50 protein-coding genes and 1 riboswitch (1 of these 51 running past the window's edge) are annotated in these 57,671 nt (G+C 50.8%); of the genes, 34 read left to right on the top strand and 16 right to left on the bottom strand.

Features of this window, described 5'->3' with window-relative positions:
* A protein-coding gene (elbB, locus tag C7A19_RS01425) for an isoprenoid biosynthesis glyoxalase ElbB (RefSeq protein WP_069360781.1) crosses the window boundary here: on the bottom strand, positions 1–579 show its 5' portion. It extends 72 nt beyond the left edge of the window; only the first 579 of its 651 coding nucleotides appear in the window; the start codon lies at positions 577–579; the stop codon falls past the left edge of the window.
* A gap of 453 nt (positions 580–1,032) precedes the next feature.
* On the opposite strand from elbB, the gene polA reads away from it, so the two are divergent.
* A complete protein-coding gene (gene polA, locus C7A19_RS01420; protein ID WP_116643959.1) occupies positions 1,033–3,783 on the top strand; it encodes a DNA polymerase I in 2,751 nt (916 codons plus the stop codon).
* Between the two features lie 557 nt (positions 3,784–4,340).
* Here polA and yihA read toward each other — a convergent pair.
* Positions 4,341–4,982, bottom strand: coding sequence for a ribosome biogenesis GTP-binding protein YihA/YsxC (gene yihA / locus C7A19_RS01415; RefSeq protein WP_077486651.1), 642 nt, complete (start codon positions 4,980–4,982; stop codon positions 4,341–4,343).
* A gap of 149 nt (positions 4,983–5,131) precedes the next feature.
* Here yihA and C7A19_RS01410 point away from each other — a divergent pair, with 149 nt between their 5' ends.
* From C7A19_RS01410 to hemN, 5 genes are all read left to right on the top strand, one after another.
* Positions 5,132–5,749, top strand: a complete 618-nt coding sequence (locus tag C7A19_RS01410) for a c-type cytochrome (RefSeq protein ID WP_077457399.1) — start codon at positions 5,132–5,134, stop codon at positions 5,747–5,749.
* A 669-nt stretch (positions 5,750–6,418) separates the two neighbouring features.
* Complete coding sequence (locus C7A19_RS01405) at positions 6,419–7,060, top strand: class I SAM-dependent methyltransferase (protein WP_077673805.1); 642 nt, start codon at positions 6,419–6,421, stop codon at positions 7,058–7,060.
* On the top strand, positions 7,057–7,542 hold the full coding sequence (gene yihI / locus C7A19_RS01400; protein WP_116643958.1) for a Der GTPase-activating protein YihI: 486 nt from the start codon (positions 7,057–7,059) through the stop codon (positions 7,540–7,542). Before C7A19_RS01405 ends, yihI begins: the two co-directional genes overlap by 4 nt.
* 13 nt (positions 7,543–7,555) lie before the next feature.
* Positions 7,556–8,050, top strand: a complete 495-nt coding sequence (locus C7A19_RS01395; RefSeq protein ID WP_077457395.1) for a DUF2489 domain-containing protein — start codon at positions 7,556–7,558, stop codon at positions 8,048–8,050.
* Positions 8,051–8,250: 200 nt separating this feature from the next.
* On the top strand, positions 8,251–9,624 hold the full coding sequence (hemN, locus tag C7A19_RS01390; protein ID WP_069360788.1) for an oxygen-independent coproporphyrinogen III oxidase: 1,374 nt from the start codon (positions 8,251–8,253) through the stop codon (positions 9,622–9,624).
* Positions 9,625–9,691: 67 nt separating this feature from the next.
* On the opposite strand, the gene add is transcribed toward hemN, so the two are convergent.
* From add to glnA, 6 genes are all read right to left on the bottom strand, one after another.
* Positions 9,692–10,693: an adenosine deaminase gene (add, locus tag C7A19_RS01385; RefSeq protein WP_069360789.1), complete on the bottom strand. Its 1,002-nt coding sequence runs from the start codon at positions 10,691–10,693 to the stop codon at positions 9,692–9,694.
* Between the two features lie 85 nt (positions 10,694–10,778).
* Positions 10,779–13,331, bottom strand: a complete 2,553-nt coding sequence (locus tag C7A19_RS01380; RefSeq protein WP_077650890.1) for an EAL domain-containing protein — start codon at positions 13,329–13,331, stop codon at positions 10,779–10,781.
* Between the two features lie 110 nt (positions 13,332–13,441).
* Positions 13,442–14,851, bottom strand: coding sequence for a nitrogen regulation protein NR(I) (gene glnG, locus C7A19_RS01375; protein ID WP_116643956.1), 1,410 nt, complete (start codon positions 14,849–14,851; stop codon positions 13,442–13,444).
* The gene (gene glnL, locus C7A19_RS01370; protein ID WP_077457387.1) at positions 14,844–15,908 is read right to left on the bottom strand and encodes a nitrogen regulation protein NR(II); all 1,065 of its coding nucleotides are present in this window, start codon (positions 15,906–15,908) and stop codon (positions 14,844–14,846) included. The genes glnG and glnL overlap by 8 nt, the downstream gene beginning before the upstream one ends.
* A 109-nt stretch (positions 15,909–16,017) precedes the next feature.
* Positions 16,018–16,557, bottom strand: coding sequence for a DUF4124 domain-containing protein (locus tag C7A19_RS01365; protein WP_155522531.1), 540 nt, complete (start codon positions 16,555–16,557; stop codon positions 16,018–16,020).
* A 112-nt stretch (positions 16,558–16,669) separates the two neighbouring features.
* Positions 16,670–18,079, bottom strand: a complete 1,410-nt coding sequence (gene glnA, locus C7A19_RS01360) for a glutamate--ammonia ligase (RefSeq protein WP_069360794.1) — start codon at positions 18,077–18,079, stop codon at positions 16,670–16,672.
* Positions 18,080–18,596: 517 nt separating this feature from the next.
* Here glnA and typA point away from each other — a divergent pair.
* The gene (gene typA, locus C7A19_RS01355) at positions 18,597–20,423 is read left to right on the top strand and encodes a translational GTPase TypA (RefSeq protein WP_069360795.1); all 1,827 of its coding nucleotides are present in this window, start codon (positions 18,597–18,599) and stop codon (positions 20,421–20,423) included.
* A gap of 66 nt (positions 20,424–20,489) precedes the next feature.
* On the opposite strand, the gene C7A19_RS01350 is transcribed toward typA, so the two are convergent.
* The gene (locus C7A19_RS01350) at positions 20,490–21,125 is read right to left on the bottom strand and encodes a DUF2959 family protein (RefSeq protein WP_235614238.1); all 636 of its coding nucleotides are present in this window, start codon (positions 21,123–21,125) and stop codon (positions 20,490–20,492) included.
* Between the two features lie 70 nt (positions 21,126–21,195).
* On the opposite strand from C7A19_RS01350, the gene C7A19_RS01345 reads away from it, so the two are divergent.
* The 3 genes from C7A19_RS01345 to C7A19_RS01335 are packed head-to-tail and all read left to right on the top strand — an operon-like array spanning position 21,196 to position 23,508.
* Positions 21,196–22,131 carry a virulence factor BrkB family protein gene (locus C7A19_RS01345; protein ID WP_116643953.1) on the top strand — a complete coding sequence of 312 codons (936 nt, stop codon included), beginning with the start codon at positions 21,196–21,198 and terminating at the stop codon, positions 22,129–22,131.
* Positions 22,103–22,537: a D-aminoacyl-tRNA deacylase gene (dtd, locus tag C7A19_RS01340; RefSeq protein WP_116643952.1), complete on the top strand. Its 435-nt coding sequence runs from the start codon at positions 22,103–22,105 to the stop codon at positions 22,535–22,537. Before C7A19_RS01345 ends, dtd begins: the two co-directional genes overlap by 29 nt.
* Positions 22,538–22,563: 26 nt before the next feature.
* The gene (locus tag C7A19_RS01335; protein ID WP_102505927.1) at positions 22,564–23,508 is read left to right on the top strand and encodes a bifunctional GNAT family N-acetyltransferase/hotdog fold thioesterase; all 945 of its coding nucleotides are present in this window, start codon (positions 22,564–22,566) and stop codon (positions 23,506–23,508) included.
* On the opposite strand, the gene C7A19_RS01330 is transcribed toward C7A19_RS01335, so the two are convergent.
* The 4 genes from C7A19_RS01330 to hslR form a co-directional block, all read right to left on the bottom strand.
* The gene (locus tag C7A19_RS01330; RefSeq protein WP_116643951.1) at positions 23,505–25,349 is read right to left on the bottom strand and encodes an AsmA family protein; all 1,845 of its coding nucleotides are present in this window, start codon (positions 25,347–25,349) and stop codon (positions 23,505–23,507) included. The genes C7A19_RS01335 and C7A19_RS01330 overlap by 4 nt on opposite strands.
* 126 nt (positions 25,350–25,475) lie before the next feature.
* Positions 25,476–27,104 (bottom strand): phosphoenolpyruvate carboxykinase (ATP), encoded by a 1,629-nt coding sequence (gene pckA / locus C7A19_RS01325; protein WP_116643950.1) that lies wholly within the window; start codon positions 27,102–27,104, stop codon positions 25,476–25,478.
* A 322-nt stretch (positions 27,105–27,426) separates the two neighbouring features.
* Complete coding sequence (gene hslO, locus C7A19_RS01320) at positions 27,427–28,302, bottom strand: Hsp33 family molecular chaperone HslO (RefSeq protein WP_069360801.1); 876 nt, start codon at positions 28,300–28,302, stop codon at positions 27,427–27,429.
* Between the two features lie 34 nt (positions 28,303–28,336).
* A complete protein-coding gene (gene hslR / locus C7A19_RS01315) occupies positions 28,337–28,741 on the bottom strand; it encodes a ribosome-associated heat shock protein Hsp15 (protein WP_100297981.1) in 405 nt (134 codons plus the stop codon).
* A 226-nt stretch (positions 28,742–28,967) separates the two neighbouring features.
* Here hslR and gspC point away from each other — a divergent pair, with 226 nt between their 5' ends.
* The 14 genes from gspC to cysQ are packed head-to-tail and all read left to right on the top strand — an operon-like array spanning position 28,968 to position 41,592.
* Positions 28,968–29,894 (top strand): type II secretion system protein GspC, encoded by a 927-nt coding sequence (gene gspC / locus C7A19_RS01310; protein WP_116643949.1) that lies wholly within the window; start codon positions 28,968–28,970, stop codon positions 29,892–29,894.
* A gap of 56 nt (positions 29,895–29,950) precedes the next feature.
* Complete coding sequence (gene gspD, locus C7A19_RS01305; protein ID WP_201264051.1) at positions 29,951–31,945, top strand: type II secretion system secretin GspD; 1,995 nt, start codon at positions 29,951–29,953, stop codon at positions 31,943–31,945.
* The gene (gene gspE / locus C7A19_RS01300; protein ID WP_116643947.1) at positions 31,942–33,477 is read left to right on the top strand and encodes a type II secretion system ATPase GspE; all 1,536 of its coding nucleotides are present in this window, start codon (positions 31,942–31,944) and stop codon (positions 33,475–33,477) included. The genes gspD and gspE overlap by 4 nt, the downstream gene beginning before the upstream one ends.
* Entirely contained in the window at positions 33,477–34,712 is a 1,236-nt protein-coding gene (gene gspF / locus C7A19_RS01295; RefSeq protein ID WP_077659645.1) for a type II secretion system inner membrane protein GspF, read from the top strand. The genes gspE and gspF overlap by 1 nt, the downstream gene beginning before the upstream one ends.
* A gap of 28 nt (positions 34,713–34,740) precedes the next feature.
* A complete protein-coding gene (gspG, locus tag C7A19_RS01290; protein ID WP_069360806.1) occupies positions 34,741–35,175 on the top strand; it encodes a type II secretion system major pseudopilin GspG in 435 nt (144 codons plus the stop codon).
* 2 nt (positions 35,176–35,177) lie between these two features.
* Positions 35,178–35,744 (top strand): type II secretion system minor pseudopilin GspH, encoded by a 567-nt coding sequence (gspH, locus tag C7A19_RS01285; RefSeq protein WP_069360807.1) that lies wholly within the window; start codon positions 35,178–35,180, stop codon positions 35,742–35,744.
* A complete protein-coding gene (gspI, locus tag C7A19_RS01280; protein ID WP_235614237.1) occupies positions 35,725–36,102 on the top strand; it encodes a type II secretion system minor pseudopilin GspI in 378 nt (125 codons plus the stop codon). Before gspH ends, gspI begins: the two co-directional genes overlap by 20 nt.
* On the top strand, positions 36,086–36,724 hold the full coding sequence (gspJ, locus tag C7A19_RS01275; RefSeq protein WP_077608253.1) for a type II secretion system minor pseudopilin GspJ: 639 nt from the start codon (positions 36,086–36,088) through the stop codon (positions 36,722–36,724). Before gspI ends, gspJ begins: the two co-directional genes overlap by 17 nt.
* The gene (gene gspK, locus C7A19_RS01270) at positions 36,721–37,725 is read left to right on the top strand and encodes a type II secretion system minor pseudopilin GspK (protein WP_116643946.1); all 1,005 of its coding nucleotides are present in this window, start codon (positions 36,721–36,723) and stop codon (positions 37,723–37,725) included. Before gspJ ends, gspK begins: the two co-directional genes overlap by 4 nt.
* Complete coding sequence (gspL, locus tag C7A19_RS01265; RefSeq protein ID WP_162300224.1) at positions 37,694–38,938, top strand: type II secretion system protein GspL; 1,245 nt, start codon at positions 37,694–37,696, stop codon at positions 38,936–38,938. Before gspK ends, gspL begins: the two co-directional genes overlap by 32 nt.
* Positions 38,935–39,429 carry a type II secretion system protein M gene (locus C7A19_RS01260; RefSeq protein WP_069360811.1) on the top strand — a complete coding sequence of 165 codons (495 nt, stop codon included), beginning with the start codon at positions 38,935–38,937 and terminating at the stop codon, positions 39,427–39,429. The genes gspL and C7A19_RS01260 overlap by 4 nt, the downstream gene beginning before the upstream one ends.
* 51 nt (positions 39,430–39,480) lie before the next feature.
* Positions 39,481–40,179, top strand: a complete 699-nt coding sequence (locus C7A19_RS01255; RefSeq protein ID WP_162300223.1) for a type II secretion system protein N — start codon at positions 39,481–39,483, stop codon at positions 40,177–40,179.
* A gap of 42 nt (positions 40,180–40,221) precedes the next feature.
* A complete protein-coding gene (nudE, locus tag C7A19_RS01250) occupies positions 40,222–40,776 on the top strand; it encodes an ADP compounds hydrolase NudE (RefSeq protein ID WP_116643943.1) in 555 nt (184 codons plus the stop codon).
* A gap of 3 nt (positions 40,777–40,779) precedes the next feature.
* Entirely contained in the window at positions 40,780–41,592 is an 813-nt protein-coding gene (cysQ, locus tag C7A19_RS01245; RefSeq protein WP_069360814.1) for a 3'(2'),5'-bisphosphate nucleotidase CysQ, read from the top strand.
* 41 nt (positions 41,593–41,633) lie between these two features.
* On the opposite strand, the gene sthA is transcribed toward cysQ, so the two are convergent.
* The gene (sthA, locus tag C7A19_RS01240; protein WP_077457353.1) at positions 41,634–43,052 is read right to left on the bottom strand and encodes a Si-specific NAD(P)(+) transhydrogenase; all 1,419 of its coding nucleotides are present in this window, start codon (positions 43,050–43,052) and stop codon (positions 41,634–41,636) included.
* A gap of 195 nt (positions 43,053–43,247) precedes the next feature.
* Between sthA and fabR the strand changes: the two genes are divergently transcribed.
* From fabR to C7A19_RS01200, 8 genes are all read left to right on the top strand, one after another.
* Positions 43,248–43,883: an HTH-type transcriptional repressor FabR gene (gene fabR, locus C7A19_RS01235; protein ID WP_046074425.1), complete on the top strand. Its 636-nt coding sequence runs from the start codon at positions 43,248–43,250 to the stop codon at positions 43,881–43,883.
* A gap of 13 nt (positions 43,884–43,896) precedes the next feature.
* A complete protein-coding gene (locus tag C7A19_RS01230) occupies positions 43,897–44,280 on the top strand; it encodes a YijD family membrane protein (RefSeq protein ID WP_046074424.1) in 384 nt (127 codons plus the stop codon).
* 449 nt (positions 44,281–44,729) lie between these two features.
* Positions 44,730–44,942, top strand: a complete 213-nt coding sequence (locus C7A19_RS01225; protein WP_077649795.1) for a helix-turn-helix transcriptional regulator — start codon at positions 44,730–44,732, stop codon at positions 44,940–44,942.
* A gap of 21 nt (positions 44,943–44,963) precedes the next feature.
* Entirely contained in the window at positions 44,964–48,089 is a 3,126-nt protein-coding gene (locus tag C7A19_RS01220) for a type I restriction endonuclease (RefSeq protein WP_116643942.1), read from the top strand.
* Between the two features lie 28 nt (positions 48,090–48,117).
* Positions 48,118–49,749 (top strand): class I SAM-dependent DNA methyltransferase, encoded by a 1,632-nt coding sequence (locus C7A19_RS01215; RefSeq protein ID WP_116643941.1) that lies wholly within the window; start codon positions 48,118–48,120, stop codon positions 49,747–49,749.
* Entirely contained in the window at positions 49,742–51,106 is a 1,365-nt protein-coding gene (locus C7A19_RS01210) for a restriction endonuclease subunit S (protein ID WP_116643940.1), read from the top strand. The genes C7A19_RS01215 and C7A19_RS01210 overlap by 8 nt, the downstream gene beginning before the upstream one ends.
* Positions 51,099–52,112: a DNA-binding protein gene (locus tag C7A19_RS01205; protein WP_116643939.1), complete on the top strand. Its 1,014-nt coding sequence runs from the start codon at positions 51,099–51,101 to the stop codon at positions 52,110–52,112. The genes C7A19_RS01210 and C7A19_RS01205 overlap by 8 nt, the downstream gene beginning before the upstream one ends.
* Position 52,113: 1 nt before the next feature.
* Entirely contained in the window at positions 52,114–52,584 is a 471-nt protein-coding gene (locus C7A19_RS01200; RefSeq protein ID WP_116643938.1) for a type II toxin-antitoxin system death-on-curing family toxin, read from the top strand.
* A gap of 172 nt (positions 52,585–52,756) precedes the next feature.
* On the opposite strand, the gene trmA is transcribed toward C7A19_RS01200, so the two are convergent.
* Positions 52,757–53,863: a tRNA (uridine(54)-C5)-methyltransferase TrmA gene (trmA, locus tag C7A19_RS01195; RefSeq protein WP_116643937.1), complete on the bottom strand. Its 1,107-nt coding sequence runs from the start codon at positions 53,861–53,863 to the stop codon at positions 52,757–52,759.
* A gap of 122 nt (positions 53,864–53,985) precedes the next feature.
* Positions 53,986–54,219: riboswitch (cobalamin riboswitch) on the top strand.
* A 32-nt stretch (positions 54,220–54,251) separates the two neighbouring features.
* On the opposite strand from trmA, the gene C7A19_RS01190 reads away from it, so the two are divergent.
* Positions 54,252–56,060 carry a TonB-dependent receptor gene (locus C7A19_RS01190; RefSeq protein WP_116643936.1) on the top strand — a complete coding sequence of 603 codons (1,809 nt, stop codon included), beginning with the start codon at positions 54,252–54,254 and terminating at the stop codon, positions 56,058–56,060.
* A gap of 78 nt (positions 56,061–56,138) precedes the next feature.
* Entirely contained in the window at positions 56,139–56,960 is an 822-nt protein-coding gene (murI, locus tag C7A19_RS01185; protein ID WP_102505915.1) for a glutamate racemase, read from the top strand.
* Here the strand turns inward: murI and C7A19_RS01180 are convergent.
* A complete protein-coding gene (locus C7A19_RS01180; protein WP_077599928.1) occupies positions 56,914–57,396 on the bottom strand; it encodes an RNA-binding protein in 483 nt (160 codons plus the stop codon). The two genes, murI and C7A19_RS01180, sit on opposite strands and share 47 nt — an antisense overlap.
* Between the last annotated feature and the right edge of the window lie 275 nt (positions 57,397–57,671).

Here is a 57,671-nt window from a genome sequence, read left to right as displayed (position 1 = left end):
CATATAGGCCGGTGTGGATAGCAGATGGTGGCGTTGGTCTAACACATAATCCGATACTGGACATTCGATATGCTCACCGCCCATACGGTTAAAGGCGGCGGCGATGTCTGGCTCATTACCAATGGTGCCTTTGACGCCTTTTGGGTAGATCTGCGGGATCATGATCGGGGCGATACACATATAGCCAGCAGGCTTCTCGGAACGGGCAAAGGCCTGACACACTGCAAACATATCTTGGTGTACCTGAACCGGATCGCCATTGTAAGCAAAGTCCGATAAGTTTTTTGCGGCACCAAAACCGCCAGGAACCAGTAGGGCGTCGAAGTCATCGGCGTTCAAATCAGTTAGCGGAAGTATCTCTCCACGCACAATGCGGCTGGCTTCAGTGAGCACATTACGCGTTTCGCTCATCGCTTCGCCAGTACGATGGTTAATAACATGGTGCTGATCGATATCTGGGGCAAAGCACTGCCATTGAGCATCGTTTTGCTCGAGGGCCAGTAGGGATAACACAGTTTCTTGGATCTCGGCACCATCAAACACGCCGCAGCCAGATAAGATCACAGCCACCTTTTTCATCACGCTCTCCTTGTATCGGCATTTAAAATATTGCAATCCGAGTGGGCAATGCTTAAAGCGTCGTCTACGCTTAATTGCATCTAACAGTGTCGCATTGGCCAAGGGCTTATGCGAAATAGTAGCCAAGATCGCAAGAGAAATTGGTGATTATCTCCGCAGTTTGTGATGACTTTCTCTGCAACCTTTGACGCCAGTAGCGATTTCTTTTTCCACACCACAGGATCCTTTTTCGATCAAGATCCAGATCCTGTGATTTTGCCTAAGTTAATGTTTTTATTTAATAAAAAATCCATTTCTTATGTTTGTTTAGACAAAATCAAAACCCTATAAAATAATTACCAACAAAGTTATCCACAGATTGGCGACCTTGTGGGAAAAACCATGGTTAACAGGGGTCGAGACTCGTGGCATGCTTAACGGCTAACGTGTTTAACTGGCGATCAAGATTCTGATATGGCAACTCTTCCCGACAATCCGTTAATCCTTGTGGATGGCTCTTCGTATCTTTACCGGGCATACCATGCGTCCCCTAATCTCACTAATAGCCAAGGCGAGCCCACGGGCGCGGTTTTTGGGGTGGTCAATATGCTGCGCAGCTTGTTGCGACAGTATCCACATTCACACGTGGCGGTGATTTTTGATGCCAAAGGGAAGACGTTCCGCGATGACATGTATGAACAATACAAAGCCAATCGTCCACCGATGCCAGATGATCTACGCGGGCAAATTGAACCTTTGCACAAGATTATCAAAGCCATGGGTTTGCCTTTACTCGCGGTAGAAGGGGTGGAAGCCGATGATGTGATTGGCACGCTCGCCACGCAAGCCTCACAAACGGGGATGCCGGTGCTTATCAGTACGGGTGATAAAGATATGGCGCAGCTGGTGGATGAGCATGTCACCTTAATCAACACCATGACCAATGTGGTGATGGATCCTGAGGCGGTGCGTGAGAAGTATGGCTTTGGTCCTGAGCATATGATTGATTATCTTGCCTTGATGGGCGACAAAGTCGATAACATTCCCGGTGTACCTGGGGTCGGTGATAAAACCGCGACCGCGTTGATTGCCAATCTGGGCGGCTTGGATGATATTTACGCCAGCCTTGAGCGTATCGCCGACCTTGGTTTCCGTGGTGCGAAGAGCATGGCGAAGAAACTGACAGAGCATAAAGAGTCGGCTTATTTGTCACACCAGTTAGCAACGATAAAATTGGACGTTGAACTGGACTTCACCCCTGAACAGCTGGTCAAGCAAGAGCCTGATAATGACACCTTGGTGGCCATGTATCGTGACTTGCAATTCCGCCGCTGGCTCAAAGAGCTGGATGAAGGTGATGCGCCAGAAGAGGCGGTGTCTGATGAGCCTATCTCGCAAGCGGCCACGATTGACCGCAGTGGTTATCAGACCGTTCTGACACGCGACGCGCTGGATAGTTGGCTTGAAAAAATCCGTGATGCTGAGGTGGTCGCGGTGGATACGGAAACCGATAGCCTCAACTATATGGAAGCCAATCTGGTTGGGATTTCATTTGCCGTCGCGCCGGGTGAAGCGGCTTATGTGCCGGTAGCTCATGATTACCTGGAAGCGCCTGCGCAGTTATCGCTGGATCAGGTGCTTGACGTATTACGCCCTTGGTTGGAAGATCCTTCAGCGGCGAAAGTCGGTCAAAATCTGAAATATGATGCCAGTGTGTTTGCGCGTCACGGGATCACCTTAAAAGGGATCGCCTATGACACCATGCTAGAATCGTACGTCTATAACAGTGTGGCGGGACGTCATGACATGGATAGCCTCGCTGAGCGCTACTTGCAGCATACCTGCATCAGCTTTGAAGAGATTGCCGGGAAAGGCAAGAAACAACTGACTTTTAACCAAATCCCGCTTGAGCAAGCGGCACCTTATGCGGCGGAAGATGCCGACATTACGTTGCGTTTGCACCAATACCTGATTGGGAAAGTCACCAGTGACGAGAAACTAAAAACCATTTTTGAGTGCTACGAGATGCCGCTGGTCAGCGTGCTGTCGCGCATGGAACGTCATGGCGTGTTAATCGACAAAGACAAGCTGGCGACCCAATCAGAGGCGCTACATACTCGTTTGATTGAGCTTGAGCGTGAAGCCTTTGAGATTGCCGGCGAAGAGTTCAACTTAAGCTCGCCCAAGCAACTACAAGCAATTTTGTTTGAGAAAATGGGCCTGCCGGTGGTGAAGAAAACCCCATCAGGGAGCCCTTCAACCAATGAGGAAGTGCTGCAAGAGCTCTCACTCGATTACCCGCTACCTGCGCGGATTTTGGAATACCGTGGACTGGCAAAACTCAAATCGACGTACACGGACAAATTGCCGCGCATGATTAATGCGCAAACGGGCCGCGTGCATACCTCGTATCATCAAGCCGTCACTGCGACGGGACGCTTATCGTCCACCGATCCGAACTTACAAAATATCCCCATTCGTAACGAGCAGGGGCGTCGGATTCGCGAGGCCTTTACGGCAGACGCGGATAATACCATTTTGGCGGTGGATTACTCGCAAATCGAATTGCGGATTATGGCGCATTTATCTGGTGATAAAGCCTTGCTAGAAGCGTTCCGAGAGGGCAAAGATATTCACGCCGCCACCGCAGCCGAAGTGATGGGTATCCGCCTCGATGAAGTCACCAGTGAACAGCGTCGCCGCGCCAAAGCGATCAACTTTGGCCTGATTTATGGCATGAGTGCCTTTGGCTTATCTCGTCAATTAGGGATTGGTCGCCATGAAGCACAAAGTTACATGGATACTTATTTTGAGCGTTATCCAGGCGTGAAGGCCTACATGGAACGCACCCGTGAGCAAGCGGCGGAAAAAGGCTACGTGGAAACCATTTTTGGTCGTCGCCTATATCTGCCTGAAATAAAATCACGAAACGGCATGCGTCGTAAAGGGGCCGAGCGCGCGGCAATCAATGCGCCGATGCAAGGGACGGCAGCCGATATTATCAAGCGTGCGATGATACTGGTTGATCAATGGATCCAAGCCAACGCCGCGGATGAGGCTCGCCTGGTGATGCAGGTACACGATGAACTGGTGTTGGAAGTTAAAACGTCATCAATGTCCAAAGTTGAAAGCCAAGTACGGAAATTGATGGCGTCAGCGGCTGACTTGGATGTGCCTTTGATCGCCGAAGCAGGGTTCGGCGATAACTGGGGAGAAGCCCACTAAGTTCAGGGTTTTTATTGACCTTTCTGTCTTTTTACACTGAAAGCCGATATTTTTATCGGCTTTTTTTTATTCATTATCCACCTGATCTGTGGCGTTTTTACGCTAAATAGGTTTATTTTTATGAAAAAAAATTACGTAAGATACTTTTCAACACTGAGTGATTGATATACAGTTAACAGCGTAGGGTACAGAGGTAAGATGTTCTATCTTTCAGACCTTTTGTTTCACGTTATTGGATTTGGCTGATTCAGCAGCCCCAGTCAGGATACTGACTGGGGCTTTTTTTATTGGCTAATCGTCAGCGCGAGGCGTCACCCTGCCACTGCCTTTTTTGTGTTTTGCTGATTCGCATCATCCCATTCTTTTCAAAAAAATTAGAGCAATTACTTTAATTTTGGCTAAGGGCTTGGTTATAATGCGCACAGCTTCTTGTTCTTTATGTGTCTATAGGGTCTGATTGAGATCGCTTAAGCACAAAGATTCGCCGGCCCTCATATTGAGGGTCGGCTTTTTTTTATCTACGTCAGTGACAGGCAGGCTTTCCCCGTTAAAGCGGGTTAATCGGTTGGTTGTGCGTCGTCGGTAAGAGGAGAGGGATCTTGTTGATACCAGCCGTCTAGCTTGCGGCGTAATTTATCGACGCCCATGCCTTTGAGCGATGAGTACAACTCGACCTCAACATCGCCGCAAAAGGCCAGTGACGCTTCACGGATTTTCATCAGTTGCTGCTTACGTGCCCCTGATTTCAACTTATCGGCTTTGGTCAGTAGTACCAACACTGGCAAGTGAGACTCTACCGCCCAGTAAATCAGTTGCTGATCCAAGTCTTTCATCGGATGACGAATATCCATCAACACCACTAATCCGCCAAGTTGATCACGTTTTTGTAAATATTCTCCCAGTGAACGCTGCCACTTCTCTTTCATTTCCAAAGGGACTTGGGCATAACCATAACCGGGTAGGTCGACAATATGACAACCTTCGTCCACCTTAAAGAGGTTAATTAATTGTGTGCGCCCGGGTGTCTTACTGGTCTTTGCTAGGCTCTTTTGGTCACAAAGACGGTTAAGGGAGCTAGACTTACCGGCGTTGGAACGGCCAGCAAACGCAATCTCGATCCCCGTATTATCAGGAAGATGGCGAATGTCGGGTGCGCTGGTAACAAACTGGGTGTTACGGTAATTAAGTGATTGCTCCACTGTTAACTCCGTCTCGTCTTGGTGTAGTAGACTGATTACTTTTGTGTGAATTTGTGTAAAATAACCGTGCTCGGTTTTTGATCGGTAATTGTACCATGACGGTAACTAAGTAGTGGTACTGGAAGCTTGATAATTATAAACGGAATGTCATGAAGAAATTAGCGCTAATATTGACTCTCCTCGCCAGCACTTCAGTCTGGGCCCAAGGAGATGCTGAAGCGGGCAAAGCAAAATCCAATACCTGTGTCGCCTGTCACGGTGCTGACGGTAACAGTGTTTTGCCTGATTACCCAAACTTGGCGGGTCAGCACGCCAACTATCTAGAGAAACAACTGAAAGAATTTAAGCTCGGCGCGCAAAGCGGCGGTGAGCAAGGACGATATAACGCTGTAATGGCTGGCATGGTCGCGCCGCTTTCTGAGCAAGACATGGCAGACTTAGCGGCGTATTATGCAACCTTAACACCCAAGCCTGGTACCACGCCTGAAGGCGCTATCGAGGTAGGCCGCCAGCTCTACATGGCCGGTGATCCTGAGCGCGGTATTGCAGCCTGTACAGCCTGTCACGGTCCTCGCGGGAACGGCACCCCTTCTTCTGGTTTCCCGAAAATTTCTGGCCAGCCTGCGAAGTACCTAGCCAGTCAGTTGAAAATGTTCCGCGCCGGAGAGCGTCATAATGATATGAACAAAATGATGCGGTCGGTCGCGGCGAAACTGACGGACAAGGAAATTGACGCGCTGTCTAACTACTTAGGCGGGCTACACTAACAACCGAGCCGCTCTGCGAAAACGGTGGTGTGATAAACGCCGCCGTTTTTGTCCCTCCCGTTTATTCCCCCGGCCATCTCACTAGGCCCGCGCTTTGACATCACACCACGCCGATAGCGATAACAGCGACCTCGTGTGTGAGAGATTGGCTATTTGCTAGCAAGAAAAACACGTCACTTTTTGAAAGATATATTTTTTATCTGTTTAAAATCAGTGCTTTACCTCCATTATCCATTTTCGCTTCTTATTTTTATTTGGCGGTCATTCTAGGCAAGCGCGGTCACTGCGATATGCTATCACTATCAACAGGACGTTGGTCTTAAGGACAAGAGACTGAGCCAAGCAAGGCAGATGAGCACCAGGACGGTCTAACCACAGGATGTGGATGTTGCCAAGGTTGGCGCACAAGGATGACGTGACACAGGATGTGTAGTGGGTGTCGAGCGACAAGGACGCAGGAAGCGACGGATAGGCAGGCATGCTACCCACAATGACAGGATGTTGATACTAAGGCGCTAAGCGCCATTTATCAGGGATGAACCCAGTACCAGGACGGACACGATCCGCTTATTATCGCAAGCGCGATACGCGACAGGCTTTATGCCTGTCGCTTTTTTATTGACCCACTTTCTGCTACATTCGCGCCAGCCTTTGGCATAGATGAATGATATGCAGCACTGCCCTTTATGTGAGCACACAACAACCCATCTTTATCATACCGACAAACGCCGTGCGTACTTTCAATGCACGGATTGCGCGTTGGTATTTGTTGATCGCCAAACGCTGCTTGCGCCCGAGGACGAAAAGGCCATTTATGATTTGCACCAAAATCACCCGGAGGACCAAGGCTACCAGCGCTTTTTATCGCGTTTAGCCACACCCTTGCTGGCGCGACTGACGGTGCCTGCGAGCGGGTTAGATTTTGGCTGTGGTCCAGGGCCCGTGTTGGCGAGTATGTTGCGAGACGCAGGGCATGATGTGGCCTGCTATGATCCCTTCTATGCGCCACAAACCGACGTACTGGATGAATGCTATGACTTTATTACCTGTACGGAGGCGATCGAGCATTTTTATTGGCCGAAGGCGCAGTGGCATCAATGGCTCTCAATGCTTAAACCGGGCGGCTATTTGGGGATTATGACCAAACTGGTTAAGGATCCCGATGCTTTTTCACGCTGGCACTATAAGAACGATCTGACTCACGTTAGCTTTTTTAGTCGCCATACGTTCCAGTTTTTAGCTCACCAAGCTGGCTTGGCGCTCACGTTTATTGGCAACGACGTAATTTTAATGAGGAAACCACAGACATGACGCGTAAAAAGAAAACGCGCCGCGTAGGATCGGAAGGCCCGGCGCAATACGTAGATAAAAACCAGAACGAGCAAGACCGCATTGCGCGAATGCTGAAAAAGCAGAAAAAGCGTAAGGGCAAGAAAGCCGGCTCGCGTCATTCAGAAGAAGAAAACAAGCAAGTGCGTCGCAGCGGTGGTAAAAAAGACCCGCGCATTGGCAGTAAAAAGCCGATCCCATTGGGTACGGATGCAGAAAAACCGAAGCAACCCAAACTCACGCCAGAGCAAGAGCTTGCAAAGCTTGAGCAAGACCCACAACTGAACGTGTTGCTGGATCGCATCGAAAATGGTGAGAAGTTGGGCGCGGGCTTGCAAGCTTACGTGGATGAAAAGCTGGATCGGATTGAAGTGCTGATGGATAAACTGGGCCTGCTGACCGACGACAATGAGTTGAATGATGACGATGACCTGCTGGCTAAATTTGAGCAACAGGATGATTAACAAGGAGTAACCGGTGCAGGAGTGGATCTGGATATTGGCAGGACTTGGGGCGCTGATTATTTTGGCGTTGTCGGTGTACGCAGGCGTATTGCTGGCGAAGCTAAAGCGACAAACCAAATGGCAAGCCGAGATGAAAGAGGCAGCGATCAACCAACGCAATGATAAAATCATTGAGAGCGTTGATGTGATTGCGTTTGCCGCACTGCAGGATCAATGCGATTTGTCGGAGGCCGCGATCCGTCTTTACATGATCATGGATCACCTACAAGGCGATAAGCGGGTTGAGTTTGATAGCCGCTATCCGGCCTTGTTTGAATTGTATGAGGCGGTAAAAGATACCCCTCGTGGTGAGGCTAGAAAGGGGCTGAAAAAGAATGAGCGCATGCGACTCGACTTAGACCGAGCCAAACATGAAGCGCGTCTGGAAGAGGCAATAAAAGTGGAGCTCTCAGACATTCTTGCCTTTACTGGGGGTCGCCACATCCCTGATCATATCCTGACACACTGAGTGTGACTGCCTGGAAAGCAGCCGATAACAGCTGCTTTCCACTGTCATTTTGTCCCAATACCCTTATAATTATTAGGCGAAAATCGATCTCGCCGACACTTTCGCAACATCAGTGCGGGTAGTGCTAAACACCTGACTTAAGGCTGTGGCACACTAGACCCTGTTACTCCTTTCCTAAGCGCTTTTGCGGAATGTAAGCCATGTCATCACCACAAATCATTTGGGATCAAGCCCTTATCAATAAGTACAACTATTCAGGGCCCCGTTATACCTCGTACCCGACGGCACTCGAATTTCATGAGGCGTTTGCGCCCGCGGAATTTGATATGGCGTGTAGCCAGTATCCTGAGCGCCCGTTGTCGTTGTATGTGCATATCCCGTTTTGCCACAAACTTTGCTATTACTGTGGCTGCAATAAAGTGGTGACACGGCACCAGCATAAGGCGGATGAGTATCTGGATGCGCTTGAGCACGAGATCCGTCAGCGTGCATTTTTACTTGGCTCACGTCGTGTGACGCAACTGCATTGGGGCGGAGGCACCCCGACGTTTCTCACTAAAGCGCAAATTTCTCGCTTAATGCACTTGCTACGCCAAGAGTTCGACTTTGAAGACGAAGCTGAGATCAGCATCGAGGTCGATCCGCGCGAAATTCCACTCGATATGCTCGATCATCTCCGCGATGAAGGCTTCAATCGTATCAGTATTGGGGTGCAGGACTTTGATAAAAAAGTGCAACAGCTGGTGAACCGAGAGCAAGATGAAGACTTTATTCATGCCTTGGTTGAACGTGCCCGCGAACTGGGCTTCCGCTCCACCAATCTCGATTTGATTTATGGCTTGCCCAGCCAATCGCCAGAGGGGTTTGCCAATACGCTTGAGCAAGTCCTTACCATGCGTCCGGGTCGACTCTCAGTGTTTAATTACGCGCATTTACCCAACTTGTTCGCGGCGCAGCGCAAAATCAAAGAAGAAGATTTACCCTCACCGGACGCCAAGCTCACCATGTTGCAAGACACCATCAATACGTTGACGGGGGCTGGCTATCAGTTTATCGGCATGGATCATTTTGCTCTGCCTGATGATGAGCTGGCGGTGGCGCAGCGTGAAGGGCGTTTACATCGCAACTTCCAAGGCTATACCACCCAAGGTGACTGTGATCTGCTCGGGCTCGGGGTGTCGGCGATTTCGATGATTGGTGATTGTTACGCGCAGAATCAAAAAGAGATGAAAGCGTATTATCAGCAAGTGGATGCCGAGCGCCATGCCCTATTCAAAGGCGTGATGCTTGAGCCGGATGACCGCATTCGTCGTGATGTGATTAAAGCGCTGATGTGTAATTTCACCCTAGAGAAAGCGGACATTGCGACACGTTACCAGATAGATTTTGATCAGTATTTTGCTGAGGATCTGGCGCTACTGCAGTGCTTTATCGATGATGACTTGGTCCGGGTGACTGATAAAACGATTTCAGTGACCAAAACGGGCCGTATGCTGATCCGCAATATCTGTATGAGCTTTGATGTTTATTTGCGAGATAGAGCGCGTCAGCAACAGTTTTCGCGGGTGATTTAACCTAAAAAAACCGCCAAATGGCGGTTTTTTACGGCGCGAGCCTCGCGTGGAGTGGCTCGACGAAGACCTAGCGTGTTGCCGCGTGGGCTTTCAGTGCGGCTTTCTCACTATCAGACAAGAAAGCAATCGAAAGGCCATTTTCTTGCAATGTGGTGATTTGCGCCGGCGTTAAGCCCGCGGCAGGGGCAGCGACTTCATATTCATAGGGTAATTCAATCCCTTCCACGGCTGGATCGTCAGTATTTAACGAGGCCAGAATGTCATGGTCGAGGAATTGACGCACCGGGTGCTGCGCGAGATCAGCAATGGTGCTGGTTTGGATGTTTGACGTCAGGCAAGTTTCAATACCTATCTGGTGTTTCGCCAAGTAATCCATCAGCGCTGGATCCTCAATGGCTTTCACACCGTGTCCGATTCGGGTGGCGCCGAGTTCGTTGATTGCTTGCCACATACTGGCGGCGCCAGCGGCTTCGCCAGCGTGCACGGTCACTTGCAGGTCGCTGGCCCGTACTTTGGCAAAGTGCTCGGTGAATTGGTCGCCCGGTTGGCCCAGCTCATCACCGGCCAGATCGATGGCCACTAGGTGTGATTTCTGTGTCAGTAGTGCATCCAGCTCGGCCATACAGGCTTTTGTGCCGAAGGTACGGCTCATGATGCCAATCAAGTTGGTTTTCACGCCAAAGTCGCGGCTACCCGCCTGTACACCATCGACCACGGCTTCGACCACGCCTTCTAGTGGTAATTGGTGCTTCAGCGCCATGTAGTAGGGCGAAAAGCGCAGCTCGGCATAATCAATTTGCGCGTTTAAGGCATCTTCTACGTTTTCGTAGGCGACGCGGCGAACGGCATCTAAATCCCCTAATACGGCTACGCCCCAATCGAGCTTAGACAGGAACGCCACTAAATCGGGTTCGTTCTTGACCACCTGCACATGTGGGCGCAGTGACTCGATATCGGTGGCGGGTAGTGGCATCGCAAATTTTTGCCCTAGCGCCAAAATGGTGTCGATACGAATATTGCCGTCCAAGTGACGGTGCAAATCTGTCACGGGTAAGTCTTTTGTTATCATCATCGGTTCCCAGCAGGTGAGTTGGGGCTCAGTATAGCGAGTGACTCTCTTATCGTCAGTAGTCAGTGTATCGATGGCGTGACAGCTATCGCGTGGGGAGCTTATCCGTTACCCGTTCTGTTGGTTGTTCCGCTAAGGGGAGGGGTTTAGCAAACAAGAAGCCTTGTGCAAAGTGGCAACCAATGTCACGCAGCCGTTCGGCTTCTTCCTGGGTTTCTATGCCCTCGGCCACCAGGTGCACATCCATACCGCGTGTCATGGCAACCACGGCTTCAATGATGCGCTGGTTAGTGCTGTTTTCGGTCATCGAGTGAACGAAGCTGCGATCAATCTTAAGGCTGTCAAACGCCATTTGGTGAAGGTATGCCAGCGATGAATAGCCGGTGCCAAAGTCATCGATAGCAATTTTAATTCCTAGCGCGCGGATTTTGGTTAACCCTGAGGTCGCTAAGTGCTCATGACTCATCAGCTGTGACTCAGTGATCTCCAAGGTTAAATTCTCCGCTGGCAGTTGGGTACGATCCAGCACGCTTTGCAGTTTGTCGATAAAGTCGGCCGACAGTAGCTGACGTGCGGATAAATTCACGTGCAGCTGATAATTGGCTGGCCACAAGCCTTTTTGAATCTGCGCCACGGTGTCATAAGCGGCTTGCTCGAGTACCTGCATGCCGATTTGATTGATCAAGCCACTTTGCTCGGCGACGGGAATAAAATCGGCCGGGGAGACCATGCCACGCGTAGGGTGGCGCCAGCGCACCAAGGCTTCCGCGCCGCAGAAGCGGCCATCAAGCAAGCGGACAAAGGGTTGGTAATACACCTCAAATTGATGATGCTGTACGGCGTGATGAAGCTCGAGGAGGAGCCTTGATTGCTCTTGAATCCGTGCCTGCATATTGGCTTCAAAGTACACATACATCGCTGTTTCACTGCGTTTGGCTTCGCTCAATGCGAGACCGGCGTGATCAAGGCCTTCGTAAATGGCATCGCCAAAGGTGTAGCCAAAGACGACCCCCGCACACGCGTCGACCAAAACATCATCGTTGCCAATGGTGACAGGGCGCTTAAACAAACTCAGTAACTGATCGACCAATGCCTCTGATTGCGTGCGGTTAGTGGTATTGGGCGCGAGAACGGCGAACTCATCGCCACGCACGCGTGCCAGTAGCATCCCAGAGCCATCGGAGAGGGCGCTGAGTCGATCGGCGATCGCGCATAAAAGCGTGTCCCCGCCTTCTTGTCCAAGGCTATCATTAATGTTGCGAAAGCCGTTGATCCCCAAAATCACCAAGGTATTGGGGGCGTGATAGCGCAAGCCAGCAGCCTGTTCAATCAAGCCTTCACGGGTATAGAGTTGCGTGAGGTTATCTTGGCGGACTTGTTGGCGCAGTGCATTGAACGACTGCTGCAACTTGACCGACATGTTGTTAAATGCTTCTTTGAGTATCGAGATTTCCCGCAGGCTTGCGGGCGTATTGATGCGGTAAGTCAAGTTGCCCGATGCCAGTTTGGCTGCCGCTTCAGCGGTGTCTCTCAATGGGCGAGTCAGTTGGCGTATAATGAAATACACCACCGCAAGCCCGATCAGTGCCATGGTCACCACCAGATAAATGCTGATCTCTTGCTGGCTTAGCAGGTTTTTTAACAGTAGCTGGTCGGGCAGTGCGACCACTACATACCATTGATGCTGAAAGGGAGCGGGCATCGCCACTTGTTTAATGGTGCCATAAAAATGGCCCTTGTCGGCAATATTGAAACTAAAGGGCTTGCCTAAACGGCCGGGTTCGGGCGGCCACGCGTTTGCGACCTGACTAATGGTATTATCGAGGACTGGGTTATGGCTAATATCGGGAAAATGCAAGATATTGCTGGGGCTCTCTTGGCCACTGTGGGCGATCATCCGACCCTCATCGTCGACAATAAATAATGCCCCCCCAAGTTTTTGTTGCCGCTCACTTAAGAAGCGATTAAACGCATTGAGCTTGATGTCGCTGGCGACCACACCCCACAGATTATCGTCGACCATCACCGGAGCAATCGCCGATAAGGAGACTTCGCCGACTTCATCGGCATCACGGTAAATATCGGTCCAGCGTGGTTGCTCGCGATTGAAAGCAGGAATGTACCATGGTCGGATGCGTGGATCGTAGTAGTTGTCTTGATAAATGACGTTAGCGTTTGGCGTGCGGCCATCAAAAATACGCAGCGTACCCTGGGTCGCGTCACTTTGCTCCATCAAAATATATTGACCGGCTTGGCTTTTACGGTAGCCGAAATATTCGCCCTCGGCATCGACGCCAATGCTTAATACCTGCATGTAAGGCATGGCTTGGTAGAGGGAGGTGTAGCTATTGAGAAGATAATCACGCAGCCCTGCGTCAGTTATTGGCGCATCGCCAAGCCGGGCGGCTAGGCTGTCGGCGACAAAAATGTTGGCATTAAAGGGGTGAGCAAGATACTGGCGCAAGTCTCGCTCAATACCGACGGAGTAATCCTCGAGTAATAACTTGCCGACAAATTGCGAGCTGGCGCGATAGTGGTTGTTGATGGTAATAATGATCACGACCAGCGTGAGTGTTAGGACGAGAAACACGGGGAGCATCACGGCAGCGCGTATCGACAATGGGCGTAAGTTTCTCATCAGGACAGCAACTTTACTCTTATAAAAAAACAACATGATTGTTAGATTTTACCTCAATCTCTTTACTTAAATTTAGCAGAGGTTCAAAGAGTGTCAGTTTCAATAATGAGTTAAGACTCAATATTTAGCTCTTTGAGTTTACGTGTCAGGGTATTACGCCCCCATCCTAAAATTTTAGCTGCCTCTTGTTTGTGGCCATGCGTGTGCTTGAGCGCCGATTGCAACAAGATGCGTTCAACACTGGGGAGCGCTTGTTGCAAAATACCATGTTGTCCTTGTGTTATCGCATCTTGCGCCCAATGCGTGAGAGCCTGCTGCCAATCATGGGCTTCATTGTCGGTCATAGCGCTGGGCTGGTTGAGCAGCTCCCTTGGGAGATCGGAGGGCAGCACCTCCTTACTGCTGGCCATCACGGTCAGCCAGCGGCAGGTGTTTTCTAGCTGGCGGACGTTACCCGGCCAAGGTAACTGGCTCATCATGGTTTCTGTGTCTGGGTGGAGTTGCTTGGCTTCGACATCTAGCTCTTTGGCCGCGCGGGCAAGAAAATGCTGACACAGCTGGGGAATATCTTGGCGCCTGTCTTTGAGTGAGGGGAGATGAACGCGGATCACGTTCAAGCGGTGAAACAAGTCGTCTCGGAAACTGCCTTCTGTCACCAAGCGTTCAAGATCTTGGTGGGTCGCAGCGATAATGCGCACATCCACATCGACCGCCGCGTGACCGCCGACCCGATAGAATTGACCATCCGCCAGCACACGCAGTAAACGCGTTTGCACATCCAATGGCATATCGCCAATTTCATCCAAAAAGAGGGTGCCGCCATTGGCTTGCTCAAAGCGTCCTTGCCGGACCGCATTGGCTCCCGTAAACGCCCCTTTTTCATGACCAAACAGCTCAGATTCAATCAAGTCTTTGGGAATGGCGGCCATATTCAGCGCGATAAAGGCTTGATCGGTCCGCGGACTATGACGATGTAGCGCTTGGGCGACTAGCTCCTTACCTGTACCCGACTCACCATTGATTAATACCGAAATCGAGGAGCGTGACAGCCGGCCAATGGCGCGAAACACTTCTTGCATCGCGGGAGCCTCGCCGATGATCTCGGGCGTCTGTGTTTGCGGCTGTCGTGACGTTTGTTGCTTTTGCTGCTCTTTATAGTGGGCCAGCGCGCGCTCAACCAGGGCCAGCGCTTCATCAATATCGAACGGCTTGGGCAGGTATTCAAACGCGCCTTTTTGATAGGCGTTGACCGCGGCATCTAAATCCGAGTGCGCGGTCATGATGATCACGGGTAAGTCAGGATGTTGCTCATGTACCGCTTTTAGCAGCGCCAGCCCATCGCTACCTGGCATGCGAATATCGGAGACCAACACATCAGGGCGACGTTCATGCAGGGCACTGAGTACATTTTCAGCATTGCTAAACGTATCGCAGGTGAGGCCGGCAGCACTGAGGGTGCGCTCCATCACCCAACGAATAGAGCTGTCATCATCAACAATCCAAATGGTCCCTTTACTCATGTGGCGTGTCCTTTTCTATGATTGGCAATTGGATGGTGAAGCAGGTATGGCCTGGCCAGCTATTCACGTCAATTTTCCCTTGATGCTGATCGATTAAATGATGGGTGATGGCGAGTCCAAGCCCATTGCCGTCAGCCTTGCTGGTGACCATGGGGTAGAACAAGGTGTCTTGCAGATGCGGCGCGATCCCGGGCCCATTGTCGATGATTTCAATTTGCGCGACCACCCGGTGACGCTCGCCATGGATCACGGTTTGAAAGCCTGTGCGCGTGCGCAAGGTGAGCCGCGCGTTTGGCTGACCACTTATCGCATCCGCCGCATTAGTGGCGACGTTGAGAATCGCTTGCTCCAGCTGCTCAGGATCCATCTCAAAATCAGGTAAGCTGGGATCATAATCGCGAATGATCTGGATGCCTTCGTGGTTATCGAGGCTGATCAATTGGCGGACTTTTTCCAATACCACGTGAATATTTTGTCGTTGGCGCAACCCAGGACGCTGTGGTCCCAGTAAACGGTCGACTAAGTTTCGCAATCGGTCGGCTTGCTCGATAATAATTTGCGTATATTCCGCTAAGCTCGCATCAGGCAGCATCTTTTCTAGCAGCTGTGCCGCGCCGCGTAAGCCGCCAAGAGGGTTTTTTATTTCATGCGCCAAGCCGCGTACCAACTCTTTTGCCGCTTGTTGTTGTGCTTTTTGGGTCAGCTCCTTACTGATCCTTTGCTGTTGGCTGACCACATTCACTTCCAGTAGCAGCCGCCCTTCGTCCTCTTGATCAAATAGCGGACTGGCACTGAGTTGCACCTTTTGTGGCTGACCGTCCACCACCCAGGTCACATCACTGTCCGTCAAGCTCTGCCCCGCCCGTGTGGTGTTGGCAATTTGTGCCCAGTCGACGCTGGCGTGCTGAATTTGCTCGGTGAGCGGCCGCGTCAGCAAGCGCCTGGCACTTTGATGCATCAGCTGCTCGGCGGCCGCGTTGACGTACTGAATACGCCATTGGCTATCCACCACAATAATGGCGGTGAGGAGGTGGTCGAACAGTTGAGCGGGTGCCATCCGTGTTGCGTCCTTGTTTGCACTGATTTGGTGCATTGAGTGTAATCGAGATCCTTGCTTGATGCAGCTTGCACTGCTGGGTTTGTGAATGCATCGGCGTTGTCGTGGGTTAATCATGCGCGCGATGTGGCTGATTCACGTGGGCGCGATGCAAATACACCTGATGTTCAGAGGACGATGCAATTATCTTGCCGTTTTCTAAAACGTGCACTTTAAAGCGATGGGTGCCTCTGTCTACCGGGCCGAGATGCCATTGCAGTGTGAGCTGTGAGGCGCTGCGCGTCTGCTCAGGGTGAGCCTGAACGGGTTGACCGTCCATCACCAGCTGCACGCGGTCGCTTGGGGAAGCCGCCGGGGCCAGAATGGCTTTTACGGAAACCTTGCCGGGGTTGCTGCGCAACGTCGCGCCATCACTGGGGTGAACCAGTGTGATCGTCACGTTTGATTGATGTGTGGGCGTGGGGGGTGTCTGCGGCGGTTGCGTTAACGGTGGCGATACCGGCGAGGGCGCGTAATGGCGCACTTGGTGGGGCGCGTTGGGAGGCTGATCACTAATATGCCATTGTCCGTTTTGATCCTGCCATTGGTAAACCGTGCCAGCCTGGCAGGTGACAGTGAGGCCGAGTACGATAATGGTTAGCCAGCGCATCGCTTCCCCTTTTTTATCTGCAGATAGTGGCAATGATAAGCGAGATGGCGCGGGTAAAAAGCACAAAAAAGCCCACCTGCGAGGTGGGCTACAATTTGGATTGTTTGCGCGCTTATACCGAGTAGTACAGCTCGAATTCCACGGGATGAGTGGTCATTTGGATACGCTCAACATCTTCGCCCTTCAGCGCGATGTAAGAGTCAATGAAGTCATCCGAGAACACACCACCAGCGGTTAGGAACTCGCGGTCATCGTCAAGGGCCTGTAGTGCCTCTTTAAGGGACTCAGCGACGGTTGGGATTTCCGCTGCTTCTTCTGCAGGCAAGTCGTACAAGTCTTTATCCATGGCATCGCCAGGGTGGATCTTGTTTTTAATCCCGTCGAGGCCAGCCATTAGCATGGCGGCGAAGCAGAGATAAGGGTTGGCCGTTGGATCGGCAAAGCGCAGCTCAATACGGCGAGCTTTCGGGCTCGGCACCACTGGGATACGGATTGATGCTGAGCGGTTACGTGCCGAGTAAGCCAACATAACCGGCGCTTCAAAGCCTGGGACCAGACGCTTATACGAGTTGGTTGAGGCGTTGGCGAAGGCGTTGATCGCACGTGCGTGTTTGATGACACCGCCAATATAATACAGCGCGGTTTCAGACAAGCCGCCATATTTATCACCGGCAAACAGGTTTTGCCCATCTTTGGCAAGCGACTGGTGGACGTGCATCCCTGAGCCGTTGTCACCAACCAGTGGCTTAGGCATAAAGGTTGCCGTTTTACCAAAGGCGTGCGCAACGTTATGCACCACGTATTTGTAGATTTGGATTTCGTCGGCTTTGGTGGTCAAGGTGTTGAAACGGGTAGCAATTTCATTCTGACCTGCTGTCGCCACCTCGTGGTGGTGCGCTTCAACCACTAGGCCCATTTCTTCCATCACTAATGACATGGCAGAGCGGATGTCTTGTGATGAGTCAACGGGGGCAACCGGGAAGTAGCCGCCTTTTACGCCTGGACGGTGACCTTTGTTTCCCCCTTCGAGGGCGGTACCTGAGTTCCAGCTTGCCTCGACGTCGTCAATTTTATAGAACGAGCCGGCCATATCGGTGGCAAATTTAACGTCATCGAATAAGAAGAACTCTGGTTCAGGACCGATCAATACGGTGTCGGCGATGCCAGATGCGCGCATGTAATCTTCTGCACGTTTAGCAATCGAGCGAGGATCGCGGTCGTAGCCTTGCATGGTTGAGGGCTCGAGAATGTCACAACGGATATTCAGGGTGCTTTCCTCGGTAAAGGGGTCAAGCACGGCCGAACTGGCGTCTGGCATCATCACCATGTCTGATTCATTAATGCCTTTCCAGCCCGCAACCGATGAGCCATCAAACATTTTACCTTCTTCAAAGAAGTCATCATCAATTTGATGCGAGGGGATAGAAACATGTTGCTCTTTACCTTTGGTATCGGTAAAGCGCAGGTCGATGAATTTCACCTCGTTTTCTTGGATCAGTGCGAGCACGTTTTCTACTGACATGTGAAATAACCTCCGGTGTCAAATTGAGTAAATAGCGCGTTGGCTCCTTGCTGCATGACAAAGCGAAAATCGTGCCAACAATTTTAAACCGCGCCAAACGGCGTTTAACGCGATAAAATCGTGTGCAGCCTTGTTCAAAAGCGTGCAGTTTGCACCATTATGGTGCTCCTTTGATCGCATCTGGTGCAAGGGGCAAAGACGGTGCGTCGCTTTGCACGAGATGCGTGCATGCGTCGCCCCCCTCTTTGTAGCAGACATTACATGACAAGAGTGTGGGCGGTCTTTAAAAATTCATTTTTTCCCCAATCACGATGAATCCTTGTATTTGCACAATAAATAACCAGTTGTGCCCGGGTGAAACCCGGGGGACGGTGAGCCAATTCACATAATAAGGTGGGTTTTGCGACAAAATCTGGTACATTACGGCCGTTTTTTTAATCAGGTGGCGGTGCCGTCGTGTTAGCATAGCTTGCCAACTTCGGCGCGCGCCCCGTCTATCGAGTGAAAAAGAGAGTCCATGACCAACATACAGACAGATAAATTAAGAAATATCGCCATTATTGCCCACGTTGACCACGGTAAAACCACGCTAGTGGATAAGCTGCTGCAGCAATCCGGTACGCTGGCTTCCCGCGGTGAGGTGGAAGAGCGTGTCATGGACTCAAACGACATTGAGAAAGAGCGTGGCATTACCATCTTGGCCAAGAACACGGCCATTAACTGGAATGACTACCGCATTAACATCGTTGATACGCCGGGACACGCCGACTTTGGTGGTGAAGTTGAGCGCATCATGTCGATGGTTGATTCGGTATTGCTGGTGGTGGACGCAGTAGACGGTCCAATGCCGCAAACTCGTTTTGTGACCCAAAAAGCCTTCTCTCATGGCCTAAAGCCGATTGTGGTTATCAACAAGATTGACCGCCCAGGTGCGCGCCCGGATTGGGTGATGGATCAAGTGTTTGATTTGTTTGACACATTAGGTGCATCCGATGAGCAATTGGATTTCCAAGTGGTTTATGCGTCAGCCCTTAATGGCTGGGCGAGTCTAGAAGAAACCACAGAAGGCGAGGATATGGAGCCGCTGTTCAACGCGATCGTTGATAACGTTGACGCGCCTGACGTTGATATCACCACGCCGCTACAAATGCAGGTGTCTCAGCTGGACTACAACTCCTATGTGGGGGTTATTGGCGTGGGTCGTATCACCCGAGGTTCGGTTAAGCCGAATCAGCAAGTGACGATTGTAAGCGCCGATGGCAGCAAGCGTAATGGCAAAGTGGGCAGTGTTTTAGGCTACATGGGCCTTGAGCGTCATGACGTTGATGAAGCCTCTGCCGGCGACATTATTGCGATTACCGGTTTGGGTGAGCTGAAAATCTCAGACACGATTTGCGATCCAAGCAATGTGGAAGCGCTGCCTGCACTGACTGTGGATGAGCCCACTGTGACCATGACTTTCCAGGTCAATACCTCACCGTTTGCAGGGCTGGAAGGTAAATACGTCACTTCACGTAACATTCTCGAGCGTCTGCAAAAAGAGTTGGTTCACAACGTGGCACTGCGCGTCGAAGAGACAGATAACCCGGATAAATTCCGTGTCTCTGGTCGTGGTGAATTGCACCTGTCGATTTTGATCGAGAACATGCGCCGTGAAGGCTTTGAGCTGGCGGTATCGCGCCCAGAAGTGATCATCAAAGAAGAAAACGGCGAGAAACTCGAACCGTTTGAGACGGTGACCATTGACGTACTGGAAGAGCATCAAGGTGGCGTGATGGAAAGCATCGGCCTGCGTAAAGGTGAGCTGACGAACATGCTGCCAGACGGCAAAGGCCGTGTGCGTATGGACTTTGTGATGCCATCTCGTGGCCTGATTGGTTTCCAAACAGAGTTCTTAACGCTGACCTCGGGCTCAGGCCTGATTTATCATACCTTTGACCATTACGGTAAGTACAAAGGCGGAGATATTGGCCAGCGCATTAATGGTGTGTTGATCTCAAACGCAGCGGGTAAAGCACTGACTTACGCTCTATTTAACTTGCAAGACCGCGGACGCTTGTTTGCCGAGCACGGTGACGAAGTATACGAAGGTCAGGTGATTGGTATTCATAATCGTGCCAACGATCTGACAGTTAACTGTTTGAAAGGTAAGCAGCTGACCAACGTTCGTGCCTCAGGGACCGATGACGCGCAGGTATTGAGCCCAGCGATCAAGTACACCTTGGAGCAGGCGCTTGAGTTTATCGATGATGATGAACTGGTTGAAGCGACGCCGGAGAGCATTCGTATCCGTAAGAAGCTATTGACCGAAACCGAGCGTAAGCGCGCAGGTCGTAAAGGTTAATCACCCGGGCATCACGCGCGATATGGACAAAGGGCACCCTCGGGTGCCTTTTTTATTGGCTAGCGTTTAATTGAGGGTTTGGATAAAGCGATTTGACGCTTGGATGGCGCGTTGCATGTCAGCGACTGCGCGGTCTATCTCGCCCGAAAGGGCATCCAGCTCACCTTGTAACGCACCAATTGCGCGGGCATTGAGGTTGTGTTTGAGATAAAGCCGGTTATCTTGCAGCGTGTTCATTACCGGTGTCATGGTTTGTTCGGCACGACGCATGGCATCACGCAGTCGCTCGTATTCCTCACGAGTCTGGCGTAAGCGCTGCTCACTATCACGCTGCAGGCGTTGATTGGTGTACAAGTCTAATTCGTCTTCCCACTCATCAAACAACGCTTCAGAGACAGACTCAAGGGCATCGATGCGTTCACGCACGCGGGTAACGGCTTCATGGCTTGTTTGATACTGGCTATCCACTGCGTCGTAGGCGGCTTGTAGCTCCCCACCGTCAAACTGGGTGAGCTGGCTCAAAGCTTGCCGTGCATTTTTAAACTGAGATTGCGCCGCTTGCTGCGCATCAGCCGCGTCTTCGACTCTGTCGACCATGATATCGCGTTTATGGATGCCCACTTGCTCCATGGCTGAGTAATAGGCAGACTGACAGCCGGTGAGTAGGGTTAAGCCGATAGCAAACAGAAAGATAACCCGCACAGGCAACTCCTTAATCATAAATCATGTACACTCATTACGCTTAAGGCTAACACAAGGTTAAGGTGGAAGGATGCGCAAAATTGGGATCCTGGATGAGAAGACGTGGTGTCATCACCGTGATTGGTTGATGGCGATGCTGGCCCATTTATGGCGGCGTATGGGCGAAGATCGGCTCACGGTGAGTGCGGGCCATATGGCGTATGTCACGCTGCTATCCCTTGTGCCGTTAGTGACGGTGGTGTTATCCGCCTTTTCGAGTTTCCCTGGCTTTTCCGAGGTGGGAGAGACCTTACAGCAGTTTGTGATCAACAACTTTGTGCCGGCGGCTGGCGAGGTGGTTGCACGCTACCTTAATGAGTTTGTGGCCAATGCCGGTAAAATGACGGCAGTGGGGGTGAGCTTTTTGTTTGTGGTGGCCATTATGCTTATTTCGGCGATCGATAAGAGCTTGAACCACACCTTTAAGATTCAGACCAAGCGACCCACAATGATCGCCTTTTCCATCTATTGGATGGTGCTGACCTTAGGGCCGATTCTTATTGGCACCAGTATTGCATTGAGCTCCTATCTTACCTCGCTGTCGTTATTACAAAGCGGGATTGCCAACGATTTATTTACCACCTTACTACGCATTTTGCCCTTTATCCTGACCACATTGACCTTCACGGGGCTTTATACCTTGGTGCCCAATACGCGCGTGCGTCTGCGTCATGCCTTTGTGGGAGCGGCGGTGGCCAGTATCCTGTTTGAATTAAGCAAGAAAGTCTTCGCCTTGTATGTCACCCATTTTCCGTCGTATCAACTGATTTATGGCGCGTTGGCAGTGATCCCGATTCTCTTTGTCTGGGTGTATTTTAGTTGGTGTATCGTATTGTTTGGTGCCCAAGTGACGGCGACGCTGAGAGAATCTGAACGCTGGTGGTCGCGCGCTCAAGATGCGTCATCTGTTCCTTTAACCATGGAAAAAGAGGAAACCCATGATCGCCCTCATTCAACGCGTGAGTGAAGCCAGTGTGACCGTAGAAGGTAAGACGCTAGGCTGTATAGGAAAAGGCTTGGTGGTGCTGCTAGGGGTCGAAAAAGGCGACACCGAGACTCAGGCAGCCAAACTGGCGCATAAAGTGCGCGGTTATCGTGTCTTTGAAGACGACGAAGGAAAAATGAACCTCAATGTGTCACAGGCGGGAGGCGAGTTACTGGTGGTCTCTCAGTTCACCCTCGCGGCTGACACGAAAAAAGGAATGCGTCCAAGTTTTTCAGGCGCATCACCCGCCGACGCTGAACGCCTGTATGAGGTGTTTTGTCACGATTGTCAGCAGGCCGGCGTGAAGACGCAAACCGGTCAGTTTGCCGCGGATATGAAAGTCAGCTTGGTCAATGATGGGCCGGTGACTTTCTGGCTTCAGGTATAATGTGCGCCTAACAGGGAGAGATAGGCATGTTTAAAATCGTCACGCCACGCACAGAGCAAGAGCTTGAGCGTTATTATGACTTTCGCTATCGCATGTTGCGAGAGCCTTGGCATGCGCCGCGCGGCTCAGAGCGCGATGCCTATGATGGCAATGCCTGTCATCGAATGATTGTCGACAGTGACGATGATCCCGTCGCCATCGGGCGTCTTTACTTAACCCCAGACAATGATGGACAGATCCGCTATATGGCGGTCTCTCCCGATTTTCGTAATCGTGGCCTCGGGGCGCTCATATTAATGGCGCTGGAGTCGTTAGCGCGGCAAGAGGGAGCCAAGCGTCTTGTGTGTAGTGCCCGAGAAGAGGCGGTGAGCTTTTATGCACAACACGACTTTGTGCGTCAGGGAGATCTCAGTGATGAACGCGGGCCGATCCGTCATCAACAGATGGTGAAACCTTTAGACCCTTTGTCTGATGTGGTGCGTCATCCTGAGTGGTGTACCGAACTGCAGCAGCGCTGGCAAGAGCAAATCCCCATCAGTGATAAAATGGGGGTACAGATCAGCCAATTCACCGGCTATCACTTTGAAGTGTGTGCCAATTTAAATGCCAACCTGAATCCACGTCATACCATGTTTGCGGGCAGTATTTTTAGTCTTGCTACGCTCGCGGGGTGGGGGATGGTATGGCTGTTGATGAAAGAGCGCCAACTCAGCGCGGATATCGTCCTCGCAGACAGCCATATTCGCTATCGCCGCCCGGTGGCAGAACGGCCAAGGGCGAGTGTCTCGCTGGATAACTTGAGCGGTGAGCTGGATAGGCTGGAAAATGGTCGCCGCGCGCGTGTCACGCTCGACGTTGAGTTTTTTAGTGGCGACGATAAGGCCGGCGTGTTTACCGGCACTTACGTACTGCTGCCATCAGACGATGGCGCCACCGCACAGCCTGCGCCTCAGTTGGCACTATTGCGTTAACGCACCCTTGGGGTGGCGGTTTGATAAATCGGCCAATCAATCGATACGGATGTCTCCCCCTGAAGAATGCCCGTGATATCGCCACGATCGGCTTTTAGAGAAAGTTGAGCAAATGGGAACGACTGTGACTGACGCTGTTTGGCCGGCGTTTTTTGAAACCACTCAGAAATTCGCGCTGGCCAGCCTTTATCTGGCATGACATCCGCGTGGCCATCTAATAGGGTGGCAGCGAGTGTGCCACTTAAGCCCACGTTGAAACTTTCAGTATCAGACGCCAGCCCAGACCATTGCCCTTGAAGATCGTGAAATCCGCTTAAAGGCAGCGGCCAGTTGAACCATGATTGATAAAGGGATAAGGGGACGTTGAGGCCGTCAACCTGGAATGACCACGGTAGGCTCGGTGTGTTGTAGTTCCACTGGCCAGAGGCCGCCAATTGCCCGTCAGGAAAGCCCAATAGTAATTGACGTAAGTTGACGTGACCGTCGTTCGCTTCTAACCGCAAATAAGGCTCTGCTAGCCATTGTTGGTTGATGCTGGCATAGCTGGCGCTTGCGGTGAGCGTGCCATCACGCAGTTGCCACTGTTGGTCGCGACTGACACGCAGGTCGCGACCGTCAATATCAATGCCATCCACTTTGACGGGAAACTGCGGCGATAACGCCAACCACTCATTGTGTTTGAGCGACAGATCGGTCACGACGATATGGTGCGGCCAATCTGGCAATGCGCTTATCAGCGGGCTAAGCCGTTCGCGGCTGAGAGTGAGGCCATTCGCGCGTAGCCTATCTATTTGCCAAGTCTGGGGAGAAAATTGGCCGGAAATCGCGATAAACCCTTCGTGCCACTGGCTGGTGAGTTGGTTGACTATCCAATTGTCACCGCGACGTTCCAGCTCCCCTAGAGGCTGCTCCCACGTGTGTCCTTGCCAACGGATATAGTCGGCATTAAACGAAGCGCGTAGCTGAGGCTGATGCCACCAAGGCGACTGAGGCGAAAACACTAATTGTTCCGCTGACAAGGTCAGGGCATTAACCGATAGCCGATCTGTTTCGGCACTGAGTTGGCGAACGTCGGCACGATCGATGGTGAGTTGGGTGTCGGACGGCCAATGTGACAAGGCCTCGCGAAGCTGCTGTTGTGTTTGCTCACTGTCTACGATGGCATTGCTAATGGTCAATTGGCTCAAGGCGAGTGCACCAGGTTGCCATTGCCCTTGGGCGCTAAAGGCCGCACGTTGCCATTGAAATGAGAGCCCATTCAGTTGCCACCCTTTAGAGGAGGGAGTGGCATCCAGAAGCGCATGAGAGAGCGTGAGGCCGTGCCAATCGATATGTTTGGCTTCCCATTGTGCGCGACCACGGACCGACCCCCATGGTGAGTCGCCCTTTTGCCATTCATCAAGCTGGGCACTCACGTGGCGCGCTTGCCAACCTTGCCCAATGAGATCTAAGTCGTTGAACAAGACACGGCCGATTTGCACAGACGCAGGCAACATATCTAGGCTAGGCGGCGGCGTGCTCTCAGTCAGATCGATAGCCAGACCATCAACCCGCAGCCAATGAATGCGTGGCAATCGCGTGGCATCGAGCTGCACGCGCAGCCGGTCGGCTTGCCAATGTTGGGGACCGACGCGATAGCTAGGCTTGGTGAGGGTCAAACTCAGTGGTTGACGCCAATGATAGACCACCTGTTTGGCGGAGAGATCGCCTGGCAGCCAAGGCGAGACAACATGATGAAACAGCGCGGTGCTATAACGCGTGTGAAAGAGAACTGCTAACACCAATAATGCGGTGACACAGAGAATGAAAAAGCTGGCGAACAGTTTGGCCAGGATGCGCATGAACCAACCCTATCAAGGCAATCAGTAGCAATAAGACTGGCGCAAAAGTGCCGTAACTTCAACTATTAGCCAGTATAACCGTGGGGGAGGTGGCCCCGTATCGCACGCACGATACGGGGCAGGGGGTTAGTCTAGCTTGGGACCCGCTGAGACCAGTGCGGCCCCTTCGGGGGTATCGGTATATTTTTCAAAGTTATCGATAAAGCGCTGTGCCAGATCTTTGGCTTTGCTCTCCCACTGAAGGGGATCGACATAGGTATCACGCGGGTCAAGAATGCCGTCGCTCACTTCGTCGAGTGAGGTGGGCACTTCCAAATTAAAGATTGGAATTGACTTGGTCTCCGCTTTTTCGATGGAGCCATCTAAAATCGCGTCAATGATCGCCCGCGTATCTTTGATGGAGATCCGCTTGCCTGAGCCGTTCCAGCCCGTGTTGACTAAATAGGCTTCCGCGCCGGCGGCTTCCATGCGTTTGACCAACACCTCGGCATACTTGGTGGGATGCAAGGTCAAGAAGGCGGCACCAAAGGCGGCAGAAAACGCAGGTGTCGGCTCGGTAATGCCACGCTCCGTGCCTGCAAGCTTCGCCGTAAACCCTGACAAGAAGTGGTACTTGGTTTGCTCTGGGGTCAGCTTAGACACGGGGGGCAGCACACCAAACGCATCCGCCGACAAGAAAATCACCTTGTTTGCATGGCCGCCTTTCGACACCGGCTTAACGATATTGTCGATGTGATAAATCGGATACGAGACACGGGTATTTTCTGTTTTGGTGTTATCGTCAAAGTCGATGGCGCCATTGCCGCGAACGGTGACGTTTTCCAGCAACGCATCCCGGCGAATGGCGTTGTAAATATCAGGCTCTGCCTCTTTCGATAGCTTGATGGTTTTCGCGTAGCACCCGCCTTCGAAGTTAAACACACCATGGTCGTCCCAGCCGTGTTCATCATCACCAATCAGCTGGCGTTTGGGATCCGTAGAGAGGGTGGTTTTCCCGGTGCCGGATAAACCAAAGAAGATGGCGACGTCGCCGTCTTTACCCATGTTGGCCGAGCAGTGCATCGACGCGATATCTTGCAGTGGCAAGAAGTAATTCATCATCGCGAACATGCCTTTTTTCATCTCGCCGCCGTACCAGGTGCCGCCGATGAGCTGCATGCGTTCGGTGAGGTTGAAAACGGTAAAGTTTTCCGAGTTCAGACCCTGCTCGCGCCATTTGGTATTGACGCATTTGGCACCGTTCATCACCACGAAGTCGGGCTCAAAGTCTTTCAGCTCTTCCTTGGTTGGGCGGATAAACATGTTTTTGACGAAGTGCGCTTGCCAGGCTACCTCGGTGATCACGCGAATACGCAGACGAGTGTTCGGGTTGGCACCGCAATAGCCATCAATCACAAACAGGCGTTTGCCTGATAACTGATCAGTGACGAGAGCTTTAAGATCCTTCCATACTGCTTGGTCAATCGGCTTGTTGTCGTTTTTGCCTTGATCAGACCACCAGACGGTATCGCGCGTGGTATCGTCGCGGACGATATATTTATCTTTTGGTGAGCGGCCGGTAAAAATACCCGTATCTACCGCCACCGCGCCGAGCTCGGTCACCACGCCTTTTTCATAGCCTTCCAGCCCAGGTTTGGTTTCTTCCTCGAACAGTTGCTCATAAGAGGGGTTACGGATGACTTCTTTGACATTTTCCAGACCATGACAGGAAAGATCGATGTCAGCGACCTCGGGTTCGACGTTCAGGACAGTCATAGGTGCTCCTTGGGGTAAGATGTTGTTAACTGTCTTTGTGCTAGCAACCTGAAAATGTGACTTCAGGGACTGACTCCATACAAGACGGCACACTGGGGTTATTTTGATTGTAGGGTACGGACCACCAGGTGCCATGTCATAGACATGGTAACGCTTAGTTAATCGTTTGCGCTACCCAAAGACCTATTATTGTTTGTACAAAAATAATGCGAGAAAAAATGTGAGTTAAGTCGGGTAGGTATAAGAAAAAAGCCAGCATAATGCTGGCTTTTGAACTCCGTCAGCTGGATTTGCTTCGGAGCGCTAAATATGTAGCACGCTGTTATTGCATTTGTGAGGAAGAGTCCGCGTTTTGCTCGAAAATGGCTGCCACATCAACACTATCGAAAGCGTAGTCTGTGCCACAATAATCGCAATGCAAATGAATGGTTCCCATTTCTGCCACCATTTTATCCACTTCGCTGCGCTCAATAGCGGCGATGGCGCTGGCACTGCGCTCACGTGAGCAGCTGCATTTGAATACCACCTCTTGTGCGGGATACAGCGTGACTTTTTCCTGGTGGTACAAACGATGCAGCACATCTTTAGCAGGCAAGCTAAATAGCTCTTCGTTTTTGATGGTGTCGGTAAGCTGAGCAAGGTGTTCAAAATCGCCCTCGTCGCCTTTGCCGTCGGGGAGCACCTGTAGCATCATCCCCGCCGCATGCGGTTTACCTTCATGCTCACCCGTACGCAACCAAAGGCGGGTCATCAGTTGCTCTGAACGGGCGAAGTAATCTTCAAGACAGGCTTGTAAGCTGTCAGATTCCAGACCGACAATACCTTGATAGCGTTCACCGTCGACAGGCTCGATGGTGATGATGAGTTGGCCTTTCCCCATCATCTCCGGCAAAGTCGCATCGTCTTTGATGTCGCCTTTGACGCGCGCGGTACCACGCAGCTGTTGGTGATGATCCCCATTAATCACCGCGAGAGAGACAGGGCCATCGCCTTGCAGTTGCACTGTGATTGAGCCGTTAAACTTGAGTGTCGCGGTCAATAAGCTAGTCGCGGCAAGCATCTCTCCCAGCAAGGCATTGACCGGTGCCGGGAAATCTTGGTTTTCCAGTATGCGCTGATAGGTGTCATCGAGCTTAACCAGCTCACCACGCACAGACACATCTTCAAATAGGTAACGGTGTAGTTGATCGTTTGACATGCAATTTCTCTCCGGCAATGGCGCGATCGCGGCCTTAGTCTATGCCTTGTTTAAACTTACGAATATCTCGGCGTTGCTTTTTATCCGGTCGCCCATCGGGACGCGGATTGTGTGCGTTTAAGCGACGCATTTCTGACTCGTGCTCGCGCTTGGCGAGGCTGCTCTCGGTTTCTTGGTACAGAGTTTGCGCGATCGGCGCTCCCTGTCGCTGCTCTGAAAGTGCCATAACCGTGACGGTTTTTTCATCATGGCCTTGGCGAAGGCGGATTTCTGCCCCAACCTCTACCATTTTACTCGGCTTAGCACGCTGGCCATTGTACTGCACTTTGCCGCCATCTATCATGTTACGCGCAACGGAGCGCGTTTTGTAAAAGCGGGCGGCCCACAGCCACTTGTCCAACCTGACCGCCGTCAAAGGCGTTGATGTGTGGTTTTTCATCATCCAACTCCTGCGCAATCTGGATCGGCGACATTAGCACAAAATTTACTTTAGAGCAGTATCACAGCATCGCGGTTCCGCTGCCCGTCCAGTCGATGACTTCGATAAAATACCGGTCTATGACTGAAAAAGTCTCACTATCACAATGCGTTTTTGCTAGCATGCCCAGCTTTTCGTAATCTAATGATGGAACTTGCTGGCAAAAAAAGCCATCAATGGATAAACGGTGACCCAAATTGGTTTAAAAGGCATGATCTCTCAGGCAGGACGCCAACATAATCGCTTCTCTTTGTCGCCACAAACACTGCGTCGCGCTGCCCCTTGGCTCAATATTGGCCTGGTCTGCGTGCTCGCATGGTTGGCAGGTCGTCTGGTGTGGGCTTTTTATCAGCCTGCGCCTCCTACGCAGTCGCCTGTGGTGCACGAAGCGTCCACCTCTCAATCACCCGGGAACAGGCTGTCTCTTGCATCTGTGATCAATGCCCAGCTTTTCGGGCGTTATCAAGCCTCGAAGGCGCAGCGTCGACAAGCAGTGAGCGAGGTGCCGGAAACACGCTTGCAATTAACCTTGGTAGGGGTGGTGGCCAGTGACCAACCATCCCGCGCGTTGGCGGTGATCGCCAATCGCGGCCAGCAGGCCACCTATGGGGTGGGTGAGCAGGTAAACGGCACCCAAGTCAGTATTGACCAGGTGTTGTCAGATCGGGTGATCTTACGCCAGGGAACACGGCGAGAGGCATTGTTGATGCCAGGCGTAGAGGCGGATAGCACGCCGCAAACCGTCTTTTCACCGTCAAAAGGGGAGGTAGCGCCCCCAAAGCCCACGCCCCATGAGGGAGCCAGCACTGACTGGCCGGTCAATCTTGCGCAGCAGCTCAATCAAAATCCTCAGCGTCTATTTGATTATGTGCAGCTCGCGCAAGTGGGGGATGCCAAGGCGCTGAAAGGCTTTCGTCTCACCCCTGGGAAAAACCCGGTGTTGTTTGAACAATCTGGGTTGCAACCAGGAGACATCGCGATTGCGATTAATGGCCTCAAGCTCAGTCGTTCGGTGGCACTGCCTGACATTCTCAGTCGCATTCAACAACAGGGCACGCTTGATCTGGTGGTCGAGCGGCAAGGACAGCAACATGACATCTCGATTCAATTATAAATTACAACCACCGCTGCGCGCGGCAGTAGGAGCGTGACGTGAATTTAAGGCAACGACTGATCCCCTATTTCATCGCTGTGACTTTTCTTTTCTCTGGGCTGTCGGCGAGCGCGGCGGAATTCAGTGCATCATTTAAAGGCACTGACATTCAGGAATTTATTGAAATTGTGGGCCGTAACCTAGAAAAGACCATCATTGTCGATCCCTCCGTGAGAGGCACAGTTAACGTACGTAGCTACAACACGTTGACCGAAGCGCAGTACTACCAATTTTTCCTCAATGTCTTGGAAGTATATGGCTTTGCCGTGGTGGAAATGGATAACGGTGTCGTCAAGGTGGTACGCGACAAAGATGCCAAAACGTCGCCCGTGCCTGTGGTGGGTGAAGCCGATAACGTGGTGGGCGATGAAGTTGTCACGCGAGTAGTGGCGGTAAAAAACGTCTCGGTGCGTGAGTTGTCGCCGCTGTTACGTCAGCTTATCAATAATGCCGGGGCGGGAAATGTGGTGCACTATGATCCGGCCAATGTGATCATGATTACCGGACGTGCCGCGGTGGTGAATCGCTTAACCGATATTATTCAGCGCGTCGATCAGGCTGGTGATAAAAAAGTCGAAGTCGTGCGTCTTGATCACGCGTCAGCCGCGGAAATGGTGCGGATTGTCGACACCCTCAATAAGCGTGACAACGCTAACACCCGCCCTGAGCTATTAGAACCACGCATTGTCGCCGATGAGCGCCTGAATGCGGTGTTGGTTTCTGGTGAGCCTAAAGTCCGTGAACGGGTGATTGAACTTATCAAACAACTCGACCAAGAAATGGCGACCACGGGCAATAGTCGCGTGATTTATCTTCGCTACGCCAAAGCGGAAGACGTGGTAGATGTATTACAGGGCGTTTCGGATAATCTTCTGAAAGAAAAAGAGAAAAACGCCAAGCCGAGCGTGAATGATCAAGCAGTACAAATCTCCTCGCATCAAGGGACCAACTCGCTGGTAATTACCGCCCCGCCCGATATTTTAAAAACCCTGGAAAGCGTGATTTCCCAGCTCGATATTCGCCGCGCACAAGTGTTGATTGAAGCGCTGATTGTGGAAATGTCTGAAACCGATGGGGCGAACCTCGGCGTACAGTGGGGCTCGCTGGAAAACGGCGGCATTCAGTTTAATAACACAGGTGTCGGCATTTCTAGTTACCTCGGCGGCCAAGAAGCCACTAAAGATAGAACGCGCACGGAAACGCGTGTCATCGACGGTGTTGAAACGCCAGTCGAAGTAACCGAATCAGGCGACTACTCGGCGCTTAATGAAGTCTTAGGTGGCTTAAATGGCTTGGCGGCTGGCGTGGTCATGGGCGATTGGACCGCTTTGGTGACGGCAGTGGCCTCGAACAATGAATCCAATATTCTGTCTTCGCCCAATCTGATGGTACTGGATAACCAAGAAGCCTCGTTTGTGGTGGGGGAAGAAGTGCCCGTCATCACCGGCTCGCAAACGGGCTCGAACAATGACAACCCGTTCCAAACCGTTGAGCGTAAAGATGTGGGCATCAAACTGAAAGTGACCCCGCAAATCAATGAAGGCTCGGCGGTGCTATTGGATATTGAGCAGGAAGTGTCCAATGTATTGGGTGCCAGTGGCGCAGTGGATGTGCGTTTTGGTAAGCGCCAGTTGACCACCTCTGTGATGGTGGGTGACCAACAGATGATTGTGCTAAGTGGTTTGATTGACGAACGTACGGTCGAAAGTGAATCCAAGGTGCCACTATTAGGGGATATTCCCGTGTTAGGGCATTTGTTTAAGTCGACCTCGACCGAAACCGAAAAGAAAAACCTGATGCTGTTTATTAAGCCGACCATTATCCGTACTGGTTTGACCGCGGATGGTGTGACGCAGCGTAAATACAATTATATCCGCGCCGAGCAATTACAGCGCGCCCAAGAGGGTGTGAAGCTAATGCCCGACGCTGAGAAACCGGTGCTGCCGGACTACAACAGCGAGGCGGTGATGCCTGCCGAGGTACGCGCGCTAAAAGCGGAGCTAGCAGGATGAGCGAGCGCGCGGCAGAGCTCAGCCGAGATCCAAACGCTGCTTGGCAATTACCGTTTGGCTTTGCCCGTCGTCATGGGGTGATATTACTCAATGACACTGAGGGTAGCGAGCGCGCGCGCTTGCTGTGCTTGTCCTCCGTAACGCCAGAGACCTTAGCAGAAGTACAACGGGTGTTAGGGGGTAGCTTAGCACCTGAAATCGTCTCGGACAGTGACTTTGACCAACACCTCACCCGTTTGTATCAACGTGATAGCGCCGATGCCCAACAGTTAATGGCGGATATTGGCGCTGATGCAGACAGTGATGATTTTTTCTCTCTCGCGGAGGAATTGCCACAAAGCGAAGACCTGCTGGAATCGGAAGATGATGCGCCGATCATCAAGCTCATCAACGCGATGATGGGGGAAGCGATCAAAGAAAGTGCGTCTGATATCCATATTGAAACCTTTGAGCATGCGTTATCGATTCGCTTCCGCGTCGATGGGGTGTTACGAGAAGTGCTCTCGCCGAGTCGCAAACTGGCACCGCTGTTAGTCTCTCGAGTGAAAGTGATGGCCAAGCTGGATATTGCCGAAAAACGCGTACCGCAAGATGGCCGTATTTCCGTCCGTATTGGTGGTCGTGCGGTGGATGTCAGGGTGTCGACCATGCCCTCCTCCCATGGCGAGCGCGTGGTCATGCGTTTACTCGATAAGCATGCGGTCCAGCTTGACTTAGCCCAGCTAGGTATGGCGCCTGACCTTCACCAAGGGTTCCGAGCGCTTATTCACAAGCCTCATGGTATTTTGTTGGTTACTGGGCCGACCGGGTCGGGGAAATCCACCACCCTATATGCTGGGTTACAAACCATTAACAGTGAGGATCGTAATATTCTCACCGTTGAAGATCCGATCGAGTTCGATCTGGCCGGGATCGGGCAAACTCAGGTAAACCCCAAAGTCGATATGACCTTCGCGAGAGGGCTGCGTGCGATGTTGCGCCAAGATCCTGACGTGGTAATGGTGGGGGAAATTCGCGACTTAGAAACCGCTCAAATTGCAGTTCAAGCCTCCCTGACCGGCCATTTGGTGATGTCCACATTACATACCAACACCGCGATAGGGGCGGTGACCCGCTTGCGCGATATGGGGATTGAGCCTTTCTTGCTTTCATCATCGTTACTCGGGGTATTAGCACAGCGCTTGGTTCGTACGCTGTGTGAACACTGCCGTGTGCCCTATCAAGCCGACGACACGCAGCAACAATTGTTTGTGGATGTGGGGCTTGCTGATCAAGGCGATTCCATCACCTTTTATAAACCCAGTGGTTGTGAGCATTGCCACCAAAAAGGCTATCGCGGCCGCACCGGGATCCATGAACTGTTGACCGTGGATGAGAAGGTACAAGCGCTGATTCATCATGATGCCGGTGAGCATGCCATCGAGGAAGCCGTGCGAGCGCAAAGCCCCAGCATTCGCTATGACGGCTTGGCCAAAGTGCTGAACGGGGAAACCACCCTGGAAGAAGTGATGCGAGTGACCAAGGAGAGTTAATGGCTGCCTTTGACTACCAAGCACTGGACGCGCGAGGACGTAAACGCAAGGGCGTGATTGAAGCCGATACGGCACGTCAAGCGCGACAGCAATTGCGCGATAAGGGCTTTACTCCTCTCGAGGTCCAGGCCACGACCCGTCAGCGTGCGACACAAAAAAGCACGGCCTCTCAACCACTTTTTCGTCAGCGCGGACGCGGTATTAGCACCCAGGAGCTATCGCTAATCACCCGTCAGTTGGCGACCTTGATTGAGGCGGCGATGCCTCTGGAGGAGTGCTTAAAAGCGGTGGCAGAGCAGGCCGAGAAACCGCGAATTGGCAGCATGATGACCAGTGTGCGCGCGCGAGTGATGGAAGGGTATACACTCGCCGATGCCTTGGCGGACTACCCGCAGGTGTTCGATGAACTCTACCGGGCGATGATTTCGGCGGGTGAAAAAGCGGGCCATTTGGGCACTGTGCTTGAGCGGCTGGCTGACTATGTGGAAAACCGTCAACGCATTCAAGCGACCTTGCTGCAAGCCATGCTGTACCCGGCGATTTTGACCTTTTTTTCGGTGTTGATTGTCGCCTTCCTGTTGGCCACCGTGGTGCCTGATATCGTCGGTCAATTTGTCCAAACCGGGCAATCACTGCCCGCATCAACTCAGTTTCTCTTAAACGCCAGTGACTTTATTACCCAGTGGGGCGTGTGGGTAGTCAGTGGGCTAGCCCTTGTCAGTATGGGTATTCGTTGGTTATTGAAAGACACGCAAAGGCGCTTGGCTTGGGATAAGCAAAAGCTTTCTCTGCCCATTCTTGGCCGTGTTGCTCGCGGCCTCAATACATCGCGTTTTGCTCGTACCTTAGCGATTTGCACCGCCAGTGCGATCCCCTTGTTGGACGGAATGAAGGTTGCCGCGCAAGTGATCACTAACCAGTATGTGCGCAAACGGGTATTAGAGGCCGCCGATAAAGTGCGTGAGGGGGCCAGTTTGCGTGTTGCGCTTGACCAATCCGGGCTGTTTCCGCCGATGATGCTGCATATGATTGCTAGCGGCGAGCGCAGTGGAGAATTGGAGCCGATGCTCTCACGCGCAGCCGACAACCAAGACAAAGATTTTGAGGCGCAAGTGAATGTTGCCTTAGGGATATTTGGCCCGTTAATGATTGTACTGATGGCCGGATTAGTGCTTTTTATTGTGGTGGCCACCTTGATGCCAATCATTGCCATGAACGACATGGTGGGTTTGTGATTTGAATAATTTAAACAAGGAGAAAGCGATGCGTCGTCAACAAGGTTTCACCCTGCTCGAGATCATGGTGGTGGTGGTGATTATTGGGTTACTCGCCAGTTTTGTTGCCCCTAACTTACTGGGCAACAAAGACAAAGCCGCGGTGAAAAAAGCGGTGGCGGATGTCAGCGCGCTCGAAAATGCGCTGGATATGTACAAACTGGATAACAACCAGTATCCCACTACCGACCAAGGCTTAGACGCGCTAGTGACCCAGCCGCAAAGTGAGCCGGTGCCCCGCAATTATCCGGCACAAGGCTACATCAAGCGTTTACCGCAAGACCCATGGAATAACGATTATCGCTATGTCAGCCCAGGCGAGCACGGAGTGGTCGATATCTTTTCTCTAGGCGCTGATGGTCAAGAAGGCGGGGAAGGGGTTAACCAAGACATTGGTAACTGGAACCTCAACGAGCTGCAATAAACATGCGCCAAGCAGCCGGCTTTACGTTACTCGAGATCTTGCTGGTGGTGGTCATCGTTGCGGTGAGCGCCTCGGGCGTGATCATGGTGTGGCCTGAACCGGCCGACACCCGTACCCAAGAAGCCGGTCAAGCACTGTATCAGCGGATGAAGCTGTGGGCAGAGCAAAGCTGGTTGGAAGGGCGTACCTATGGCGTGCGTATCGAGCAACAGCGCTATCAACTTTTAGTGTTGGGACAAGAACAATGGCAACCAGTCAGCAGTGACCGCTGGGCGACCCAAGGGCGTTTGCCCGAGCAAAGCCGCTTTGTCTTAACCATGGATGGCTTTGGTTGGCAGCAACAAGACAGGTTGTTCGAGGATAAGCCGCTGTTTGAGGATTTGTTTGACGAGGACGATGAGCAGACGGTGGCGCCACCGCAAATCTGGCTACTGCCCAACGGTGAGCTGACGCCGTTTACCCTGATGATTGAAACAGATGGCCGTGCGGTCTGGCAGCTCAAAGCCAATGAACTGGCGCAGTTTACCTGGCAGCGTGCAGGAGAGGGTGATGATGTTAGTGCGCGCTAACTCACAACAGGGAATGACTTTGCTTGAGGTCTTAGTCGCGGTAGCGATCTTTGCCGTGGCGGCGCTGAGTGTGATGAAAGCCACGGGGCAACACACCCGCTCACTGAGTCGCTTAGAACAAAAAACCTTAGCCGCTATGGTGGCGGATAACCAGCTGGCCGAGGTGGTGCTCAGCGCTAAAGTGCCAGATAAAGCGACGCAAGGCACGACTGAGATGGCGGGGCAACAATGGCAATGGCAGTTGGCGCCAGTCGCCACAGAAACCGGCCAGTTGCGTGCGGTTGATATGTCAGTGGCTGCCGCCGCAGAGACCGATCACCCGTTGGTGACCGTGAGGACCTATGTCGCCACGCGTTGAACGAGGATTTACCTTATTGGAAGTGTTGTTGGCGTTGGTGGTATTCGCCAGCATTAGTTTGACCGCCTACCAGGTGCTGCAAACTGTGCAGCGCAGTGATGAGCAGTCTCAGCAGGTGGGGGAGACCTTACAGCAACTGCAGCGCGCGTTGGTGATCATGGACAGTGACTTTCGGCAAATGGCGGCAAGACGTCAGCGGGTCGAAGGACAAGCGCCAACAGAGCAGCTGCTAATGGCTGGCTCTGACGTGCTGCAAAGTGACGCAATGGGCGTGCGCTTTACCCGCACCGGCTGGATTAACCCACAAATGCGCTTTCCGCGTGGTGAAGTGGTGGCGGTCGGGTACCGTCAGCGCGAGGGCAAGCTTGAGCGCTTGCGCTGGCGTTACCCTGACCAAGCGGCGAGCGATGAGCCCGCGGTGGCGACGCTGCTCAGTGATATTGATGACTTGACCTTTCGCTTCTACGTCAAACAGGGTTGGCAGGACGGTTTCGATACTAAACACGCATTACCGAAAGCGGTTCAAGTGCGCTTTACCCACCCACGCTATGGCCAGTTAGTACGCACTTATCTCGTGGCTGGGCAAACCTTGCCGGCTCCCTTGCAGCGGGAGGCGCAATGAGTCGGCAGCGAGGCGCGGCCCTTTTAGTGGTGATGATGATCATGGCGCTGATGACCGCGATTGCCGGGAGCATGGCGTCGCGGTTATACACCAACTATCATCGCGCTGAAAACCAGCTGCATTTTCAGCAAGCCTACTGGTTTGGCAATGCGGTTGAGGGGTTGGCGGCATCGGTATTGCGTGAGAGCTTAGCAGGCAGTGATACGGTGAATTTAAGTCAGGCCTGGGCAGAGCCGGCTCGAACCTTTCCGCTGGATGGCGGGAAAGTAAGTGGGCACTTACAAGATGCAAGCGCCTGTTTTAACCTTAATAGTTTACAGTTGCGCGGCGTCAAAGTGGGTGGGGCGACACCCTATGAGGTCACTGTGTTGCGGGCGCTGGTGGGACAGTATGTGGAAGATAGCTATCAAGCGGATGTTATCGCGCAAGCAAGCCGTGATTTTATTGATGAAAACAATCAGCTGGATCAGTCGCTCGGGGCAGAAGACGCGCACTATGAAAGCGTCCAGCCTGCGTATGTGACGGCGGATGCGTTGCTGGCCGATGTGAGTGAGTGGCGTGCGGTGCGTGGGGTGAATGGTGACGTGTTTCGGCGCGCCTCGCCCCAGCTTTGCGCGTTGCCTAGCGCTGAGCTTAAGGTCAATGTGAATACCTTAACCGAGAAGCAAGCGCCTTTGCTTTCTGCATTGTTTACCTCCGCGTTACCGGTGGAACAAGCCCAGCAAGTGATTGCGCAGCGGCCTGAGGCAGGGTGGAAAAGTGTCGCCGCGTTTATCGACACCTTGAGTCTCCCCGAGTTTGATGACGCCGAGCGAGAGCGAGTCGTGTCCCATCTCAGCGTGACCAGCGAGTTCTTTTTATTACAAGCCGATGTGCAGGTGGCCTCTGCCCAACGTCACATCCAGGCACTATTGCACTATCAAGACGAGGGCGAGGTTTCCATTGTACGCCGTCGGTTCGGAGGAATGCGTGAGCGAGCGACTGATAATAAGGATCAGTGATGCCAGCCAGCCCGTTTATTGGGCGCAGGTTCGTGCCAGTGATAACCAGGTGGTGGATAGCGGCTGTTGTCAGCAACTGTCAGCGTTAACCGAGCAAGCACAAACACGACCCGTGGTGGTGTTGGTGGACAGCACTTGGTTAACATTAACCTCGGTGACATTGCCCCCTGGATCTCGGCGCCAGCGCGACAAGGTGGTGCCTTACTTACTCGAGGAAGCCTTGGCGGAAGAGGTGGAAGCGGTACACGTGAGTATTGTTGACACCCAGGCAGACACGGCACAGGTGGCCGTGGTGGCGCATCAGCAAATGCAAGCTTGGCAACAAGCGTTGGACGAAGCCGGGATAAGTGCACGGCAGTGGATCCCCGATGTGCTGTGTATACCTTGGCAACCCGAGTCATTATCACTGTTGGCATTGGGTGAACAGTGGTTGTGCCGTTTGGGGGCCAATCAAGGCGTGGTAGGCTCGGCGGACTGGCTCACCTTTTGGGGACAGACTTGGTGGCGACAGCAGCAATCGCAGGCGGACAGTAACACGCCTGAGCAGACTCGTGCTCTTAGCATTGACGCTTACGGTGAAAGTGATCGGCAAGCGTCCAATCCCTTTCATGCCTTACCGTTTCAATGTGAGTGGCATACAGAGGCGGCGCTGCACGTGTTGGCCACGCACAGCCACTCGGTGACGGCCAATATACTAACCGGAGATTATCGACCGCAAAGTCAAACCAAGCAGACACTTAAACCCTTTTTACCTGCCGCGTGTTTATTGGTCGCTATCGCTGGTTTGCTTGGTGTCGAGCAATGGCTGGCGATTCGTGATACCCAGCAGCAAGCTCAGGCCCTACGGACGCAAAGCGAAGCCCTGTTTCGTCAAACCCTGCCGCAGTATGAGCGGATCCCGACGCGCTCATACATGGTGCGGCAAATGGATGCAGAGATCGCGCGGTTGGAAAACCAACAACATGATGCGGCGCTTTTACCTTGGTTGGCGCAGTTAGCCCCCCTACTCACAGAGGTGCCCGGTATCGAGCTTCAGGCACTGCGTTATCAAGCCAGTCGCGACGCCTTGATACTGCGAGCAACCGGCAATGATTTCGCCCAATTTGAACGCTTACGTGCAGCCTTGAGTGAGCATTATGCGACAGACTTGGGGCAGCTTAATCGCAGTGGTGAGACGGTCAGCGGTGAATTTACCCTAAGGAGCCAATCATGATCGCACGTATTCAGGCACAGTGGCAGTCGATCAGCGTGCGCGAGCAGCGGCTTTTGTTGGTTGCCGGCGGTGTGTTGCTGTTAAGTGTGCTTTATTGGGGCATTGTGGTGCCGATACAGACACAAGCTGATCAGGCACGGACTGCCGTGATCAGTGAGCGAAAGATTTACCGTGAGCTGCAACAAAAACGCAATCATATTATGCAACTGCGCTCACAGTCTGGACACAGTCGCCAAGTGGTGGCCAGTCGAAACCAACCGCTTAACCAAGTGATCGCGGCCAGTGCGGGTGAGTTCAATCTGACCATTACACGGTTACAGCCTGGGGAAGACAGTGTGCAATTGGGTCTCGAACCTCTACCGTTTAATCAATTACTACGGTGGCTAGAGCAACTGGCGCAGCGACACGGGATTCAAGTCGTTCGCTTAAGCACTGAAGCGACCGATACGGCCGGTGTGGTGAAAGTCAACCGACTGCAGCTGGAGCGTTAAACCATGGCGAAAAAAATACTGATAGGAGTAGGATGTCTGTTGGTTTTTGTTGTGAGTGCGATAGTGCACGCCCCAGCAATCCTGCTACGCTTAGCGCCTTTGCCGGCCGAGCTACAGCTTAGCGGTATCCATGGCACTGTCTGGCAGGGCCAAGTCAGGCAAGTTCGTTGGCAAGACCAGGCTGTCGGCCCAGTACAATGGGATCTCCATTGGCATCGGTTATTGACCCGCGCCACACTGGAAACGGCCATCAAGGTTAAAGGCCCGCAAGGTCTCAGCGGAAAAGGCGTGGTGGGCTTTAATGGCACCGAGCTAACGCTTTCTCAAACCTTGCTCTCTGCCCCGGCGCACCTGCTGACTCGTTCGGTGGCCTTGCCGCCGAGTGTGTCTATTGATGGCCGACTGGATGTGATTGTGCGCGAGGCGGTGTTGGCAGAGTCAGGGTGTCAGCAGTTAGCGGGACAGATTCAGTGGCAGCAGGCCGGGCTAACCCTGCCCTCGGGGCGGCTCAATGATATCCCATTGCGTGCTTCTCTCGCCTGTGACGGCCAAGGTGTCGCGGCGCGGGGGCAAGGTGATTCCCCGTCGTTGAGTAATAAGTTTTCATTGTCAATTACACCGTCTGGGCGATACTCTGTGTCAGGATGGCTGAAGCCGGGGCCAGCCTATCCTGAGCCAATGAAAGCACCTCTCTCTTGGTTAGGCGCACCGGATAATCAAGGACGCTATCGCTTTTCTTTTCGCGGCTAACAAGGCCTGATAGGCTTATCAAAAAGGGTGGCAAATCACGATATGACGCAGCGTAAATTTCCTCACATTCAGTCTAAGCAGGTGGTCGCCGCTTCTCGCTTGTTTAAAGTGGAGTCGCTAGAGCTGATTTTTAGCAATGGCGTCGAGCGTACCTATGAGCGGATGAAACCGTCGGGGCGTAATGCCGTGATGATGGTGCCGGTGACCGAATCGGGCGATCTCTTACTGGTACGCGAATATGCCGCAGGCACAGAACGGTATGAGCTGGGCTTTCCCAAAGGACTGATTGACCTGGGTGAAGCGCCCGAACAAGCGGCGGTGCGGGAGCTGAAAGAGGAAATCGGCCAAGGTGCCCGTGAGCTAGTGCCACTGAAAGAGGTTGTTCTGGCACCGTCGTACTTTTCCAGCCGGATGACACTGATGTTGGCACGTGATTTGTATCCAGAAAGCCTAGAAGGGGATGAGCCTGAACCGCTTGAGATCATTCGTTGGCCACTTGCCCAAGCGGAAGAGTTACTCACCCACGGTGATTTCTGTGAAGCGCGCAGTATCACCGCATTAATGATGGCGCTGAAGTACTTACAATCTGAGAGGTGAGGCATGGCACTGCCTGAGTTGTTGCCCGAGGTAATTGAGATTGCTCGCTCTGCGGGTCAGGTTATTTTAGATATTTACCAAGACGGTGATTTTGAAGCGATCACCAAAAGTGACCAAACCCCAGTGACCAGTGCTGATTTAGCGGCACATAAGCTGATCACGGAAAAGCTCACCGCGTTGACGCCAGACATCCCCGTGTTATCGGAAGAAGACTGTGGTGTGCCATTAAGCGACCGTCAGCAATGGCAGCGCTATTGGTTGATTGACCCGCTAGACGGTACCCAAGAGTTCATTGCGGGCAGCGGTGACTTTGCCACTATTATCGCGCTGGTGGAGGACAACCATCCCGTGATGGGCGTGGTGTATGCGCCCGTCTCCGGGGTGACCTATTATGCTTGCCAAGACAAAGGGGCCTGGAAAATAACCCCAGATGGCGAAATGCATCGCATCTCGACAATGAAGCGAGAAGAGACGCTCACATCAATCTCAATCGCTATTAGCCGTCGCCAAGATATTCATGCGGTCACCGAAAAGCTGGCACCTGAAATTAATTATGATTTGGTGCCGTTAGGTTCGGCGGCACTCAAAGCCTGCTTGGTCGCAGAAGGCGCAGTCGATTGTTATTTGCGCTTGGGCCCCACAGGGGAGTGGGACACGGCGGCGACGCAGTGCATTGTCGAGCAAGCGGGTGGACGTATTCTGAGCACCGAGCTAGGGGCCTTGTCTTACAACGAACGGGACTCATTACAGAACCCTAACTTTATTGTGTTAGGGGATGAGTCGCTCGCGTGGTCGTCGATACTGCGGGCATCGTAATGATTGACGGCACCGTCAGGTGCCGTTTTCTTGATTACCGTTCAGAACAAGCGATTTAAGCCATTAAGCGCCGCCACCCGGTAAGCTTCGGCCATGGTCGGGTAGTTGAAGGTGGTATTCACAAAATAGTCGATGGTATTCCCTTCGCCTTTTTGCTCAAAAATCGCTTGGCCGATATGAATGATTTCCGAAGCGCGTTCACCAAAGCAGTGAATGCCTAATATCTCGCGGGTATCGCGGTGGAAAAGGATTTTTAAACTACCGACATCCATCCCCGCAATTTGCGCGCGTGCGAGATGTTGGAACAAAGACCGTCCGACCTCATAGGGTACTTTTTCCGCGGTGAGTTCTTGCTCGGTTTTACCCACCGAACTGATTTCTGGAATGGTATAGATCCCCGTGGGGATGTGTTCAATCAAGCGCACATTGGCGTTGCCTTGGCAAATGGCTTCGGCCACCACGCGCCCTTGATCATAAGCGGCACTGGCAAGGCTAGGATAACCAATCACATCACCGACCGCATAAATATGGCCCACGTCTGTTGCATAGCTTTCGCTATCAACGTCGAGCTGCCCACGCGAGTTAGGCGTCAGGCCGACTGAGGACAAATTGAGTTTATCGGTATTGCCTGCGCGGCCATTGGCATAGAGCAGACAATCTGCTTTCATTTTTTTGCCTGACTCAAGGTGCACAATCACGCCATCATCCGTGCCCTCAATGCGCTCATAGGTCTCATCATTGCGGATCATGACACCGCTACTGCCAAAGTGATAAGACAAAGCATCAGAGATTTCATTGTCCAAAAATGACAGCAAGCGGTCACGGGTATTGATTAAATCCACTTTGACCCCGAGCCCGCGGAAGATAGACGCATATTCACTGCCAATCACGCCTGCCCCATAAATCATCACATGGCGCGGATCATGGGCTAACGACAAAATGGAATCACTGTCGTAGATGCGTGGGTGAGAAAAATCCACATCGGCAGGCTGATAAGGGCGAGAGCCGGTGGCAATCACAAAGTGATCGGCGGTGTAAGTATCAGCGCTGCCATCACTATGATGCACGGTTAAGGTATGCGCATCGACAAACTCAGCGTTGCCATGGAGCAGGGTACACTGGTTGCGGTCATAGAACCCTTGGCGCATGCGGGTTTGTTTACCTATCACAGACTCGGCATGGCTGAGTATTTGAGAAAAGGTACTGTGAATACTCTTACTGTTTTGGGTGTAGATAGGGCTTTGATTGAATTCAATGATCCGGCTGACAGTGTGGCGTAGTGCTTTAGACGGGATGGTGCCCCAATGGGTACAACCACCGCCAACGGTGCTTTCTCGCTCAATCACTGCGACTCGCTTACCGGCTTTGGATAAGCCCATAGCGGCCCCTTCTCCGCCGGGGCCGCTGCCTATTACGATAGCGTCAAAATGATCTTGCGGGCGAGGGCTTGACTTGCTCATAGGGTTCAGACCTTATTTTCATTATTGCAACATCTGTTTATGACCAGTTTAACGCTTATTATCCGTAAGGTTAACTTTCGCAGCCAAATCTGTGTTCCAATCCGCGCGATAGCGATGGGGAGCGCTGCCTGGATTGGCTGATTTAAACGCTAAAATTGCGTATAGTGACACCATGGTGACCATGAGTAGAGTGCGATGGGTATTCGAGCACAACAAAAAGAAAAAACGCGCCGTTCTGTCATTGATGCGGCGTTCAGCCAGCTCAGTGCTGAACGCAGTTTTTCTAGCCTCAGTCTACGCGAAGTGGCGCGTGAGGCGGGAATCGCCCCTACTTCTTTCTATCGTCACTTCAAAGATATGGATGAGCTGGGGTTGACCATGGTCGACGAGGGCGGACTATTGCTCCGACAACTGATGCGTCAGGCGCGTCAGCGGATCGCCGCGGAAGGCAGTGTGGTACGTACCTCGGTAGAAACCTTTATGGAATTTATCGAAAGCAGCCCCAATGTGTTTCGGCTACTTTTGCGCGAGCGATCAGGAACGTCTTCGGCATTCCGTGCTGCCGTGGCTCGAGAAATCCAACATTTTGTTGCTGAGTTGACCGAGTATTTACAATCTCGCACGCAGCTCACCTATGAAGAAGCGTACAATCAGTCGGAAGCATGTGTGATCTTGGTCTTTAATATGGGCGCGGAAGCGCTTGATCTCGATCCTCACGCCCGCGCAGAATTGGCCGAGCGCATGGTGTTACAATTACGCATGATAGCCAAGGGAGCTTACTGGTACCGAAAAGACCGGGAGCGGCGAGCCTTACAGGAAAAACTGTCATAAAACAGGTGAAGACATGGAACACGAGCAAGTGAAATCAGAACGTAAATTTTTGCTGCTGGCACTGGTTACCGGCATTTGTGGAAGTGCAACTCTCGCGACACTGTTCGTCAGTGGTGTGGCATTTTCTATTTTTCCCATTCTCGCGTTTGTACTGGCCGTGCACGCTTGCTACCAACTTCACGAACGCCAGCCGCTGACTGAAGGCACGCCGCTGATTGCGTTTGCCTGCTTCTTAGTGGGAGCATTTGGCTATTCAGCGTTTATCCGTATGCAAATGCCAGAGCTGGGCGGCAACTTCTTCTCGATTTTGGTTGCCATGGCACTGGCGTTCTGGGTCGGCCACAAACTGGGCTTTTTCAGCCGCAAAGCGAAAAACGATACCGCCTCTGACGTCTAATTGCTTTTAAGACAGCCGTTAGCGAAACCCAAAAAGGCGTCGAGAAGACGCCTTTTTACGTTGTTGCGCCCTCAAGCCAAACTGAAGCAAAGGTAAATTTGGGCATAGTGAGTCTTCCTTGTTTCAGGGTTTAGGTGAGAGATTAGGGTTTAGTGGAACGTAAAGGCCATCGTCAGTTGCACCTTATCAAAGGCATTACGTTAAAGCTGAGAAACAAGAGCTTCATCCGCACCGATAGCTGCCCTGTTACCTCTTGCTGATATGAATCAATGCTCCTTAAATAGGGTTGATAGCACCAGCGATTAGCATGGTGAAAGTACAACTGAGGCTGCGATCATTTATTATATTTAAAAGTAAAGAATTATACTTAAAATAAAATTTTTAATCTTTATCGTTAGTTTGTGATAAGATTCAGTATCAAGACGTCTTGCCGCAATGGATAGGAATACATGATCAAATGCAACCTAGCTCGCATGATGGGTGAGAGAAAGTTAAAGATTGCAGACGTCATTCGTGAAACGGGTTTAAGCCGCAACACAGTGACACTACTGTACAAAGAAACTGCACAAAAAGTGGATTTAGAAGCCATAGACAGATTGTGCGTGCTATTTAATTGTCAAGTTGGTGAGCTCTTAGAACAGTCACCAGAGAATGATCAATAAAAACAATAACGAAGGACTGATATGAGTTTCACAGAAGATTCAAGAGTAAAAATACCAACGATCCTACATCTCATGCGTTTGGGTTATGAGTACCTATCCCTGAAAGGAACACACTGGGACAAGGATACAAATATCTTCCCGGAATTATTCTCCTCAGCGGTCAGCCGTATAAATCCTGACATGACATCTGATGACGTTGCCCGTTTGCTCGAAGAAGTGAAACTCTCTCTGGATAACGAAGACTTAGGCCGAGCTTTTTTCAATAAGTTGAAGGATCGATCCGGGACTAAGCTGATCGATTTCGAGAATTTTTCTAATAACAGCTTCCACGTCGTTACTGAGCTCACCTACAAAAACGGCGATGATGAATTTCGTCCTGACATCATCTTGTTAGTCAACGGCATGCCGCTGGTGTTTATTGAGGTGAAAAAGCCTAACAACCGAGACGGTATCATCGCGGAAAGAGAACGCATCAATAAACGCTTTCAAAACCCGAAATTCAAGCGCTTTGCTAACATCACTCAGTTTATGATTTTTTCCAACAACATGGACTACGTCGATGGTGATCCAGAGCCAGTACAAGGTGCATTCTACGCGAGCAGTTCATATGACAAGCCAGTGTTTAACTACTTTCGTGAAGAAGAGGTGTTAGATCTCACTGCGTTTTTAAAACCACTGACTGATGAGCAAGAACTGGCAGTCCTCAAAGACAACAACTTAGAAGTGATCCGCAGCAACCCTGAGTTTTTGAGCAACAAAGAACCCAGCCGCCCAACCAACCGAATCTGTACTTCTTTGCTCAGCAAAGAGCGTTTGTCTTTTATTCTACGCTATGCATTGGCCTACGTGTCAGAGAGTGATGGCCTGCAAAAACACATCATGCGCTACCCACAGATGTTTGCAACTAAAGCCATTGAGAGAAAGCTAAACGAAGGGGTTCGTAAAGGGATTATTTGGCATACCCAAGGAAGTGGTAAAACCGCGTTAGCCTATTACAACGTTGAGTTCTTAACGGATTACTTCCAAAAACGAGAAATCATTCCCAAGTTCTATTTCATCGTCGATAGGCTAGACTTGCTGCAACAAGCACAGCGAGAGTTCACTGCACGCGGCTTGATTGTTCATACCATAAACTCCCGCGAAGCGTTCACGCGTGACATCAAAGCCACACAAGTGATTCACAACCATTCAGGCAAAGCCGAAATAACTGTCGTCAACATTCAGATGTTTAAAGACGACCCCGACGTTATTTCAACGCAAGATTATAACGTCACCATCCAACGTGTTTACTTCCTGGATGAGGTCCATCGCAGTTACAACCCCAAAGGTAGCTTTCTGGCCAATCTGACTCAGTCTGATACCAACGCTATCAAGATAGGCTTAACGGGTACGCCCTTACTGGGTGAAGACTATAACTCCCGAGTTCTTTTTGGCGATTACATTCACAAGTATTACTACAATGCTTCAATTGCCGACGGATATACCCTGCGCTTAATCCGTGAAGAGATCGCGACTAATTACAAAATGACGCTTCAGCAAGCGCTGGAAGAAGCTGAAGTAAAAATGGGCGATGTAGACCGCAAAGAAATATACGCACATCAAAGTTTTGTTGAGCCAATGCTGGACTACATCATTAGTGACTTTGAAAAGAGTCGCGGCACGCTAAATGATGCAACCATAGGCGGTATGATCATTTGCGATAGCTCAGACCAAGCAAAGAAAATGTTTGAGCTGTTTAATGCTGTGTACGCCTCAAAGCCCCTATCCAGCAGTGACAGCGTAGAACCTCAGCAAACAACATCGGTAGCAGATCCGATCCCGACTTACGTTCAAACGGCGAGCATGGAGCCAGCCAAGCAAGCCCACCAAGTGAGCAATGCTGCGCTGATATTACATGATGTCGGCACAAAACAAGAACGCAAAGATTGGGTTGAAGATTTCAAAGCAGGAAAAATCGACTTACTGTTTGTTTACAAAATGTTACTCACAGGCTTCGATGCTAAACGCTTGAAGAAACTCTACCTTGGCCGGGTGATCCGCAAACATAACTTGCTACAAGCACTGACACGTGTCAACCGCACATACAAAGACTTCCGTTATGGCTATGTGGTTGATTTCGCAGACATCCGCAAAGAGTTTGACGCGACTAACAAAGCTTACTTTGACGAGCTACAATCTGAGCTGGGCGACGAAATCGAAAGCTACTCCAAGCTCTTCAAATCACAGGAAGAAATCAGACAAGAGATAGAACACATTAAAGACGTGTTGTTCCGCTTTGATATCTCCAACATGGAGACCTTCTGTGATCAAATCAGCCAGATACAAGACAGAGAAACTGTCTTAGCCCTTAAGAATGCCCTAGCTGATGCACGCAGCCTGTATAACCTTATTCGCCTGCAAGGTGAGTACGACTTCCTTGATGAACTGGATTTTGCCAAGCTAAACGTGCTTTACCGCGAAACCAGCAATCATTTGGACTTGCTCAACCTCAAGCAAGATCTTGAACAAGGCACAGACACCACACACCTGCTTCACCGAGCCTTAGAAGATGTCATCTTCAAGTTCGTTAAGCTCGGTGAAGAAGAGCTGGTTTTGGCTGATCAGTTGAAGAATACCCTTCGCCAAACACGCGAAGCACTGGCAAGTAACTTTGACCAACAAGACCCGACATTCACCAATCTGAAAGATGAACTAGAACGATTATTTAAGAAGAAGAACCTCAGCGAAATCACGCAAGATGAAATGGTCGCCAACATCGATGCACTCAATAAAATTCACCAACGAGTGAAAGAGTTGAACCGACAGAACAACCAATTACGCCAGAAGTATCTAGGTGACACTAAATATGCACGTCTGCACAAGCGTTTATATGAACGCCAAAAAGAGCGACGCGACATTACAGGCTCTGAAAGAAAGATTTTTGAGGCCCTACTCGGAGTCAAAGAAGACGCCGATAGCCAGGTGCTCGACAACACCTCCGTACTCGATAACGAAAGTTATTTTGAACGGCATCTGCTGCCAAAGGTTCATAACCGCTTTATCAAACAACAAAGCATTCCCTTGAATGCGGAAGCAGTGCGTTATGTAAATCAGCTTGTCGTCGCAGAATATTTAAAAGAATTCAATACAGGTAGCCAATCCTGGTAAGAACACCAACTAAGGCAGTACACAAACCATGGTCGAACTCGAATTTAGAGATAAAACAAAAGCCCTTATCGATAGTCTAAAAAGCATCTGTGCAACCAATGGCTTAGGCAACAGTACCGGGGAGTTTGAGATCATCACTCAGGTTTTTTTGTATAAATTCCTGAACGATAAGTTCGCCTATGAAGCAAAGAAAATAGACGAAAAAATCGCCAGCGCGGCAAAATGGGAAGAAGCGCTGATTCAAATGAGTGAAGAGGATCTAGATATGCTCCAGATCCAGATGGGTGCTGACACTGCCCGTCTTAAACCACATCATTTCATCAGTCACTTGTTCAACCAGCAGGACCAGCCGGGGTTTGCTCAGCTGTTTGATGATACCTTGATGGACATCGCCATCACCAATAACGATGTGTTTGCGGTAATGACGGACACAGGCGAAAAAGTACAACTGTTTACTCGCATCAGCGAGAACGTGACCGTGTCCAAGCGGGATGCCTTCTGTAAAGCGATCATCAATAAGCTGATTGAGTTCAGCTTTGAGCGTATCTTTAACCAGAAGTTTGATTTCTACGCCACCATCTTTGAATACCTGATCAAAGACTACAACAGCAACTCAGGCGGTAAATACGCGGAGTACTACACCCCTCATGCGGTAGCACGCATTATGGCCGCAATTTTGGTGCCTGAAGACCAGCAAGGCACCGTACGCAATGTAAGCTGTTATGACCCATCTGCGGGCTCTGGCACCCTGCTTATGAATGTCGCTCATGCCATCGGTGAAACGCGTTGTAGCATCTACACGCAGGATATTTCGAAGAAGTCATCAAACCTACTGCGTTTGAACCTGATTTTGAACAACTTAGTGCATTCAATTTCTAACGTGATTGAGGGTAATACGCTGTGGCACCCTCACCACAAGGAAAATGGTGATTTACGTAAGTTTGATTACATTGTCTCTAATCCACCATTTAAACTGGATTTCAGTGATTTTCGTGATGAGTTGGATAGCAAAGAAAACAAAGATCGCTTTTTTGCTGGCATTCCCAAAATCAAAGCCAAGGCCAAGGACAAAATGGAAATCTACCAATTGTTCTTGCAGCACATTATTTACTCATTAAAACCAGGTGGAAAAGCAGCGGTGGTACTGCCAACAGGATTTATTACCGCTCAGTCAGGTATCGATAAAAAGATCCGTCAGTACTTGGTTGATAACAAGATGCTGGCGGGTGTTGTCTCTATGCCATCCAATATCTTCGCGACCACAGGTACCAACGTCTCCATTCTGTTTATTGATGACAGTAACAAAGACAAAGTGGTACTGGTTGATGCATCAAACTTGGGCCAAAAAGTCAAAGAAGGTAAGAATCAGAAAACGGTTCTAACATCAGAAGAAGAGCATCAAATCATTGATGTGTTCAACAAAAAGTGGACCGAAGAAGACTTCTCCGTCGCAGTTAGCTATGACGAGATCACTGCGAGAAACTACAGCCTCAGTGCTGGACAGTACTTCGAAGTCAAGATTGAGTATATTGATATCACTCCGGAGCAGTTTGCGGAAAAAATGCAAGGCTTTAGCAGCAATTTGGACAGTTTTTTTAATCAGTCACGTGAACTAGAAGCTGAGATTAAAAAGCAGTTGGCGGGGCTAAACTATGATTAATCAGTATGAAAATCTATCTTATTTGTCCCCTTTTAGCGGAAAAACTATTCCACTGAAAGAGCTATGCTTATCTATTACTGATTGCCCTCATTCAACGCCAAAATGGTCTGAAGAAGGTATGATTGTGATCAGAAGTTTTAACATTAAGAATGGTGAGTTAGATTTATCATCTCCTTCATATACTGATCATGGATCTTACCTAGAGAGAAATAAAAGAGCCACACCAGAACCTGGCGATATAATCATTACTAGAGAAGCACCAATGGGCGAACTATGTATGATTCCCGATGGAGTTGAGTGTTGCTTAGGCCAGAGAATGGTATTACTAAAAGTTAATGAACAAAAAGTATCTAATCAGTACTTGTTGTTCGCTCTTCAGTCTGAGTTCGTGCAAAAGCAAATTAGTAAAAGCGACCGTACAGGTTCAACGGTTAGTAACTTGTGTATTCCTGATCTCAAAGAAATTGAAATTCCTATATTCGAAAACTCTAAAGCTATTGCCGATGTTCTAAAAGCAATAACCTCTAAGATAAGAGTTAATAATCTAATCAATTCTGAACTAGAAGCCATGGCGAAAACGCTTTATGACTACTGGTTCGTGCAGTTTGATTTCCCAGATGCGAATGGAAAACCCTATAAAGCTTCTGGCGGAAAGATGGTTTATGACCCTGTTTTGAAGCAGGAAATTCCAGCTGACTGGCACGTTAATGCAATATCTGATTGGATTCGCTCAGATAAAACTGGTGATTGGGGAAAAGAAACCAAGCAAGGTAACTACTCACTTCAGGTTGATTGCATAAGAGGCGCAGATATTAACGGCATAAATGGTCAAGGAAATGTCGATGCGCCTAACCGATTTATTCTTAAAAAGAATGATCACAAACTTCTTGCTCCATTTGACTTTGTTATCGAAATATCAGGTGGTAGCCCCACTCAATCTACTGGTCGAATGGCTTTTATTACAGAACATGTTTTAGAAAGATTTGACTATCCTCTGATCTGTTCCAACTTCTGCAAAGCAATAGACCTTATAGATAAGAGCTATTTCTATAACTTCGCATACCAGTGGCAAAGCCTGTACGAAAATGGTGTTTTGTTTGGTTGGGAAGGGAAAACTAGTGGTATTAAGAATCTTTTATTCGACTCATTCGTCAGTAATTACAACGTAGTGATGCCTCCTAAAGATCTAGCTGAGAAGTTTTTCCAGTTTGTTTCTCCTTTGCAAGAACAAAGGCAGAAAAAACTTAAAGAGAATGCAGAGTTAGCAGGCCTGAGAGATTGGCTTCTACCAATGCTAATGAGCGGCCAAGTAACGATAAAACTAAGCACTGAATCAAAGGAGACTCAGCATGGCTAAAGATCTCACTGAGTCTTTGCATGACAGACAAAACATCCTTAATAACCGTTACGCTCTGCAAAAAGCAGAGCAACACCTGGCATTAGGCGGCGTGCAGTTTGACGGTGAAACGGTATTTACCAAACAACAGGTAATAGAACTGTTTGATATCAGCGATGCCACCGTAGAGCGTTACTTGTCTTCGCACGGAGATGAGTTAAAAGCAAATGGTTACACTCTTCTAAGAGGCGCTAAGCTGAAGCAGTTCAAGGAGATAGCCGTTGGTACCCTCATCAGTGAGGGTACCAAAACGACGGTGTTAGGCATTTTTACTTTTCGCGCTATTTTGAACCTAGGGATGCTACTCACTGACAGTGAACGCGCCAAAGAATTACGCTCTCGTGTACTCGATATTGTCATTGATGTACTCGCAGAACGCGCAGGCGGTCACACCAAGTTCATCAACCAGCGCGATCAAGATTACTTGATGGTAGCGTTCCAAGAGGAAAATTACCGAAAACAGTTTACCGACGCCTTGGACAAATACGTAGACGGCAATAAGTGGAAGTATGGCCGCTTTACTAACCTGATCTACCAAAGCATTTTCCATGAGAATGCAGCGGAGTATAAAAAAATACTCAAGCTAGCCGAAAAGGATAAGATCCGTGAAACCATGTACTCAGAAGTGCTCACGCTTATCGCAAGTTTTGAATCAGGCATCGCTCACGAGCTAGAACGCCAGAGTACCGGCCTGGGCCGTCCATTGACGCAAAAAGAAGCTGAGCTGCTGTTTGCCAGTTTTGAGCAGCATCCTCTCTTTAGGCCACTAATATTAGATGCCAGAACAAAGATGGCCAGCAGAGACTTGTGCTTTAGAGACGCTTTGCATGAAAAGCTGGAGGCCTATATTAAATCGGTTCCAGAAGCTGACTTTGAGCGTTTCCTTGGTGAGAAGAGTAAATCCCTAGAGGAGCAGCTCAGCGATCCTGAAACACTTGACGTATTTAAACGCTTGAAGGACCGCTGATATGACCGATGACGCTCAGCCACGGTACTTTTACTTCGATGTGACGTACGCGGTGAGTACCCACGATTGGATCATTGAAAAATCAGGCGGTTTAACGGGTACAAAAGATATCGGTCAACTTGAAAGCCCATTGGAGCATATTCAAAACGACTGGTATTACCCTGAAATCGAAGACAAGCTGACGCACTTAGTGTTTTCCATCAACAAAAACCATGCTTTCAATGATGGCAATAAGCGCTCATCTCTGGCACTCGGAGCCTACTTTTTAGAGCTCAACGGATTTGACTACATCGTGCAGCATTTCGTTCGCGAAATGGAGAACATCGCTGTTTGGGTCGCCGATAACGTTATTGATAAAGAGCTACTGCATAAAATCATTAGCTCTATTCTGTATGAAGATGAGTACTCTATATCGTTGAAGCTGGAAATTTATGAGGCCGTTCAACGAGCGGAGGAAAACAAGCAAAACTAGCCAATATTAAAGAGCCTACGGTGATGACGACTCTTTAATATTTTGAGTCTACTAATCTAGACGACAGGGTCGGTTTAAGAGACTAAGTTAAATTCACTCTTAGTCCATAACCAAGCCCCGTATCCTAAGCCGTACCCAGAACGTTTTTTGCTACAAGAAATCTTTTAAGCCCTTATTTGATGCGCTCCAACCACACACCCGCTTCGGTATGGTGGGTGAACGGGAATTGATCGAACAGCGCACAGCGACTAATGCGGTGTGTTTGGCTGAGGCGTTCTAGGTTTTCGGCCAAAGTCTCAGGGTTACAGGAGATATATAAAATCCGATCGTAACCTTGCACCATTTTGCAGGTTTCATCATCCATGCCCGCACGAGGGGGATCGACAAAAATGGTATTGCACTGATAGGCGCTCAGCGTCACCCCTTGATCTTTTAAGCGGCGGAACTCGCGCTCGCCATTGATCGCTTGGGTGAATTCTTCGGCAGACATGCGAATAATCTGCACATTGTCGATATTGTTGGCGGCAATATTGTACTGCGCCGATTGCACTGAGGGTTTCGCCAGCTCGGTGGCGAGGACGCGGCGAAAGTTTTTCGCCAAGGCGAGGGAAAAGTTGCCGTTCCCGCAATACAGCTCCAGCAAATCACCTTGGCTATCGCGAGTGCAATCGATGGCCCATTCCAGCATTTTCTCCGCCACGGGTCCGTTGGGTTGGGTAAAGCTGTTTTCAATTTGCTGGTAGATCAATGTCTGACCATCGGCATTGAGCTTTTCCAAAACGTAGTCGCGGTCTAGCACTTTCTTTTGCTTGCGCGCACGGCCAATCAGGTTGAGATTAAAGCCCTCATCGTTCAAACGTTGTTTAAGCGCTTGCGCAGCCTTTTCCCACTCTTCATCTAACTGGCGATGATAAAGCAAAGACACCAAGATCTCACCGCTTAAGGTGGAGAGGAAATCAACCTGAAACAGTTTACGTCGCAAGGCGTCGTTGGGCTTGATGGCCTCCATTAATAGCGGCATGAGGTCATTGATCAAGCGGCTCGCGGCAGGAAAGGTATCGACGCGATATTTTTGCTTGGTCGCAGGATCAAACATGATGTAATACAGGTCGTCGCCTTCATGCCATACCCGAAACTCTGCGCGCATCCGATAGTGGGTTTCCGGTGAGCGAAAAACTTCTAGCTCAGGTGCGTGAAACGGCGCGAGTTGTGCATTGAGTCGTTGGACTTTCTCAGCAAGCTGTGTGTCGTAGTCAACGGCGGTGTGAGCCTTGGTCATGATGGCTGCCTCAGCGATTGGAAAATGAGCGCAGATTTTAGACAAATCCCCAGCTATGTCCACCCTTGCTCACGATTCTCCCTTATTCAATAAGGTTATCAATGGACAATATCCATCTAGACGGCTACTATCCCTGCGTGGGCCAGTGCTCTGTCTATACCCAATAGGACGGATCACAGGAATGCGGTGAGAGTCCGCAACTGACGCGCAGCGGTGTAAGAGAACGACCCTAACCCGACCCAAGGTCAGACACTGTCGCCAATGCTGATAAATAGTATGCGATGGGAAGTCGTTAGCAGTAGGCGGCGAAAGCCATGCTCTTAAGTCCGAATACAGCCCACAGACGCAGCACGTCGCTGCACATTCTCGCGATAGGAAGGAACAACCAATGAACAAACAGATAGTGGCGAGCCTGGTGGCAGCGTCATTTTTCCCTGTGAGCACGTGGGCCGAGCCAAACACCGAAACGGTGGTGGTGACCGCCAGTCGGTTTGCGCAGTCCGATGCCTCGGTATTGCAATCAGCAACCATTTTGACGCGTCAAGACATTGCGCGTTTGCAGGCGCGAAGCCTTGTCGATGTATTGCGCACGGTACCGAGCATCGAGATTGCTCAAAGCGGAGGCCGTGGACAAATTGCCTCTATTTTTATGCGCGGCACAGAATCAGACCACTCTTTAGTCTTGATTGATGGGGTGCGTATGGCCTCGTCTATCACAGGCTCGGTGGATTTTAATCAGATCCCAGTAAACAGTATCGAGCGTATTGAGATTATTCGCGGCGCACGCGCCACACTGTATGGGTCGAGCGCGATCGGCGGTGTGATCAATATCATCACCAAAAGCAATAAAGAGCGAGCCAATGTTTCCGCGACCATGGGCAGTTTGGATCATCATGCTGTTAGTGGCGCATGGGCAACAAAATTGGGCGATAAGGGTCACTTTTCTGGCATGGCTGGGTATGAGTCCAATGATGGATACAATGTTCATCCGATGGCAAGTAACCGGGGTGATCAGCATGGTTTTACTGGCCGCAATGCACAACTTGGATACAGCCATCGTTGGAATGCATCTTGGTCGGCCGATATCACCGGACGCTGGTACCAGAATGAATACGATTACGATTATTCAGGGAGCTTGAAACATGGCTGGTTAGAAAGCCAAGCACTGGCTGGCAATCTGAATTATCGCTCAGGGGTCTGGAGTGCAACGCTGAGCGGGGAGTTTTCTCAGCGAGATAAGTATGACTACTTTCCTGGCAGTGCGCGTAAGGAGAATAAAAACTCTGATGTGGAACAAGTCTCTACCTCGTTGGGACTCCAGTATCAAACTACGGAGGATTGGCTGCTTGGTGGTGGTGTGGATTATCGACAAGACACCTTTAATGAAGGAAGCTTGATTACCAACCCCGATGATATTGCAATCAACCCGCGTGATAACCTTGGCACTTACCTTTTAACGCAATTTAGCCCAGTAGAGGCACTATCTATTGAGGCAAGCGCACGCTCGGATGATAACGAACAATACGGACAACATACGACGTGGCAGACAAGCGCGGGTCTTGCGATAGCGGAAGGGTATCAATTGGTCGCTAGTTACGGCACCGCTTTTAAGGCACCAAGTCTGACTGAGCTTTATGGATTGGGCGGTAATGCAACGCTCAAGCCGGAGGAATCATCCAACACCGAGCTTGCTCTTCGTGGCGTGACGGCTGACGTTGATTGGTCACTTACAGGCTATATCAATCGCATTGATAATCTCATTCAGTATGCAGGCAGTTACCCCAATGGCCAGAATCAAAACGTGGACAAGGCTAAGATCGAAGGCGTTGAGTTTATTGCCAACTTTGATGTGCACGCTTTACACAACCGCATATCTTTAGAATACAAAGATCCTGAAAATGAGAAAACGGGTGAGCAGCTCCAGCGTCGCGCCAAACGGGTGGCGAAATGGGATACATCGTACCAATGGGAACGCGTATTGCTGGGCACACAGTGGCAATATCAAAGCGAGCGAACTGATTGGAATGACCGCTTAGGTAGTTATAGTCTTTGGGTGGTCACTGCATCCTATCAGGCGACCGATAATCTGACCGTAAAAGGTAAAGTCGATAATGTATTTGATAAAGACTACGAAACCGCGGGTGGTTATCCTGCGCCTGAACGCGCCTACTTTATGACGTTGGACTATCAGTACTAGTGATAGCTTCTCTGCGATACTAGCTTTCTTCACGCCCTTGTCGTTATGATAAGGGCGTTTTTATTGTATGGGTGACTCATGGCGCAGCCTAACATTCTGATCTTTGACTCTGGTGTGGGTGGTTTATCGATTTATCAGTCAGTGCGAGAGCAGCTACCTGACGCTAACTACACCTATTTGTTCGATAACGAAGCTTTTCCATATGGTGAGTTAGAGGACACGCGCTTGGTCACACGGGTGGCGGCTCAAGTGCGCGCTGTGTGTGCGCATCATGATATTGATATCGTGGTCATTGCATGCAATACCGCATCGACGTTGGTATTACCGACGCTCCGTCAGCAGTTAGCGCTTCCGGTCGTGGGGGTTGTGCCTGCGATCAAGCCTGCAGCAGCGATCAGTCAGAAAAAAATCATTGGCTTGCTCGCTACGCCAGCCACCGTCTCCCGCCCTTATACCGAACAACTGGTGGCGGACTTTGCCAAAGATTGCCAGGTAGTCTCAGTCGGTACCACGGCGCTCGTGCATATGGCAGAACGCAAACTCCGGGGTGAGGCGGTGAATCAGCAAGATCTCGCGGCTATATTGCGCCCGTTTAAAGGAACCGTCGATACCCTCGTACTGGGTTGCACTCACTTTCCTTTACTGCGTGATGAAATCCAATCAGTAGTGGGTGACTCAGTCGGTTTAATTGATTCGGGAGATGCGATTGCGCGTCGCGTGGTTTCGCTGGTCAGTCTACATAGCGACGCAAGGGCTACCGCTGCGACGTCAAAGCATTATGCTTATGCGACGGCAACCCCTATTAAAGCCGATGCTTTGGCGGACTTTATCCGATCGATAGGTTTTACGGATGTCAGCTATTCGCCTGCTTTTTTGGCTCATTCGCTTCACGGACTTTAAGTGTCCGCTCGCCATAAACATTGTTATTGAGTGCGTTGATAGCGTCGTCGGCATGCCCGGCGGCCATCACCACAAAACCAAATCCTCGTCGCTTGCCGGTTCGCTTGTCTTTCATGAGACGAACGGCAAACACTTCTCCATGTTCGCTAAACAGCGTGCGCACATCATTTTCATTCGCACGATAAGGTAAGTTTCCGACGTATAGCGTTTTGCTTTGCGGAGACTCTTCTTCTTTTTCGCTTGATGACGTTGATGTCGATGGCCTTTGCTCTGGCTGAATAAAATTGGGTAAAGGAAGATATAGGCAAGCTAGACCACTAAGTATTGCACCCACAGCAAACGAAAGAGCGGGTGAGTTGACGTCCATGAGGCTGACGATAATCGCGCCAAGGACAGCGATGCAGATGACTAAAGCAAAATTAACTGGTGATTTCATAAGCGTCATTAAATAGAACAATTAAAGTGATGACATGACAACAGTTCGGCAATGCATGTCGTGAAAAAGACCAAGAAAACAAGCCAGCGTTACCTTGCGGTAAAGGTCTCGTATCAATAATGTTTCAAAACGCTGGTTATTCATCATTTTAGGTGGATTATTGCTCAGTCGAAATAAAAAACGTAAAAATCCCTTGTCAGTGTGATCCGCGTCGCTATACTACGCCCCACATCGACACGGCACGCAGGGCAAGCGTTCAGCGAGCATGTCGAGGC

It is taken from the genome of Salinivibrio sp. HTSP (assembly GCF_003390965.1).
Classification (GTDB): Bacteria; Pseudomonadota; Gammaproteobacteria; order Enterobacterales; family Vibrionaceae; genus Salinivibrio; species Salinivibrio kushneri.
The sequence above is the reverse complement of the archived record's forward strand: the minus strand, read 5'-3'. Positions and strand labels throughout refer to the sequence as shown.

What these genes read in the sequence shown, in the direction of transcription:
- C7A19_RS01345 (WP_116643953.1), top strand. Translation starts at nt 21,196, where the DNA reads ATGCGCAAAATTGGGATCCTGGATGAGAAGACGTGGTGTCATCACCGT.
- gspI (WP_235614237.1), top strand. Translation starts at nt 35,725, where the DNA reads ATGATGTTAGTGCGCGCTAACTCACAACAGGGAATGACTTTGCTTGAG.
- fabR (WP_046074425.1), top strand. Translation starts at nt 43,248, where the DNA reads ATGGGTATTCGAGCACAACAAAAAGAAAAAACGCGCCGTTCTGTCATT.
- yihI (WP_116643958.1), top strand. Translation starts at nt 7,057, where the DNA reads ATGACGCGTAAAAAGAAAACGCGCCGCGTAGGATCGGAAGGCCCGGCG.
- C7A19_RS01410 (WP_077457399.1), top strand. Translation starts at nt 5,132, where the DNA reads ATGAAGAAATTAGCGCTAATATTGACTCTCCTCGCCAGCACTTCAGTC.
- C7A19_RS01380 (WP_077650890.1), bottom strand. Translation starts at nt 13,331, where the DNA reads ATGAGAAACTTACGCCCATTGTCGATACGCGCTGCCGTGATGCTCCCC.
- C7A19_RS01225 (WP_077649795.1), top strand. Translation starts at nt 44,730, where the DNA reads ATGATCAAATGCAACCTAGCTCGCATGATGGGTGAGAGAAAGTTAAAG.
- C7A19_RS01260 (WP_069360811.1), top strand. Translation starts at nt 38,935, where the DNA reads ATGATCGCACGTATTCAGGCACAGTGGCAGTCGATCAGCGTGCGCGAG.
- glnL (WP_077457387.1), bottom strand. Translation starts at nt 15,908, where the DNA reads ATGGCACCCGCTCAACTGTTCGACCACCTCCTCACCGCCATTATTGTG.
- nudE (WP_116643943.1), top strand. Translation starts at nt 40,222, where the DNA reads ATGACGCAGCGTAAATTTCCTCACATTCAGTCTAAGCAGGTGGTCGCC.
- C7A19_RS01190 (WP_116643936.1), top strand. Translation starts at nt 54,252, where the DNA reads ATGAACAAACAGATAGTGGCGAGCCTGGTGGCAGCGTCATTTTTCCCT.
- C7A19_RS01330 (WP_116643951.1), bottom strand. Translation starts at nt 25,349, where the DNA reads ATGCGCATCCTGGCCAAACTGTTCGCCAGCTTTTTCATTCTCTGTGTC.
- dtd (WP_116643952.1), top strand. Translation starts at nt 22,103, where the DNA reads ATGATCGCCCTCATTCAACGCGTGAGTGAAGCCAGTGTGACCGTAGAA.
- gspG (WP_069360806.1), top strand. Translation starts at nt 34,741, where the DNA reads ATGCGTCGTCAACAAGGTTTCACCCTGCTCGAGATCATGGTGGTGGTG.
- C7A19_RS01200 (WP_116643938.1), top strand. Translation starts at nt 52,114, where the DNA reads ATGACCGATGACGCTCAGCCACGGTACTTTTACTTCGATGTGACGTAC.
- hslO (WP_069360801.1), bottom strand. Translation starts at nt 28,302, where the DNA reads ATGTCAAACGATCAACTACACCGTTACCTATTTGAAGATGTGTCTGTG.
- gspH (WP_069360807.1), top strand. Translation starts at nt 35,178, where the DNA reads ATGCGCCAAGCAGCCGGCTTTACGTTACTCGAGATCTTGCTGGTGGTG.
- gspE (WP_116643947.1), top strand. Translation starts at nt 31,942, where the DNA reads ATGAGCGAGCGCGCGGCAGAGCTCAGCCGAGATCCAAACGCTGCTTGG.
- sthA (WP_077457353.1), bottom strand. Translation starts at nt 43,052, where the DNA reads ATGAGCAAGTCAAGCCCTCGCCCGCAAGATCATTTTGACGCTATCGTA.
- trmA (WP_116643937.1), bottom strand. Translation starts at nt 53,863, where the DNA reads ATGACCAAGGCTCACACCGCCGTTGACTACGACACACAGCTTGCTGAG.
- gspF (WP_077659645.1), top strand. Translation starts at nt 33,477, where the DNA reads ATGGCTGCCTTTGACTACCAAGCACTGGACGCGCGAGGACGTAAACGC.
- C7A19_RS01365 (WP_155522531.1), bottom strand. Translation starts at nt 16,557, where the DNA reads ATGCGCTGGCTAACCATTATCGTACTCGGCCTCACTGTCACCTGCCAG.
- C7A19_RS01215 (WP_116643941.1), top strand. Translation starts at nt 48,118, where the DNA reads ATGGTCGAACTCGAATTTAGAGATAAAACAAAAGCCCTTATCGATAGT.
- gspK (WP_116643946.1), top strand. Translation starts at nt 36,721, where the DNA reads ATGAGTCGGCAGCGAGGCGCGGCCCTTTTAGTGGTGATGATGATCATG.
- C7A19_RS01205 (WP_116643939.1), top strand. Translation starts at nt 51,099, where the DNA reads ATGGCTAAAGATCTCACTGAGTCTTTGCATGACAGACAAAACATCCTT.
- C7A19_RS01230 (WP_046074424.1), top strand. Translation starts at nt 43,897, where the DNA reads ATGGAACACGAGCAAGTGAAATCAGAACGTAAATTTTTGCTGCTGGCA.
- hslR (WP_100297981.1), bottom strand. Translation starts at nt 28,741, where the DNA reads ATGAAAAACCACACATCAACGCCTTTGACGGCGGTCAGGTTGGACAAG.
- hemN (WP_069360788.1), top strand. Translation starts at nt 8,251, where the DNA reads ATGTCATCACCACAAATCATTTGGGATCAAGCCCTTATCAATAAGTAC.
- C7A19_RS01180 (WP_077599928.1), bottom strand. Translation starts at nt 57,396, where the DNA reads ATGAAATCACCAGTTAATTTTGCTTTAGTCATCTGCATCGCTGTCCTT.
- glnG (WP_116643956.1), bottom strand. Translation starts at nt 14,851, where the DNA reads ATGAGTAAAGGGACCATTTGGATTGTTGATGATGACAGCTCTATTCGT.
- polA (WP_116643959.1), top strand. Translation starts at nt 1,033, where the DNA reads ATGGCAACTCTTCCCGACAATCCGTTAATCCTTGTGGATGGCTCTTCG.
- C7A19_RS01220 (WP_116643942.1), top strand. Translation starts at nt 44,964, where the DNA reads ATGAGTTTCACAGAAGATTCAAGAGTAAAAATACCAACGATCCTACAT.
- C7A19_RS01405 (WP_077673805.1), top strand. Translation starts at nt 6,419, where the DNA reads ATGCAGCACTGCCCTTTATGTGAGCACACAACAACCCATCTTTATCAT.
- typA (WP_069360795.1), top strand. Translation starts at nt 18,597, where the DNA reads ATGACCAACATACAGACAGATAAATTAAGAAATATCGCCATTATTGCC.
- C7A19_RS01335 (WP_102505927.1), top strand. Translation starts at nt 22,564, where the DNA reads ATGTTTAAAATCGTCACGCCACGCACAGAGCAAGAGCTTGAGCGTTAT.
- gspJ (WP_077608253.1), top strand. Translation starts at nt 36,086, where the DNA reads ATGTCGCCACGCGTTGAACGAGGATTTACCTTATTGGAAGTGTTGTTG.
- C7A19_RS01210 (WP_116643940.1), top strand. Translation starts at nt 49,742, where the DNA reads ATGATTAATCAGTATGAAAATCTATCTTATTTGTCCCCTTTTAGCGGA.
- murI (WP_102505915.1), top strand. Translation starts at nt 56,139, where the DNA reads ATGGCGCAGCCTAACATTCTGATCTTTGACTCTGGTGTGGGTGGTTTA.
- pckA (WP_116643950.1), bottom strand. Translation starts at nt 27,104, where the DNA reads ATGACTGTCCTGAACGTCGAACCCGAGGTCGCTGACATCGATCTTTCC.
- add (WP_069360789.1), bottom strand. Translation starts at nt 10,693, where the DNA reads ATGATAACAAAAGACTTACCCGTGACAGATTTGCACCGTCACTTGGAC.
- cysQ (WP_069360814.1), top strand. Translation starts at nt 40,780, where the DNA reads ATGGCACTGCCTGAGTTGTTGCCCGAGGTAATTGAGATTGCTCGCTCT.
- glnA (WP_069360794.1), bottom strand. Translation starts at nt 18,079, where the DNA reads ATGTCAGTAGAAAACGTGCTCGCACTGATCCAAGAAAACGAGGTGAAA.